50 protein-coding genes and 1 pseudogene (1 of these 51 only partly in view) are annotated in these 57,474 nt (G+C 62.8%); 19 read left to right on the top strand and 32 right to left on the bottom strand.

What is annotated here, in order from left to right; translation table 11 throughout:
- The 3 genes in view from AB4Y43_RS29845 to AB4Y43_RS29835 are tightly spaced (each overlapping or abutting the next) and all read left to right on the top strand, a layout consistent with a single transcriptional unit that may run on beyond the window.
- A protein-coding gene (locus AB4Y43_RS29845; RefSeq protein WP_368729433.1) for an HAD-IA family hydrolase crosses the window boundary here: on the top strand, positions 1-107 show its 3' portion. 580 nt of this gene lie to the left of the window's left edge; the window shows 107 of its 687 coding nt (coding positions 581-687); the start codon falls outside the window, past its left edge; its stop codon occupies positions 105-107.
- Positions 104-1,240 carry a DSD1 family PLP-dependent enzyme gene (locus tag AB4Y43_RS29840; protein ID WP_368729432.1) on the top strand — a complete coding sequence of 379 codons (1,137 nt, stop codon included), beginning with the start codon at positions 104-106 and terminating at the stop codon, positions 1,238-1,240. Before AB4Y43_RS29845 ends, AB4Y43_RS29840 begins: the two co-directional genes overlap by 4 nt.
- Positions 1,230-1,634 carry a RidA family protein gene (locus AB4Y43_RS29835; protein ID WP_069267273.1) on the top strand — a complete coding sequence of 135 codons (405 nt, stop codon included), beginning with the start codon at positions 1,230-1,232 and terminating at the stop codon, positions 1,632-1,634. Before AB4Y43_RS29840 ends, AB4Y43_RS29835 begins: the two co-directional genes overlap by 11 nt.
- A 23-nt stretch (positions 1,635-1,657) precedes the next feature.
- Here AB4Y43_RS29835 and AB4Y43_RS29830 read toward each other — a convergent pair whose 3' ends face one another.
- From AB4Y43_RS29830 to AB4Y43_RS29805, 6 genes are all read right to left on the bottom strand, one after another.
- Positions 1,658-3,214, bottom strand: a complete 1,557-nt coding sequence (locus AB4Y43_RS29830; RefSeq protein WP_342949993.1) for a methyl-accepting chemotaxis protein — start codon at positions 3,212-3,214, stop codon at positions 1,658-1,660.
- A gap of 96 nt (positions 3,215-3,310) precedes the next feature.
- Positions 3,311-3,928: a hypothetical protein gene (locus AB4Y43_RS29825; protein WP_368729431.1), complete on the bottom strand. Its 618-nt coding sequence runs from the start codon at positions 3,926-3,928 to the stop codon at positions 3,311-3,313.
- A 417-nt stretch (positions 3,929-4,345) separates the two neighbouring features.
- Positions 4,346-5,425 carry a galactofuranose ABC transporter, permease protein YjfF gene (gene yjfF / locus AB4Y43_RS29820; protein ID WP_368729430.1) on the bottom strand — a complete coding sequence of 360 codons (1,080 nt, stop codon included), beginning with the start codon at positions 5,423-5,425 and terminating at the stop codon, positions 4,346-4,348.
- Positions 5,422-6,462 carry an ABC transporter permease gene (locus tag AB4Y43_RS29815; RefSeq protein ID WP_368729429.1) on the bottom strand — a complete coding sequence of 347 codons (1,041 nt, stop codon included), beginning with the start codon at positions 6,460-6,462 and terminating at the stop codon, positions 5,422-5,424. Before AB4Y43_RS29815 ends, yjfF begins: the two co-directional genes overlap by 4 nt.
- Positions 6,459-7,973: a sugar ABC transporter ATP-binding protein gene (locus AB4Y43_RS29810; protein WP_368729428.1), complete on the bottom strand. Its 1,515-nt coding sequence runs from the start codon at positions 7,971-7,973 to the stop codon at positions 6,459-6,461. Before AB4Y43_RS29810 ends, AB4Y43_RS29815 begins: the two co-directional genes overlap by 4 nt.
- 111 nt (positions 7,974-8,084) lie before the next feature.
- Positions 8,085-9,053 carry an ABC transporter substrate-binding protein gene (locus AB4Y43_RS29805; RefSeq protein ID WP_368729427.1) on the bottom strand — a complete coding sequence of 323 codons (969 nt, stop codon included), beginning with the start codon at positions 9,051-9,053 and terminating at the stop codon, positions 8,085-8,087.
- Between the two features lie 675 nt (positions 9,054-9,728).
- Here AB4Y43_RS29805 and AB4Y43_RS29800 point away from each other — a divergent pair.
- The 7 genes from AB4Y43_RS29800 to xylB all read left to right on the top strand — a co-directional run bounded on the left by AB4Y43_RS29800 (position 9,729) and on the right by xylB (position 17,448).
- Positions 9,729-11,000 (top strand): sugar ABC transporter substrate-binding protein, encoded by a 1,272-nt coding sequence (locus AB4Y43_RS29800; RefSeq protein WP_368729426.1) that lies wholly within the window; start codon positions 9,729-9,731, stop codon positions 10,998-11,000.
- A 94-nt stretch (positions 11,001-11,094) separates the two neighbouring features.
- The gene (locus AB4Y43_RS29795; protein WP_069267281.1) at positions 11,095-11,973 is read left to right on the top strand and encodes a carbohydrate ABC transporter permease; all 879 of its coding nucleotides are present in this window, start codon (positions 11,095-11,097) and stop codon (positions 11,971-11,973) included.
- Complete coding sequence (locus AB4Y43_RS29790; protein WP_069267282.1) at positions 11,961-12,773, top strand: carbohydrate ABC transporter permease; 813 nt, start codon at positions 11,961-11,963, stop codon at positions 12,771-12,773. Before AB4Y43_RS29795 ends, AB4Y43_RS29790 begins: the two co-directional genes overlap by 13 nt.
- Before the next feature lie 10 nt (positions 12,774-12,783).
- Positions 12,784-13,818 carry an NAD(P)-dependent alcohol dehydrogenase gene (locus AB4Y43_RS29785; protein WP_368729425.1) on the top strand — a complete coding sequence of 345 codons (1,035 nt, stop codon included), beginning with the start codon at positions 12,784-12,786 and terminating at the stop codon, positions 13,816-13,818.
- 3 nt (positions 13,819-13,821) lie between these two features.
- Complete coding sequence (locus AB4Y43_RS29780) at positions 13,822-14,994, top strand: sn-glycerol-3-phosphate ABC transporter ATP-binding protein UgpC (RefSeq protein WP_342949985.1); 1,173 nt, start codon at positions 13,822-13,824, stop codon at positions 14,992-14,994.
- Between the two features lie 54 nt (positions 14,995-15,048).
- Entirely contained in the window at positions 15,049-15,939 is an 891-nt protein-coding gene (locus tag AB4Y43_RS29775; protein WP_342949984.1) for an AraC family transcriptional regulator, read from the top strand.
- Between the two features lie 48 nt (positions 15,940-15,987).
- Positions 15,988-17,448 (top strand): xylulokinase, encoded by a 1,461-nt coding sequence (xylB, locus tag AB4Y43_RS29770; protein WP_342949983.1) that lies wholly within the window; start codon positions 15,988-15,990, stop codon positions 17,446-17,448.
- A 110-nt stretch (positions 17,449-17,558) separates the two neighbouring features.
- Here xylB and AB4Y43_RS29765 read toward each other — a convergent pair whose 3' ends face one another.
- The 5 genes from AB4Y43_RS29765 to AB4Y43_RS29745 form a co-directional block, all read right to left on the bottom strand.
- Complete coding sequence (locus tag AB4Y43_RS29765; RefSeq protein WP_368729445.1) at positions 17,559-18,701, bottom strand: porin; 1,143 nt, start codon at positions 18,699-18,701, stop codon at positions 17,559-17,561.
- A gap of 75 nt (positions 18,702-18,776) precedes the next feature.
- A complete protein-coding gene (locus tag AB4Y43_RS29760; RefSeq protein ID WP_342949981.1) occupies positions 18,777-19,979 on the bottom strand; it encodes an ADP-ribosylglycohydrolase family protein in 1,203 nt (400 codons plus the stop codon).
- Positions 19,976-21,334: a sugar MFS transporter gene (locus AB4Y43_RS29755; RefSeq protein ID WP_342949980.1), complete on the bottom strand. Its 1,359-nt coding sequence runs from the start codon at positions 21,332-21,334 to the stop codon at positions 19,976-19,978. Before AB4Y43_RS29755 ends, AB4Y43_RS29760 begins: the two co-directional genes overlap by 4 nt.
- A 90-nt stretch (positions 21,335-21,424) precedes the next feature.
- Positions 21,425-22,483, bottom strand: a complete 1,059-nt coding sequence (locus AB4Y43_RS29750) for a LacI family DNA-binding transcriptional regulator (protein WP_342949979.1) — start codon at positions 22,481-22,483, stop codon at positions 21,425-21,427.
- Between the two features lie 62 nt (positions 22,484-22,545).
- Positions 22,546-23,595: a LysR family transcriptional regulator gene (locus tag AB4Y43_RS29745; RefSeq protein WP_342949978.1), complete on the bottom strand. Its 1,050-nt coding sequence runs from the start codon at positions 23,593-23,595 to the stop codon at positions 22,546-22,548.
- A gap of 5 nt (positions 23,596-23,600) precedes the next feature.
- On the opposite strand from AB4Y43_RS29745, the gene speB reads away from it, so the two are divergent.
- The 3 genes from speB to AB4Y43_RS29730 all read left to right on the top strand — a co-directional run bounded on the left by speB (position 23,601) and on the right by AB4Y43_RS29730 (position 27,513).
- Positions 23,601-24,614 (top strand): agmatinase, encoded by a 1,014-nt coding sequence (gene speB, locus AB4Y43_RS29740; RefSeq protein WP_368606089.1) that lies wholly within the window; start codon positions 23,601-23,603, stop codon positions 24,612-24,614.
- A gap of 126 nt (positions 24,615-24,740) precedes the next feature.
- Positions 24,741-25,760 (top strand): polyamine ABC transporter substrate-binding protein, encoded by a 1,020-nt coding sequence (locus AB4Y43_RS29735; RefSeq protein ID WP_368619777.1) that lies wholly within the window; start codon positions 24,741-24,743, stop codon positions 25,758-25,760.
- Between the two features lie 205 nt (positions 25,761-25,965).
- Entirely contained in the window at positions 25,966-27,513 is a 1,548-nt protein-coding gene (locus AB4Y43_RS29730) for a DUF3138 family protein (protein ID WP_368729444.1), read from the top strand.
- A 39-nt stretch (positions 27,514-27,552) separates the two neighbouring features.
- Here AB4Y43_RS29730 and AB4Y43_RS29725 read toward each other — a convergent pair whose 3' ends face one another.
- From AB4Y43_RS29725 to AB4Y43_RS29630, 20 genes and pseudogenes are all read right to left on the bottom strand, one after another.
- Positions 27,553-28,320: an MBL fold metallo-hydrolase gene (locus tag AB4Y43_RS29725; RefSeq protein ID WP_368729424.1), complete on the bottom strand. Its 768-nt coding sequence runs from the start codon at positions 28,318-28,320 to the stop codon at positions 27,553-27,555.
- Between the two features lie 190 nt (positions 28,321-28,510).
- Positions 28,511-29,011, bottom strand: coding sequence for an aromatic-ring-hydroxylating dioxygenase subunit beta (locus AB4Y43_RS29720; protein WP_342949974.1), 501 nt, complete (start codon positions 29,009-29,011; stop codon positions 28,511-28,513).
- The gene (locus AB4Y43_RS29715) at positions 29,008-30,345 is read right to left on the bottom strand and encodes an aromatic ring-hydroxylating dioxygenase subunit alpha (RefSeq protein WP_368729443.1); all 1,338 of its coding nucleotides are present in this window, start codon (positions 30,343-30,345) and stop codon (positions 29,008-29,010) included. Before AB4Y43_RS29715 ends, AB4Y43_RS29720 begins: the two co-directional genes overlap by 4 nt.
- Before the next feature lie 17 nt (positions 30,346-30,362).
- On the bottom strand, positions 30,363-31,346 hold the full coding sequence (locus AB4Y43_RS29710; RefSeq protein WP_368729423.1) for a 2Fe-2S iron-sulfur cluster-binding protein: 984 nt from the start codon (positions 31,344-31,346) through the stop codon (positions 30,363-30,365).
- The gene (locus AB4Y43_RS29705) at positions 31,343-32,668 is read right to left on the bottom strand and encodes a Rieske 2Fe-2S domain-containing protein (RefSeq protein WP_368729422.1); all 1,326 of its coding nucleotides are present in this window, start codon (positions 32,666-32,668) and stop codon (positions 31,343-31,345) included. The genes AB4Y43_RS29710 and AB4Y43_RS29705 overlap by 4 nt, the downstream gene beginning before the upstream one ends.
- A complete protein-coding gene (locus AB4Y43_RS29700; RefSeq protein WP_368729421.1) occupies positions 32,665-33,228 on the bottom strand; it encodes a V4R domain-containing protein in 564 nt (187 codons plus the stop codon). The genes AB4Y43_RS29705 and AB4Y43_RS29700 overlap by 4 nt, the downstream gene beginning before the upstream one ends.
- A 14-nt stretch (positions 33,229-33,242) precedes the next feature.
- Entirely contained in the window at positions 33,243-34,550 is a 1,308-nt protein-coding gene (locus tag AB4Y43_RS29695; RefSeq protein ID WP_368729442.1) for an MFS transporter, read from the bottom strand.
- An 85-nt stretch (positions 34,551-34,635) separates the two neighbouring features.
- Positions 34,636-35,562, bottom strand: a complete 927-nt coding sequence (locus AB4Y43_RS29690; RefSeq protein WP_368685068.1) for an amidohydrolase family protein — start codon at positions 35,560-35,562, stop codon at positions 34,636-34,638.
- 37 nt (positions 35,563-35,599) lie between these two features.
- On the bottom strand, positions 35,600-36,526 hold the full coding sequence (locus AB4Y43_RS29685) for a VOC family protein (protein WP_368685069.1): 927 nt from the start codon (positions 36,524-36,526) through the stop codon (positions 35,600-35,602).
- Complete coding sequence (locus tag AB4Y43_RS29680; protein WP_368729420.1) at positions 36,523-38,103, bottom strand: FAD-dependent monooxygenase; 1,581 nt, start codon at positions 38,101-38,103, stop codon at positions 36,523-36,525. The genes AB4Y43_RS29685 and AB4Y43_RS29680 overlap by 4 nt, the downstream gene beginning before the upstream one ends.
- A 22-nt stretch (positions 38,104-38,125) precedes the next feature.
- Positions 38,126-38,881 (bottom strand): SDR family NAD(P)-dependent oxidoreductase, encoded by a 756-nt coding sequence (locus AB4Y43_RS29675; protein ID WP_368619766.1) that lies wholly within the window; start codon positions 38,879-38,881, stop codon positions 38,126-38,128.
- Positions 38,878-39,750 (bottom strand): fumarylacetoacetate hydrolase family protein, encoded by an 873-nt coding sequence (locus AB4Y43_RS29670; protein ID WP_368729419.1) that lies wholly within the window; start codon positions 39,748-39,750, stop codon positions 38,878-38,880. The genes AB4Y43_RS29675 and AB4Y43_RS29670 overlap by 4 nt, the downstream gene beginning before the upstream one ends.
- 67 nt (positions 39,751-39,817) lie before the next feature.
- On the bottom strand, positions 39,818-40,216 hold the full coding sequence (locus AB4Y43_RS29665; protein ID WP_342949970.1) for a RidA family protein: 399 nt from the start codon (positions 40,214-40,216) through the stop codon (positions 39,818-39,820).
- Positions 40,213-41,346 carry an Ldh family oxidoreductase gene (locus AB4Y43_RS29660; RefSeq protein WP_368729418.1) on the bottom strand — a complete coding sequence of 378 codons (1,134 nt, stop codon included), beginning with the start codon at positions 41,344-41,346 and terminating at the stop codon, positions 40,213-40,215. The genes AB4Y43_RS29665 and AB4Y43_RS29660 overlap by 4 nt, the downstream gene beginning before the upstream one ends.
- A complete protein-coding gene (locus AB4Y43_RS29655) occupies positions 41,336-41,743 on the bottom strand; it encodes a cupin domain-containing protein (RefSeq protein WP_368729417.1) in 408 nt (135 codons plus the stop codon). The genes AB4Y43_RS29660 and AB4Y43_RS29655 overlap by 11 nt, the downstream gene beginning before the upstream one ends.
- A gap of 54 nt (positions 41,744-41,797) precedes the next feature.
- A complete protein-coding gene (locus tag AB4Y43_RS29650; RefSeq protein WP_368729416.1) occupies positions 41,798-42,553 on the bottom strand; it encodes an SDR family NAD(P)-dependent oxidoreductase in 756 nt (251 codons plus the stop codon).
- Complete coding sequence (locus AB4Y43_RS29645; protein ID WP_368729415.1) at positions 42,550-42,975, bottom strand: Zn-ribbon domain-containing OB-fold protein; 426 nt, start codon at positions 42,973-42,975, stop codon at positions 42,550-42,552. Before AB4Y43_RS29645 ends, AB4Y43_RS29650 begins: the two co-directional genes overlap by 4 nt.
- Positions 42,972-44,144 (bottom strand): thiolase family protein, encoded by a 1,173-nt coding sequence (locus tag AB4Y43_RS29640; RefSeq protein ID WP_368619771.1) that lies wholly within the window; start codon positions 44,142-44,144, stop codon positions 42,972-42,974. The genes AB4Y43_RS29645 and AB4Y43_RS29640 overlap by 4 nt, the downstream gene beginning before the upstream one ends.
- Before the next feature lie 19 nt (positions 44,145-44,163).
- Complete coding sequence (locus AB4Y43_RS29635; protein ID WP_368729441.1) at positions 44,164-44,502, bottom strand: hypothetical protein; 339 nt, start codon at positions 44,500-44,502, stop codon at positions 44,164-44,166.
- Positions 44,503-44,712: 210 nt separating this feature from the next.
- Positions 44,713-45,864: pseudogene (locus AB4Y43_RS29630) on the bottom strand (AMP-binding protein); the annotation flags it as partial.
- 142 nt (positions 45,865-46,006) lie between these two features.
- Between AB4Y43_RS29630 and AB4Y43_RS29625 the strand changes: the two are divergent.
- The 3 genes from AB4Y43_RS29625 (at position 46,007) to AB4Y43_RS29615 (ending at position 50,493) form a co-directional block, all read left to right on the top strand.
- The gene (locus AB4Y43_RS29625; protein ID WP_069267299.1) at positions 46,007-46,516 is read left to right on the top strand and encodes a MarR family winged helix-turn-helix transcriptional regulator; all 510 of its coding nucleotides are present in this window, start codon (positions 46,007-46,009) and stop codon (positions 46,514-46,516) included.
- Between the two features lie 437 nt (positions 46,517-46,953).
- Complete coding sequence (locus AB4Y43_RS29620; RefSeq protein WP_069267300.1) at positions 46,954-48,252, top strand: TAXI family TRAP transporter solute-binding subunit; 1,299 nt, start codon at positions 46,954-46,956, stop codon at positions 48,250-48,252.
- A 324-nt stretch (positions 48,253-48,576) separates the two neighbouring features.
- Positions 48,577-50,493 carry an AAA family ATPase gene (locus AB4Y43_RS29615; RefSeq protein ID WP_368729414.1) on the top strand — a complete coding sequence of 639 codons (1,917 nt, stop codon included), beginning with the start codon at positions 48,577-48,579 and terminating at the stop codon, positions 50,491-50,493.
- A gap of 31 nt (positions 50,494-50,524) precedes the next feature.
- On the opposite strand, the gene AB4Y43_RS29610 is transcribed toward AB4Y43_RS29615, so the two are convergent.
- On the bottom strand, positions 50,525-55,366 hold the full coding sequence (locus AB4Y43_RS29610; protein ID WP_368729413.1) for an NAD-glutamate dehydrogenase: 4,842 nt from the start codon (positions 55,364-55,366) through the stop codon (positions 50,525-50,527).
- A 78-nt stretch (positions 55,367-55,444) separates the two neighbouring features.
- Between AB4Y43_RS29610 and AB4Y43_RS29605 the strand changes: the two genes are divergently transcribed.
- The 3 genes from AB4Y43_RS29605 (at position 55,445) to AB4Y43_RS29595 (ending at position 57,300) form a co-directional block, all read left to right on the top strand.
- Positions 55,445-55,903 (top strand): hypothetical protein, encoded by a 459-nt coding sequence (locus AB4Y43_RS29605; protein WP_368729412.1) that lies wholly within the window; start codon positions 55,445-55,447, stop codon positions 55,901-55,903.
- A gap of 103 nt (positions 55,904-56,006) precedes the next feature.
- A complete protein-coding gene (locus AB4Y43_RS29600; RefSeq protein WP_368685079.1) occupies positions 56,007-56,711 on the top strand; it encodes an SDR family oxidoreductase in 705 nt (234 codons plus the stop codon).
- A gap of 10 nt (positions 56,712-56,721) precedes the next feature.
- Complete coding sequence (locus tag AB4Y43_RS29595; protein WP_368729411.1) at positions 56,722-57,300, top strand: pyridoxamine 5'-phosphate oxidase family protein; 579 nt, start codon at positions 56,722-56,724, stop codon at positions 57,298-57,300.
- Positions 57,301-57,474 lie beyond the last annotated feature (174 nt).

Below are 57,474 nucleotides of genomic sequence, written 5' to 3'. Positions count from 1 at the left end.
GTGCGCCGCCTCCCGAAATCGAGGCGCCGACACTGGAATCACTTGTGCCCTGGTGCAGCCGGTTCCGACATTTCGGCGCACAACAAGCTGCCCAACTGAAATCATGAAACTTGATCAACTCGATACCCCTGCAGCCCTGGTCGATATCCCGCGGATGAACAGGAATATTGCGCGTATGCAGTCGCGCCTGAACGCGCTCGGCGTGAAGTTTCGCCCGCACGTGAAAACGACCAAATGTAGGGAGGTGGTGCACGCGCAACTGGCAGCCGGCGCGAACGGCATCACGGTTTCGACGCTGAAGGAAGCGGAAGCGTTCTTTGCGGCTGGCGTGACCGATATTCTCTACGCGGTCAGTATCGTGCCGTCGAAGCTGCCAAGAGCGATGGCGCTCCGACAACGGGGCTGCGATCTGAAGCTGGTGGTGGACAACACGCGCGCAGCGGTAGAAGTCGCGAGGTATTGCGCCGGGCAGAAGGAAGCCTTCGAAGTCTGGATCGAGGTGGATACAGATGGGCATCGCTCAGGGATCGCGCCGGAGCAGGATGCGTTCCTGGAGGTCGGGCGCATCCTGCATGACAGCGGCGTCAAGCTCGGCGGCGTGATGACACACGCGGGCTCCAGCTACGAGCTTCACACGCCCGATGCGCTGTCTGCGCTCGCCGAACAGGAACGCGCAGGCTGTGTTCGCGCAGCGCAACGGCTGCGTGACGCGGGCCTCCCTTGTGACGCGGTGAGCGTCGGTTCGACACCCACCGCGTTGTCCGCCGAGAAACTGGATGGCGTATCCGAGGTGCGCGCGGGTGTTTACGTCTTTTTTGATCTCGTGATGCGCAACATCGGCGTATGCTCGACCGATGACATCGCTTTGAGCGTGCTCACGACGGTCATCGGCCATCAGCCGGAAAAAGACTGGGTGATCGTGGACGCAGGCTGGATGGCGATGAGCCGCGACCGCGGGACGTCGCGGCAGACGGAAGATTTCGGATATGGTCTGCCCTGTCGTCTCGATGGCACGCCTTTGACAGACTGGGTTTTAAGCGGTGCAAACCAGGAGCACGGGATTTTGTCGCCGGCTCATGAAACACAGCAAACAACGAACCTGGCGACCCGCTTTCCGATCGGAACGAAGCTGCGTATCCTGCCCAATCATGCCTGCGCAACAGGCACGCAGTTCCCGGAGTATCACGCGCTATCCGCAGATGGCGAAACAACCGTATGGAGCCGCTTTCATGGCTGGTAACGAATCGGGCACGCGATTGCCGCGCACGGAAAACCCGGTGAACCTGCGTCCCCCGGGGGGCCACTATAGTCACGTGGCGATTGCAAACGGACTGGTCTTCGTGTCGGGTCAGTTGCCGATCGACGCGCAGGGCCAAAAGCTGACCGACGCGTCGTTCGAGGCGCAGGCCGAGCAGGTGCTGGCGAATCTCAAGGTTGCGCTAGAAGGCGCAGGCAGCAGCATCGCGCAACTGGTCCAGGTTCGCGTCTATCTCGACGATATCGAGCATTGGCCGAGTTTCAATCAGATCTACGCGGATTGGGCGAGCGAGGCGCGGCCGGCACGCACAATCGTGCCGACGGGACCGCTCCACTTCGGCTTCAAGATCGAGATCGAAGCGACAGCAGTGCTATAAGGTTGCTTGTGCTCGCGGCAGAGTCACGACGTACCCGATGCGATCTTGAATTCCGAAACGACATTGTCGAGCAGCGCGGCCTGCTCCTTGAGCGACTGGGCTGCGGCTGCAGCCTGCTCGACGAGTGCCGCATTTTGCTGAGTTGTTGTGTCCATTTGCACGACCGCGCCACTCACCTGCTCGATGTCGTGACTCTGTTCCTGCGTAGCCCGGTGCAACTCAGCCATCAACCCGCTTACCGCTGAGACTGACGACACGACCTCGGTCATGATCGTGCCTGCCCTTTGCGCGAGCAGCGAACCTTGGTCGATCTTCCCGACCGTCGCATCGATCAACTGCTTGATCTCTTTTGCCGCCTGCGCACTTCGTTGAGCGAGACTTCGGACCTCACTCGCAACGACCGCAAAACCGCGCCCGAGTTCTCCAGCCCGTGCCGCCTCGACGGCGGCATTCAGCGCCAGAATGTTGGTCTGGAAGGCGATGCTCTCTATCAGGCCCACGATTTCGGCGACCTTGCTGGAATGCACCGATATGCCTTGCATCGTCCGGACGACTTCGTGAACCACCTCGCCGCCCGCAGATGCCGTTTGTGAAGCCGCCAAGGCCTGTCGACTCACGGTATCGGCAGTCTCCGCGTTCTTCTTGACGGCCCGCGTCAGCTGCGCCATGTTCGCGGCTGCAAGCTCGAGCGACGCCGCCTGTTGCTCGGTTCGCCGCGAAAGATCCGCGCTGCCGGAGGCAATCTCCTGTGCGCCGACGTTGATGGTTTCCGTTCCGCCGCGAACGCTCCGGACAGTTCGCACCAGCGCGTCCTGCATCGTCCTGACGTCCGCCATGAGCATTCCCATCTCGTTCCGATATTCGGCGAGCACATCGCCCTGAAGATTGCCTGAGGCAATGCGCGCGAGATGTGTCTTGATTTCAGCGATAGGGCTCACCACGATTCCAACGAGGATCCGCCGAGCGCCTATTCCCACGGCAAGTGCGACCACCGCCGTTGCCGCAAGCATGGCGACCATCAAATGAAAGCGCGACTGCGCCTGCGCAAAACGTTGCCGTTGCAAGTCGACGACCGCGTTCTCGCGTTCCTTCATCGCGCTCTGATAAGACGCCACCGCATCCTGTGTCGCCTTGCCCTGGAGTTCCTTGAAGTGGCCGAAATCCATTTGGCCGAGCGCGTCAGCCGCGGGCAGGATCGCCTTGTCGAGGACCGACCGGCGGCGCTCTGCCAGCTGCTTCGCCGCATCGGAGTCCGCGCCCGATTGCAGTGAAAGATATTTCGAGAATTCTCGTTCGGAATCCTTTAGATCCTGGCGCGCGCCCGAGAGCAAGTCCGGCTCCGGGTCACCCAGACCATACAACGAAAGGTAGCTGTCGAGTGAAACGCGTGCGCGCTGAAGCAAGGCGTCACTGGTCTTCAGCGCGACCAGCGAACTGGTATCCACTTCATACATCGCTCGCAGCGCGTCGTTGTTCAGCTTCAGCGCCAGAATGCCCGCAGAGCTCGTCACAGCAAGGATGACGACAAACACCGAAATTACGCAGGTCAGCCCGCTTTTGATACTGAGCCCCTTGAGCATGTTTCCCCCCGATTCATGATGTGTCAAATCGACCTCTCCACACGGGCCGTGACGACCTTTTTATTAATATGAAAAGATTCCAACTGCGATAAACCACTACTCCGCCGAGTAGCGCGCGGTCCTTGTCAGAGACGCCAGACGCTCGACTGTGAAGCTGACCCGACGGCAGAGCGTTTGTCCCGCAGCAAGAACCGAAAGCCCGTGCAAGCCATCGCCGTCGCGGACGTAGCGGTGTTCCGATTGATCATTCATCACCTGGAACGAAAACGAATCGTCTTCCGGATATGCACAAAGGCGATAGCAGTCTGTGTTACCCACAATCGCGAGAGAAAACTGTCGCGCCGGCCATTCGACCAGCGCCCTCCCTCCCCAGCCAGTGAACGCGTGGTCTACCGCCTTCGCCGGTAAAGGGAATGTCACCCCGAATTGCCACGCGAACGGAGCCGGAACGAGCCTGGGAGTCTTTCCGTTCTCTCGTGCAATCCAGATCCCGCCCGCCGGCGCGCTTATGCGGGTATCCGCGTCGCGCACCAGGGCCGGACTGACCTCGATTTCGCACGGTAGCGGCGTGTGTCCCGTATTCTCGAGCTCGACGGCGATTTCCAGTGTCGGCCCGTCAAGCTCATATGTCTGGACTGCCCTATAGCGCTCTGCGACTTCGGCTATCAAGCGGAGACATTTTTCTCCGGTCGAGTCGATTTTCCAGTCGCCCATAAGTGCAACATCGGCCAGCGGAACCCGCCGACTTGCGCCGATTGGCTGTGATCCTGACGACGTTGCCGCAGCCCGGATGTCCTGCGCCACGTTCTGAACCCAGATCGACGGTTGACACGATAGTCGACGGGGAGCAGTTCCATGCCCTCGCCGCTGCGCCTGTCGAAAGACGGGCGTCCACACGCCCCGGTCGTTCCACTCTAGTTGCGCAATCCCGCCGTGGCGCCCCGCCTCTACGTCGAGCCTCAGAGAGGCGTTCGAAAGCGTCGTCTGCCGATACGCCTTGTCGCCTGTGCCCTGCTCTGGCTCTCCAGGTTGCGCCGCCTTCCCGAAGCCTGGCTGTCGTAAATCCGTTTCCCGCAACTCGAGCATGTTCTCCCCTCTCGTTCGGCCAGACTGGATATCAACCTGAGACGTTCAGGTCGTCGTGACGAGATCACCGCGACCGCGCTTATCCCGCCCCCGCTGCCCACCGTGCGATGGGCCGGCCGAGGTCGGCACGAAACCCCCGCCGCCCTTGCGGCGTCGACCCGCGTGCCGCTCGATGATCCGCTGCAGCAGACAGAACACGCAGAGCAATGCGCCGATGACTATGCGCGTCCACCACGAACTCAACGTGCCGTCGAAGGTGATCAGCGTCTGGATGGTGCCGAGGATGCCGACGCCGAATAGCGAGCCAATTACGTAGCCGACCCCGCCGGTCAACAACGTTCCGCCGATCACCGTTGCAGCGATCGCATCGAGTTCCATCCCCTGTGCCTGCAGTCCGTACCCGGAAAGCACATACAACGTAAAGATCACCCCGCCCAGCGCCGAGCAGAAGCCGCTCAACGCATAGACAGCGATCTTCGTTCTTGCGACTGGCAAGCCCATAAGGAGCGCAGAGCGCTCATTGCCGCCAATTGCATAAACGTTGCGCCCGAAGCGCGTAAAGTGCGCGATGAAAATGGCGATCACGAGCGTCGCAATGCCAACCAGCGATCCGGCATTGAGGGAGCCGCCGCCGACCGGAATATTCAGAGACGCGACAGCATGGAACGTCGGCTCGTCGATCGTGATCGATTCCGTCGTAATCAGGAAGCATGCGCCGCGAGCCAGGAACATGCCCGCGAGCGTGATGATGAACGGCTGCAGGCGGAAGAAGTGAATCAGCGCTCCCATCGCCGCACCGTAGAGCGCGCCGAAAACCAGCACGATCGGCACGACGACCCAGATGGGCCAATGCAGCCACTGCGCGCCCACAGCGCACAGTATCGTGGTCAGGGCAACCACAGCGCCGACCGACAGGTCGATGCCCCCCGACAGGATCACGAACGTCATGCCAATCGCCACGACGAGCAGAAACGCGTTGTCAACGAACAGGCCCGTCAATACCTGCATCGAAAAGAAGCCGGTGTACATGACAGAACCAAAACCGAACAGCGCGGCGAACAGCACGATCGTTGCGACGATGGGCAGGGTTCTCGGATCGGCCAGACGGCCAGTCAGCTTTCTCATGATGGACTCGTTCCGGTGGATGCGCGTTCGCGCGCCGGGGAAAGAAGATGTTTCACCTGCCTGACAACCAGCGCACGCGCAACCTCCGACTGAATGACACTCACCGCGACCACGACAATCGCCTTGACAACGAGCGTTGCTTCCGGCGGCACACCGATCGAATAGGTCGTGTAGGTCAACGTCTGGATGATCAATGCGCCGAGCACCGTGCCGCCAAGACTGAAGCGGCCGCCAAGCAACGACGTCCCGCCGAGCGTCACGGCCAGAATCGCGTCGAGTTCGAGCAACAGACCCGCATTGTTTCCATCGGCACTCCGTACGTTCGAGCTGGCGATGATCCCGGCGAGCGCCGCCATCAACCCACAGATGACATACACGCCGAAGACGATCGCGCCGGAACGCAGCCCGACCAGCCGCGTTGCGACAGGATTGACGCCAATGGAGCGGACAAAGAGTCCGAGCGCGGTGCGGTTCACCAGAAGCGCGAGCGCGAGCGTCACGACGACCGCGATCCAGACCGAGCAGGGAACCATCGCCAGATATCCATCTCCCAGCCTGAGGTAGCCAGGTGCACCGATGGGAATAATCTGGCCGCCGGTCAGCAACTGTGCAACGCCCCGCCCTGCGACCATCAATATGAGTGTGGCGATGATCGGTTGCATCCCGACGAGCGCGACAAGCAGGCCGTTCCACATCCCGGCCAACAGTCCGACGGCAATCGCCGCCCCAAGCGCCATGCCAACGCGCGACGGATCCGCCTCGAGGATGATCGCGGCGGCCGCGCCCGCAATGGCTACCGTTGCACCGATCGAGATGTCGATGCCTCGCGTCGCGATGACGAGCGTCATGCCGAGGGAGACCATCACGAGCGGCGCAGCACGATTGAGGATGTCGATCGGCGCACCGAAAAGATGACCGTCGAGGACTGTCACAGAGAGAAAGCTTGCGCGATGCGCCACGTCCAGAAGAATCAGCAAGACGAGTGTGATGGCGGGCCAGACCAATTGATGCCGCACCAGCGCGCGAACCGGTTTCATGACTCGCCTCCTGCGATGAGTTGATACACCTGATCCTCCGAGAGGCGATCGCCCGCGATCTCGGCGACCTTGCGACGGTCGCGCAGGACAGCAATCCTGTGACTGACGCGAACCACCTCGCTCATTTCAGAAGAGATAAAGAGAATTGCGAGGCCTTTCGCGCAAAGCGAACGCACACGGTCCATGATCTCGAACTTCGCGGCGACGTCGATACCGCGCGTTGGCTCATCCATAATCAACAGTTTCGGCTCGGTCGCGAGCCAGCGGGCGAGCAGCACCTTTTGCTGGTTTCCCCCCGAGAGCAGGCCGATGGGCTGCTCTGCGTCGCGTGCCTTGATCCCGAGTTGCGCGATGTATTCATCGGCCATTTTTCTTTGGCGGGCGTAACTCAGCATGCGCCACCATCCACGTCGTGCCTGCAACGCCAGAACAATGTTTTCCCGGATCGACAATGCCGCTACGATTCCTTCTTTTTTTCGATCCTCGGGGCAATAGGCAATGCCATGTCGCACAGCGTCACGCGGCGAAGTGAGCTTCGCGCGATGTCCGTCGATCAGCATCGTCCCAGTGTCCGGGCGTTCCGCGCCGAACACCAGCCGCGCTGTTTCGGTGCGGCCAGAACCGAGCAGTCCAGCAAGGCCGACGATCTGGCCTGGACACACGTCGAGATCGACGGGACTCATCAATCCGCGCCGACCCACACCCTGCATGGAAAGAAAGGGGGTTGCCGCTGCCTCCGGGTGTGGACCGTCCGATGCGCCAGCCTTCATTGCCTCATTCATGCCTTCGCGGCCAGTCATCTTTGCGACCAGCACGTCGACGGGCAAGTCCTTTGCCAGGTACTCGCCTTCTCGTGCGCCATTACGCATGACGGTGATGCGATCCGATACGGCATAGGTCTGCTCAAGAAAGTGCGTCACGAACAGAATCGCCATTCCCGATTCCTTCAAGCGGCGCAGCACAGCGAAAAGCCGCGCGACTTCGCCGTCATCGAGACTTGACGTCGGCTCGTCGAGAATGAGCACGCTCGCGTCGACGGAGACGGCGCGCGCGATTGCCACCATCTGCTGGACCGCGATCGGGTAGGAATCCAGCGAGCGCGTGACATCAATGTAAAGATCCAGAGCGGCCAGCGCGTCCCGCGCCTGCACGTTGATCGCTTTCCAGTCGATTGCTCCGCGCTTCTTGGGGTGCCGGCCGGCGAAGATGTTCTCCGCCACTGAAAGGTTCGGGCAGAGGTTCACTTCCTGATAGAGCGTCTGGATGCCGGCGGCTTCGGCGTCCAGCGGCGCGGTGAAGCGAACCGGCTTCCCAGCGAGGCAGATTTCGCCGCGATCGTGTGCGAATACGCCCGTGAGTACGTTGATGAGCGTTGATTTGCCCGCGCCGTTCTGGCCCATCAACGTGTGAATCTCACCGGGAAACAGCCGAAAATCGACCTGCTGCAACGCCTTGACGCCCGGGAACGTCTTGTCGATGCCGGTCATTTCGAGTATGGGTAAAGGCTTCATGATGTTCGCGAGATCCGCAGACGGCCTCGGCAGTGGTGTCGGGGACGAGCCGGCGCGCTCAGGAGCGACGCTCCCGAGCGCGCCCGTCAGCGGCTAGATATGACGTGCAGATCAGTACTTTCGGCTCGACATGACTTGCGCTGCGACATTCATCGGGAAGATGCCTTCGTCGGTCACGATGCGCCGCGGAATCTGCTTGCCGGCCACGATGTCCTTCACCGCGGCCATCAACTGAGGACCGAGCAACGGGCTGCATTCGACGTCCACGTTGATCTTCCCGTCCACCATGGCCTGGAAGCCACCCTTCGTCGCGTCGAAGGAAACGACCGTGACATCCTTGCCCGGTTTGATGCCTGCTTCTTCCATGGCCTGGATTGCTCCGAGCGCCATATCGTCGTTATGGGCATAGACCACGTTGATCTTTTTGCCGTACGTCTTCGCAAACGCTTCCATCACCTGCTTGCCGCCCGCAAGCGTGAAGTCACCGCTTTGCGACGCGATCACCTTGAACTTCGGATCGCTCTTGATCACTTCCATCAGGCCCGCATGACGATCGTTGGCTGGCGCGGAACCGACCGTCCCTTGCAGTTCTGCGATGTTGATGGGACCTGGCTCGTTCTTGTAACGCTCCTCGAGCCAGTGGCCTGCGCGCCGCCCCTCTTCCATGAAGTCGGAGCCGATCATCGTCACGTACAGCGAGGGATCCTTTACGTCGATCGCGCGATCGGTGAGGACGACCGGAATCTTTGCACGCTTCGCCTCTTCGAGCACCGGCTCCCAGCCGGATTCGACGACAGGCGAAAACGCGATAACGTCGACCTTCTGCGCGATGAACGAGCGGATCGCCCTGATCTGGTTTTCCTGCTTCTGCTGGGCGTCCGAGAACTTCAGGTTGACGCCGGCATCCTTGGCTGCCGCTTTCACCGACACGGTGTTTGCCGTGCGCCATGCACTTTCGGCGCCAACCTGGGAGAACCCAAGCGTAATCGGCTTGCCCTGTGCGAATGCGCTTGTCCCGGCAGCAATCGCGAACGCCGCCCCCACCATCGTACGTAGTGCGATCTTTCTGACCAGCTTCATTATTCTGTCTCCGATGTACGAGTTTCTAATTACTATTTTTCGCCACAGCCTGATGCTGTTCGAATCACCGATCGAATGGATGCTTTAGCCAAAACGCAAGTATTCCGCTCCCCTGTCTCGTTAGATTTGAATTTCCGGGCAAAGCCGGGTAAGGCAAGAACGTCGTCGACTCGGCCCCTTGCCTCGAGACAGCGCTCGATCAACGGGTTCGGCACAGTCTATGGAGAAGCCCGATAACCTTCCAATGAAAAATTCGCCTTCTCCGATACACGTTTTGGCATTGGTGTAAATACCTATCTGTGCCTTCGCGAATTGTCTTGCCAACCTGATCTCCAGTGGATTTTGTCCTCGCGACTATAATAATTACATAGGGATACTTATGATCAGAATCGGAGTGATCTGTCGCGTGACAAAGCGAAAGGCTGTGCGCGCGACGATCCCCGAACCACCCATCGAACCGAAATCGCGCCCTGCCAGAGCGCATAACCACGCTCTCGGTCCGACACAAAATTTTGCGCTGCACACAAAAACTGAGCAAAAAGTACAGAACCGCTGCCCCGTTTTGGCGTGGCTGGCGCGCCAGGCCGGTGCTAACTTACGCTCGCTATCTACCGGCACGCAAGCTCCACCGGCCGATAACAAACCACTCGAACTAAAACCTTCCAGGAGACGGCAGTGAAAAGGTTCCACTATTCCGCACTGTGTGCGTTGCTGGGCGCGACCCTGCCTGTCGTGTCGGTCGCGCAGTCGTGCAATGTTCCTGTCATCAAGGTGCTCGCGCAGAAAAGTCTCGGCCTGACCGTGATGGAAAAATCCTTGCCGGACTACGAGAATAAGACCGGAACGAAGATCGAGATCAGCTATTTTGGAGAGAACGACCGCCGTGCAAAATCGCGGCTCGACGCGTCGACCGGCGCCGGCTCATACCAGGTCTACTACGTGGATGAGGCGAATGTCTCCGAGTTCGCGACGGCGGGCTGGATCGTGCCCCTGCTGAAGTACTACCCCAAGGAAGCCGACTACAACGACTTCCTGCCCGGACGCCGCGCTGTCGCGAGCTATAAGGGCGTCGCGTATTTCGCGCCGCTCATCGGCGGTTCCGACTTCCTGTTTTATCGCCGGGATATTCTCGAAAAAGCGCATATGCCGGTGCCGCGCACGCTCGACGAACTGGTTGCCGACATCAAGAAACTCAACGCGCCGCCGAACCTGTACGGCTGGGTTGCGCGAGGCCAGCGCGGCTCCGGCATGAACGTCTGGCGCTGGGCGCCGTTCATGCTCGCCGAAGGCGGCACATGGACCGACAAGCAGCAGCAACCCGCATTCAATTCACCCTCTGCCGTCAAGGCCACGCAGCTTTACACGGACCTCTTCAAGTATGCGCCGCCGGGCTCAACCACCTATGACTGGAGCAACGCACTCGAAGCATTCCGCTCTGGCAAGGTGGCGTTCATGATCGAGTCGACGCCGTTCGCCGACTGGATGGAAGACCCCACCAAGTCGAGTGTCGCCGACAAGGTCGGCTACGCGAGACCGCCCTCACCGCTGCCGTCCGCCGCTTACGGGCATGGTCTGGCCATTTCTGCAGTCGGCGCAAAGGACGAATGCGCCCGCCAGGCAGCCGGCAAGTTCATTGCGTGGGCAACGAGCAAGGAGCAGGAACAGGCGCGCCTGCGCGACAACGTGTTCAGCGACTACAACCGCACGAGCACAGTCGAAAGCGACTATTTCCAGAAGCATGTCAAACCGCAGATTCTCGCCGGGTTGAAGGATACGACGCCGGTGTCGAAGGTTACGTTCTGGCCGAGCCCCCAATGGCCGGATATCGGTGACAACCTTGGCGTGGCGCTCGAGGAAATCTTTACGGGCACCCAAAAGGACATTCAGGGCGCGCTCAACGATTCGACCCAGTACGCGGAAGATGCCATGGAGCATGCGCGCAAGTGAGGGGCACCGCGGGGACGCGCGCGAGGCGCGCGAATCCCTTCTGTGCAACGGAGCGGCGGCATGCGCTCCCGCGTATTCGAAGCTGGAGAGCTGAATGTTCAATCGCGGTAAGACTAGCCTTCCGTTCGTATTTCTGGTGCCGCCTCTCGTTGCGATGGCGGTCCTGGGATTCGTGCCTACCATCGCGGCGATCAACCTCGCGCTCCGCAATCGCGTGTTGCGCTACCCGGACAGCGAGTTCGTCTGGATGCGCAATTTCGTGCGCCTTGCTGCCGATCGGCGCTTCATCAACTCCATCGAGGTCTCGGCCATCTGGGAGGTCGTGACGGTGCTAGGCGCGGTCGCGCTCGGAATCGTCGTTGCCATTTATCTGTTCGAGCATGTGCACGGCCGGTTGCGCAATGCCATCAGTGTGCTGCTGATCATCCCTGTGCTGTTGCCACGTGTTTCTGCGGCGTTTATCTGGAAGTTCATGTACTCGCCGCTCAATGGCATTCTCAGCTGGTTGATCGGCCTCTTTGGCATCACGAACACGGCCTTTCTCTCGGACCCGGCGCTTGCGCTCTATGCGGTCGCGCTGGTCGATATCTGGCAATGGGGACTGTTCTTTTCCGTGGTGGTGCTGAAGCTGCTCGAGACGCTGCCGCCCGAGCCGCTCGAAGCCGCACGGCTCGACTATGCGAGCACATGGCAGGTTTATGCATACATCGCGCTGCCAATGCTGAAGGCACCGATCATGAGTCTCGTGTTCATCAAGATGGTGGAATCGCTGCGCTCGTTCGACCTGATCTACGTGATGACCAAAGGCGGCCCGGGCGTATCCACCGAAACGCTGGACATGTACGCGTACTCCCAGGGAATCGGCCTCGCAGGAAAGGTGTCATACGCGTCGAGCATGGCGGTCCTGATGATGGTCGCCACGACCTTGATTTTCACGCTTATCTGGAAGCGGGTGAACAAATGGGAAGACTGATCTCCCGCAGTACGATTCTGCTGCTCGGTGTAGCGCTCGCCGTCGCGGCGGTGTTCCCCGTACTCTGGGCAGTGCTCAATTCACTGAAGAACCTGCTCGATATCGTCACACCCACGCCGCGTTTCATCTTCACGCCCACTCTGGACAATTACCGGCAGGTGATTTCGAGCCCGGAGGTGCTGATCGCACTGGAGAACAGTTCGGTCATCGTGGGCACCGCGGTCATCCTGGGCACGGTGCTTGGCGTGCCAGCAGCCTATGTGATCGCGCGTTTTCACGTTCCGGCAAAACGCGACATCCAGTTCTTCCTGCTGTCGCTGCGTTTCCTGCCGCCGGTCGCGGTAGCGATTCCGCTCATCGCGATCTGGGTGGACCTCGGGCTGTATGACACGCGGTTCTCGATGATCGTCACCTATCTGCTAACGACCTTGTCCACCATCACATGGCTCTCGATACCCGTGTTCCAGCGCATGCCGCGCGAGATCGAGGAAGCCGCCACGCTCGACGGTTATGGACCTTACGCCGTGTTCTGGCGCATTGCCTTGCCGACCTGTGGCAACACACTGCTGGGCGGCATCATCTTCAGCTTCGTGCTGGTCTGGAACGAACTGATGATGGGACTTGCGCTGACGTCCTCGCGCAGCGCCACCCTGCCGGTCGTCGCATCCGCGTTTACGTCGCTCGGTCAGGAGGTGCCGTGGGGCGTGATCAACGCGTCGACAGTTCTACTCGCACTGCCGCCAATCATCTTCGTGGGCGTGCTGATTCGCCTCCTGAACTCAATGGTCAAAGGAAAATAAGGAGAATGTTGTGAAGGCACTTGTACTGGAAGAAGCTAGACGCCTGAGCCTGCGGGACATCGATTTGCCGCTTGCGATCGGGCCACGCGATGTCAAGGTTCGCATTCATACCGTTGGCGTGTGCGGAAGTGACGTGCACTACTTCACGCACGGCCGCATTGGGCCGTTCAAGGTCGAACAGCCGATGGTGCTCGGTCATGAGGCGTCGGGCACGATCGTCGAGGTGGGGGCCGAAGTCGGTCACCTGAAAGTTGGCGACCGCGTTTGCATGGAACCCGGCGTGCCGCAGTTCGATTCACGTGCCACCATGCGCGGACTGTACAACCTCGACCCCGCCGTGAGGTTCTGGGCCACTCCCCCGGTGCATGGCTGCCTGACTCCCTACGTGGTGCACCCAGCCGCGTTCACTTTCCGGCTTCCGGACAACGTCTCGTTCGCGCAAGGCGCCATTGTCGAGCCCTTGTCGATCGGCCTGCAAGCAGCCACGAAGGCCGCGATGAAGCCCGGCGACGTGGCCGTCGTAATTGGTGCAGGCACCATCGGCGCGATGACGGCGCTCGCGGCGCTCGCGGGCGGCGCGTCGCGCGTGATCCTCGCCGACGTCGTGAAAGAGAAATTGCGCCATTTCGCGGGCAATCCGGCGGTGACTACTGTGAATGCCGCAGTGGAATCGCTCCAGGACGTGGTGCGCCGGGTGACCGAAGACTGGGGCGCCGATGTCGTGTTCGAAGCCTCGGGCAATGCGAACGTCTTCGAGACGCTGCTGGACCTCGTGTGTCCGGGCGGCTGCGCGGTGCTGGTTGGCATGCCGCCAGGCCCGGTCGCGCTCGACGTGGTAGCGATGCAGGCAAAGGAGATCCGGCTCGAATCCGTGTTCCGCTACGCGAACATTTTTCCGCGGGCGCTGGCCCTCATCAGTTCGGGAATGATCGACGTGAACCCGTTCATCTCCCGCAAATTCGCATTTTCAGACGGCATCAAGGCGTTCGAGGAAGCCGCTGCTGGCCGGCCCGAGGACGTGAAGATCCAGATCGAGATGGATTGAATCATGGCGACTATCGTCTGCGAAGGGCTCATGAAGCAGTACGACGCCGGGCAACCGGTACTGCATCCACTCGACCTGCATATCGACGAAGGCGAGTTCGTCGTTCTGCTGGGGCCGTCGGGATGCGGCAAGTCGACGATGCTGCGCATGATCGCCGGGCTGGAGGAGATATCGGGAGGCAATCTCTCGATCGGCGGCACTGTCGTGAACGACGTACCCGCACGCGAGCGCAATGTCGCGATGGTCTTTCAGAACTACGCGCTCTATCCGCACATGAGCGTGTACGAGAACATCGCATTTGGCCTGCGGCGCCTCAAAACGCCCAAGGCCGAGATCGACCGCCGCGTGCGCGAGGTGGCCGCCATGCTCAATCTCGATGCGCTGCTAGAGCGCAAGCCGCGCGCCATGTCGGGCGGCCAGCAGCAGCGCGCCGCCATCGCCCGGGCGATGATCAAGACGCCCGCGGTCTTCCTGTTCGACGAGCCTTTGTCGAACCTCGACGCCAGGTTGCGCGCCCAGTTGCGCACCGACATCAAACGCTTGCATCAGCGCCTGAAAACGACCACGGTCTACGTGACGCACGACCAGCTCGAGGCGATGACGCTAGCCGACCGCGTCATTCTGATGCGCGGCGGACGCATCGAGCAGGAAGGCACGCCGACCGAGCTTTACCGCTATCCGCGCACGATTTTTGGTGCGGGCTTTATCGGCACGCCTGCGATGAATTTTCTCGATGCCTCGGTGCAACGCACTGGCGAAAGAGTCATCGCGTCGTCTGCCGTCGGTCACTGGGAACTACGCGCAAACCGCTTTCAGCGCTTGCAGGACGGACAGGCGATCAAGCTGGCGGTTCGCCCAAATTTCGTATGGATTCCCGATGATGTGAGAGCGGATGATGCACTCATGCTCAGCGGTGCGGTGGAGCTGGTTGAAGTGTTGGGCGCAGAAGCGCTCATTACCGTTGACTGCTCAGGCGAGCGTATCACCGCGCTTGTACCGGCGAATGCCGTGCCTCACACCGGGGATCACGTCAGACTCGCGTTGCGCGAACACGATCTGCATGTTTTCGACGTCGCGACGGGGGCTAACGTGTCGCTTGGGCTGGCAGAAGAGGCAGCTGCGGCGCCCCTGCCCGACTCGCGCCTGCACGCGGCGCCCGGCGTGGGAGTACATTAGCGTGCGAGCGCGCGTGTTGGCCGCGAAGCCAGGATTCCCGTGGAGACGAGAGCAATGAATCCGGATCTCGAATTGGTCCATACCCGTCAGGACGAGTCCTTTCGGGCCTGGGTGCACGACTATCCGCATATGGTTGCGAAATGGCACTTCCACCCGGAGTACGAAGTGCATGTCATTCGTGCTTCATCGGGCAAGTTCTTCGTGGGCGACCACATCGGGGACTTCCATCCTGGCAACATCGTGCTGACTGGCCCGAATCTGCCTCATAACTGGGTGACAGACAGCGGCGGCGCGAGCGTGCCGTCCCGCGACCTCGTGCTGCAGTTCTCGCGCGATGCAGTCGAAAAGATGGTCGCGGCATTCGCTGAACTCAGCCCCGCGATCGCGCTAATCGATCAGGCGTCGCGAGGTATCCAGTTTCCGGACGCACTCGGCCTCGCGATTGCCCCTGTGATGCAGGAGGTTTCAGGTGCGCACGGTGCGCGCCGCGTGATGCTGCTGATGTCGATCCTCGACCAGTTGATCGCCTGCACCAGCAGGAAACTGCTCGCCGGTCCGGCATACAACGTCAGTGCGCAGCCCTATATGTCGTCGACCATCAACCAGGTGCTGTCCTACATCCAGCAGAATCTCGTCGGCAATCTGCGTGAAGTCGACGTTGCGGAAATGTCGAGCATGAGCGTCAGCACCTTTACGCGCTTCTTCAAGCGGCATACGGGCTGCACGTTTGTGCAGTATCAGAACCGGCTGCGCCTCAACGAAGCCTGCGAACTGCTCATGTGCTCGGATCTCGGCGTGACCGATATCTGTTACCGCGTCGGATTCAATAACGTATCGAACTTCAACCGGCAGTTTCTCGCGCAAAAAGGGATTCCGCCGTCGAAATTTCGCGCGTTGCACCGGCTCAACGACGCCCCCTCACACGCTCACAAGGCAGCGGCCTGAGACCACGCCAAGGCGGCGCAGCCGCCCGCTCACCGTCGGGAATACACTTTGAGTTATCTGGGAATCGACCTCGGCACGTCCGAGGTAAAGGTTGTGCTCACCGATGCCGAATCGAACGTCATCGCCAGCAGCCGGGCCCGACTGCGCGTCGATAACCCTCACCCCCTGTGGTCGGAGCAAAGCCCCCAGGACTGGTGGAACGCTACGCTCGACGCCGTCGCGGCGCTACGCAGTGAGCAGCCTCGCGCGTTCAGGGCGCTGCGTGGGATCGGCCTTTCCGGCCAGATGCACGGCGCGACGCTACTCGATCGCAGTGGCAACGTCCTGCGTCCGGCGATTCTGTGGAATGACACGCGCGCCTACGCGGAGTGCGTCGAACTCGAGGCGCTCGTGCCCGACTCGCGCAACATCACCGGGAATCAGGCCATGCCGGGCTTCACGGCGCCCAAGCTGCTCTGGCTTTCGAAGTACGAGCCAGCCGTTTTTCGTGCAGTGCAGAAAGTACTGCTTCCGAAGGATTACATTGCGTGGCGTCTGACGGGTGAGCTTACATCCGACATGTCCGACGCCTCGGGGACGCTATGGCTCGACGTTGCAAAACGCGACTGGTCCGACCGCATGCTCAACGCGACCGGGTTGTCGAGGGAGCACATGCCCCGGCTGGTTGAGGGCAGCGAGCCTGCGGCCCCGTTACGGGGAGACCTTCAGCGCGAGTGGGGCCTCGATGGCAGCGTGACGGTTTGTGGCGGCGCCGGTGACAACGCCGCGAGCGCAGTTGGCATCGGCGTTGCCCGGCCGGGCGATGCGTTTCTGTCTCTGGGGACGTCGGGCGTGCTCTTCGCCGCGACCGCGAGCTATGCACCGAACCCGGCGCAGGCAGTCCATGCTTTCTGCCATTGCGTGCCGCGGCATTGGCATCAGATGAGTGTCATCCTCAGCGCAGCGGCAAGCCTGCACTGGCTGTCCGGCTTGCTCAAGAGCAGCGTTGCCGAGCTGATCGAAATCGCCCCCTCGGGACAAAGCGCCATCGCGCCGATTTTCCTTCCCTATTTGAACGGGGAGCGGACGCCGCACAACGATGCCGCAGCAAAAGGTGTCTTCTACGGGATGACTTCGGCGCATGGCCCCCAGCATCTCGCATACAGCGTGATGGAAGGCGTCGCGTTCGCGATGGCGGATGGATATGCGGCGCTGCGGGAAGCGGGAACGACGCTCACCGCGGCCGCATTGATCGGCGGCGGTTCTCGCAGCGCATACTGGGGAAAACTCTGTGCTTCCGCGCTTGGCTTCGAACTCAATCGAAACGAAGGGGGCGAACTCGGAGCGGCACTTGGAGCGAGTCGCCTCGCTCGTCTCGCGTGCACACGGGAAGAACTCGCGGCAGTGGTCAAAGCGCCCGCTGTCCTTGAACGATACGAGCCTGAGACAGCACTTCGGAGCGTGCTGAGAGACCGGTTCGAACGGTATAGCCGGCTCTATCAGGCGTTGAAATCCGAGTTTCGTACCTGAACGGCTCTGGACCGAAGGGCGTTGCAGCAGGAGCCCGAATCGGTCTGGGCGCACGGCATCGCCCCACGCCCACACCCAACTGAACTACGGCAAACCACCGGCTAGCGCACTCAGAATTTGTGCCGCAGTCCCACGTGCACGAGCATCTGACTAGCCGTACTCGACTGCCCCGCACTGCCGAGTATCAACGCCCCGCCCATTCCGCCCATGTCATCAGCCACGCCGCTCACGTGCTGCCACACGCCCTGGACATACACGTCGGTGCGCTTTGATAGCAGGTAGTCGCCCATCACCCCAATCTCGTTCCAGTTCGGGCGGACGGTTCCGTTGCTCGCGGCGTAGTCGCCATGTGTAAAGGTGTACATCGCCATCACGGAGAACTGCGGAGTCACCTGGTATGACCCGTTGATTTCGTAGTTGCTGAATCTCAAGCGCGTGCCGTTCAGTGTCGCGCGAACGAGGTTGTTCCTTACGGGCTGGCCGATGTCCGTATAGGTATAAACGAAGGCGACTGCCGCAGGTCCGAAAGCGTACTTGATTCCCGCGCCAGCTATCTTCTGGGAATCTGCGACGAACGGCGCGGTGTCGGGCGTGACGGCACCGTTCGTGCTGGTGCCGAGGCCGTTGACGTTCGAGTACGCGCCGGCGATTACCAGAGGACCGCGCGTGTACTGAACCCCCACGCTGTATTCACGGTCTTGCGCGAAACCCGTTGCGTTGCTGAACGCGTATGTCGCCCCGACACTTAGGCCCAGATAGTTCGCGCTGGTGTACTTGATCGCGTTGTTGATGCGAAACGAGCCGTCCGTATTGTCGTTATCGAACGGATGCGAGAAGGCATAACCGCCCCACGACGAGTTTGCCGTCATTGGCGCCACATAATCATTGATCATGTCGAGTTGGCGACCCAGCGTCAGCGTCCCGAGCGTGCTCGAAGCCAATCCGAAATACGCTTGACGTCCGAACTCCCGTCCGCCCTGCGATAGCGTGCCGTTATTGATGTTGAAGCCGTTTTCGAGCCTGAATATCGTCGTGAGGCCACCTCCCAGGTCTTCAATTCCCTTTAGCCCCCAACGACTTCCCTGCGCGCTTCCACTGACCATTTGCCAGCCAGCATGGCCACCCGCATTGCTCGTGTAACTGGGGCCATCGTCGACGATCCCATAGAGCGTAACGCTTGACTGTGCATGCGCGATGCCAGTCAATGCAAACATTGCGATTGCAATCGCAGAAAATGGGATAGTGTCTCTCATTATATAACTCGTAGTACTAATCAATTTGAAAACGGAGATCGATACGAATACCGACCACCCGGGCATAAGTTCTGACTATTCCGTGCCGAACGCTTCAGGACTCCCTGTCCTCCGTGCGAGGTCCGCGCGCACCTTGAACTTCTTTTCAGCGAACGCACGGTCCGCCTCGTGAACAGCCTTCACCGTTTGACCGAAGCAATCGGCCGCGAACAGCAGATCCAGCCGGTTCACCTCGTCAAGTTGCCGGCAAATGCGCTCCTCGATCACGGTGCTGCCATGCATTGCCCCCAGCACCGCTCCGATCATCACGCCAATCGAATCGGTGTCGCGTCCCGAATTGATGCCGTCCTCGATCGCCTGATGGAAGTCGCCGTAGTTCGTCATGATGAAGCCGAGCGCCAGCGGCAATTCTTCGATCGAAAGACGCCGCGAGGGCCGATAGGCGTCGGACGCAATACCGGCTTTTCTCGCGGTATGCTCGACATCGTCACCAATCGGCGAGAAGCGTCCGATGATCCGGTGAAATTCCGTGACCACCGTCTCGTAGTCTTTGCCGCGCAGTCGCACTGCGGCATCGGCGATCGCGTCAATCGCTGCACGCGTGCCGTCCTTTGCGACGCCGAGCGCTGCCTCGACAACCGCTTCGATCGCGACGCCAGGCACGAACGCCGCGGCTACCGCACTGGCGAGCACACCGGCTGCTTCGAGCCCATAGCTCTCCTGATGCCCGCTGGCAAATGCGATCGCTTCGTCATAGGCGCCCTTGGGATCGCCGGCGTTGATCGCGCCGATCGGCGCGATGTACATGGCCGCACCGCAGTTGACCATGTTCCCGATTCCTCCTTGACGCGGATCGCAGGAAGCAAGCTGATGCCGCAAATAGATCCATTTCTCCGGATAAAACAACCGTTCGATCAGCACCGTCTCGCGCTGCAGTTCGGGTATCCATCGCGGAACCCAGGCGATCTGGCGCACCATTGCATCGGCCATATCCCACGCGTCGAGGTGCCGACCGACCTCGTTGTACACACTCATCAGCGATAGCGCCATGAAGGTGTCGTCGGTGACAATGCCGCCTCCACGTATGCGTCCCTTACGGCCGGCTTCGTCATCTTTCGCGCGGTGCCATTCGGTATTGATCGAAGTGACTCGCCCGAAGCGCTCACGGATTTGCGACGCCGAAAGCTTCTCGACCGTGGCGCCGAGCGCGTCGCCGTACGCGATCCCGTACAGAAGTCCACGGATACGGTCCTGCAGTGACCGGTGGGCAATGCTCATACGTTTTCCTTGTCCTTGTTTTCGCCGCTGCCGTGTCGGGTCCGTTGCGTTTGGGACCTGCTCGTTACGCTCGATTCCCGCCTGCCCACCATATGGCCATGGAAGCCGTAGTACATGATGTACAGGTAGCACGACACGGTTAGCAGCATGTACACAAACTGAAAGTCATACACTCGCTTCAGGTGTGCAAAGAGTTGGGGCATCACGGCTCCCCCCACAATTCCCATAATCAGTAATGCCGATCCGGTTTCGGTAAACCGGCCCAGTCCTTTGATCGCGAGCGGAAAAATCGCCGGCCACATCATCGCGTGCGCGAAACCCAGTGCAGCGATGAACGCAATCGACGTATAGCCGTCAGAGAGATATGCGCAAACGCTGAGCAGCACGCCAATGAGTGCGGAGACGACGAGATAGCGCTGCTGCGAGATAAAGCGCGGCACGAGAACGAGCCCGACCAGGTAGCCAACGAGCATCGCGGACATCGTGTAAGAGGTGAAGTGTTTGGTTGCGTCGAGCGGCAGATTCAGGCTCTGCCCGTATAGGCCGATGGCGTCACCGGCCAGCACTTCAGCGCCTATGTACGTGAAGATGCAAAGCACTCCCAACCAAAGATGAGGAAATGAAAAGATGCTGCGCGCGGAATGACTACTGCGCTCAGCGACATTGACTTCCGATGGCTTGATGTCGGGGAGAGACGAAAATGCGATGAAAATGGCGAGCGCCGCGAGAATGGCCGCGAGCGTGAGATACGGTCCGTGCAGTCTGGCGGCAAATGCGTTGAGCAGAGCGTCGGCATGTGCTGCTGTCGGCGCCGCTTTGACCCGGCTGACGAATTCGCCCACGCTACCCATAACCAATGCGCCGAATACGTAGGGGGCAAGGATACCCGCGGTCTTGTTGCAGATTCCCATGGTAGCCACACGCCGCGCCGCGCTGTCGATCGGCCCCAGAATGCTGACGTACGGGTTGTAGGCGGTCTGCATCAAGGACAGGCCGGTTCCGATCACCAAAAGGCTTGCAAGTACGCCGGGGTAGCTGTGCGCACCAACGAACCAGCTGAAGGACAGCGCACCGATCGACATGACGCCCAGGCCTGCCGCCATCCCTCTTTTCATCCCGATTCGCTTCAGCGCAGCGGCATACGGCAATGCGAACAGGAAGTATGGAACATAGAAGACGACGGTAATCAGGAGCGCCTGAACGTCATCAAGCCTGAAGGCCAATTTGACGAAGACGGTTAACGGCCCGTTTAGCCAACTGAAGGCCCCGGTCACGAAGTACAGCATGCCGATGGTCAGCATCGGCCGGAGATATGTTCTGCCGGGCGGTTGGACGATTGGTTGAACGGTCAACATGGTTCCTGTCTCCTCCAATAAGTTTTGGCTTTGTCATGAGTATGGGAACGTTCCCATTCTGCAGAAAAAATATATCGATGTCGTCGCGACTTAGCGCCTCTCCCCTGATGCCACGGAGTCGCGCATCAATTTGCGACGCAGATCGGCGATCGATCCACGTTCAGTTAACGTGCATGGCAGATAAATCCGCGAGCCTTGGGCTGCCTCGACATCGCGTTTGAGGAGTTGCGCGACGGCCTCGGCGCCGATCTGACGAGCGGGCTTTTCTATCGTTGTGAGTCCTGGCCACGCGAATGCGCCCGCTTGAATGCCGTCGAAGCCAAGAATCGACACATCTTGTGGACAATGCAAACCCGTCTCTCGAACGGCGCCCATCGCCCCGAGCGCCATGAGGTCGTTTGCGGCGAACACACATAGATGTCCGCCCTCATGCCGCTCCAGCAAACGTCGCATAGCGAGTGCGCCGCCTTCCGTCGTGTAGTCGGCGTCTTCCACGGGCAGGGTGACGGGATCGATGTCATGCTTGATGCAATGTTCGTGTACCGCGCGCAAAAACCGCGCACGGGCAAGGCGGGTGCGCTGTCCGACGATGAGGGCGGGCCGAAGATGGCCTTGGGAGCGCAGGTAATCCATGCCCAGAGCCACGCCTTGTGCAATGTCCGAGCCAATCGAAGCACTGTCGGGAAACCGCTCCGCGCTCGATCCAATCATGATGCAAGGCAATCCAAAGCGCTCGAGATCGCCGAGTTCGTCGGCGACTGGATTAATGATCGCGCCATCGACACGCGCCTGCATCATGGTGCTCAAATGCATCCTTTCCTTTTCCGCGCTCCAGTTGGACGAAAAAATCAGGATGGAAACCCCTGCATCCGCGGCCCGATCCTGTGCACCCCGCGCAACCTCGCCCCAAAACGGATTCGCGATGTCCGGCAAGACAAGCCCCAGCATGCCGCTGCGGCCCGAACGCATGCTGACCGCCAGTTCATTACGTGTGTAGCCCAGCGCTTTCGCAGCCAGCAGCACCTGCTCTCTCGCCGAAGCGGAAATGTTAGGCGCGTCCGACAGCACCCGTGCCGCAGTACTTTTGGAGACCCCTGCACGCTTCGCTACGTCGATGACGGTCGGCCTGCGTCCGTTGAGGGACTCCATGGCTGGTCTCCTGTTCGCTTATCGATTTTGATTTGGGAACGATACCACAGATTTTCCGATGGTCAAGATGAACGCGGAAAACGTGCATCGATCTGTTGATCTCGCGCGCCGCGGTGCTTATCGACGCAGGCACCGCATGCCGATGCAATCCATCGGAAGGCGGGCTCGACCGCCGTCGAGCGCGCGGGCAGCTTCGATTTCATGAGCCACAGAGGCGGCATTGCAACCCCTGGCACCTGTGGCAGTCGGCATACGCGCTGTTGCGCCAGCGCTTCGCTCGCGAACAGCTGCGAGACCATGGCAATGCCGGCCTCCCGCTGCGCAGCCGCCACGAGCAAATGCGGATCGGCACTCGTCATGACGCGCCGGGTTTGCAGACCGCTGCGCCGCAGGTCGGGCAACCAGGGTGCCCATTCCTGTGATTGTTCGTGCACGAGCAGCGGTGCACGCGCCAGCACCTCGGGAAACGGCGCGTGATACAGCCGGCTCGCAGTCTCGGGTCCGCAGATCGCCACTTTTTCTTGCTCCATCAGCAGCAGGCATTCGACATCCGGCGACTTGATCGGCTTGGCCGATATCACGAGATCGATGTCGACGCGGTCGATCTCGGTGACCTCCATATCGGTCACCAGCCAGATCTCGACGTTCGGCATCGCGGCCGTCAGTTCGTCCATGCGCGGAATCAGCCAGCCCGAGGCAAATTCCGGCGGGCAATAGAGCAGCACCGAATCGGGGTTGCCATACGGCTCGATCCTCTCGCGGCCGTCGCTCAGCAGCGCGAGCGCGCCGGCCACTGTCTGCGCAAACAGCTTGCCGGCCGCGGTCAACACGACGCCCCGGCCCACACGCAAAAAGAGAGATTGCCCGGTCCATTCCTCGAGTTGGAGGATCTGATGGCTAATCGCGGACTGGGTCAGCGACAGCTCCTGAGCCGCACGTGTGAACGAGCCCAGTCGGGCCGCCGAATCGAAGGCCAGCAATGCCTGGAGAGGTGGAAGTCTTCGCATCGAGGTATGAACGAAATCGATCGTTCCAGAAAAATCCTTCGCTTTTATATCAATTGTGTCCGGCGAATCATAGCGTTTATGGAATTCCGTCTGAAAAGACGACAAGTCGTATGAATCGATTTACTGGCACCTTACATACCGAGATCATGACCTCCGCCTTGCAAAAAGACCCATTCGCCACCGACTCCGCGCAAGCAACCAATCGTTCCCCGCAGCAGCAAGACCCCGCTTCGCCGACCTACGCCGGACCGCTGTCATTCTTGCGTCGCCCCTATAGCCGTGATCTCATCGGCGTCGACGTTGCCATTTCCGGTGTGCCGCTCGACCTTGCAACCACCTACCGCCCCGGCGCGCGCCTCGGCCCCGCTGCCGTGCGTGCGGCCTCGGTACAACTGGCGGAGTTGGGCATTTATCCATGGGGCCTTGCGCCGCTCGACGCACTGAACGTGATCGACTATGGCGACTGCTGGTTCGATGCGCATCGGCCGTGGACGATCCGCGATGCCATTGCGGCCCACGCCCGCACTATCCTCGCCTCAGGGGCCAAGATGCTGACGCTGGGCGGCGACCACTACATCACATACCCTCTGTTGATCGCACACGTCGAACGTTTCGGCCGCCCCCTCGGGCTGATTCATTTCGACGCGCATTGCGATACATGGCCCGACGAGCACGCGGATTCGCTCAATCACGGCACGATGTTCTACAAGGCGATCCGCGAAGGCCTGATCGATCCGGCGCGGTCGGTTCAGGTCGGCATCCGGACCTGGAACAGCGACTTCATGGGTGTACGCGTACTCGATGCCCCCTGGGTGCATCGTCACGGCACAGCAGCTGTGGTCGACCGGATTTTCGAGGTGGTAGGCGATGCCCCCGTGTATCTGACCTTCGATATCGACTGTCTCGATCCTGCCTTCGCCCCGGGCACCGGCACGCCCGTCGCGGGCGGACTCTCCTCGGCGCAGGCACTGGAGATCGTGCGCGAGCTGGACGGGATTCAGCTTGTCGGCGCCGACGTCGTGGAAGTGGCGCCGTCCTACGATCAGAGCGATGTCACCGCGCTCGCGGCCGCGCATCTCGCGGCCGACATTCTGTTCCTCATGCGCAAGCAACCCCACCCCTGAACGCGCCAACTCACTATAACGACCATAGACCCTATCGGAGACATCATGCCAGCACCGAATTTACGGATAGCGCTCGCCTTGCTCACCTGTTGTGCATTCGCGACGACAGCGCTCGCAGACGAGAACATGCTCAACGTCTATAACTGGGACGATTTTATCGCTAAGGATACCGTACCAAACTTCGAGAAGGAGACCGGCATCCACGTCCGCTACGACGTGTTCGATAGCGACGATACGTTGCAGGCGAAGCTGCTTACCGGTTCGTCTGGCTACGACATCGTCGTGCCTTCGTCGAGCTACCTCGGCGCGCAAGCGGCCGCGGGGATCTACCTGAAGCTGGACAAGTCCAGGCTGCCGAACCTTGCCAACCTGGATCCGCAACTGTTGAAGCTGACCGACGCGGCCGACCCGGGTCATCAATACGGCGTGCCCTGGGCATGGGGCACGACCGGTCTCGCGTACAACGTCAGCCAGGCGCGCAAGGCACTCGGGCCCTCCGTCGCGCTCGACAACTGGGACGTCCTGTTCAAGCCGGAATACCTGAGCAAGTTGAAGAGCTGCGGCGTCTCGCTGCTCGACTCGCCGACCGACATGTTTTCCATCGCCCTGCACTATCTCGGCAAGGATCCGAACAGTCACAATCCGGCTGATTATCAGGCCGCCTATGAATTGCTGAAGAGCATTCGCCCTTATGTGACGCAATTCGCCCTTTATTCATGGATCAATGACCTCGCCGGCGGGGACATCTGCTTCGGGGTGAGTTGGTCGGGCGACGTCAAGATGGCTGCGAGCCGCGTGCGCGAGGCACACAAAGATATCGTGCTGGCGTACGTCATACCGAAGAGCGGTGCGCCGGTCTCGTTCCAGATGATGGCGATCCCGAAGGACGCGCCTCATCCGGAAGCGGCGCTCAAGTGGATCAACTACATCGAGCGGCCTGAAGTTCACGCAGCGATAACCAACACGATTTACTACCCCAACGCCGACAGCGCCGCTTCGAAGTTCGTCAAACCCGAGCTGCTCGACGACCCAATGGTTTATCCAAAGCCCGAGGTCCTTGCAACGCTGTTCATGCAACAGCCGCTGCCCGCGGCAATCAAGCGTCTGGAAACGCGTCTTTGGTCGCAGCTGAAGGACGGCCGCTAAGGTCGCGCCTGTCACACGGCGGCAGCACGGCGCCATAACAGCACTTCAGCCCCCCGACGACACCGTCGCGAACTGACTGATGGCTTGCCGCTTCGCCGGCAAGCCTTGGCGGGCGGCTGCACCACTCCCCCCGACGCCAACCGATTTGGGCCCGGATAGGGACTCGCTTTGCCCTTTAAAAGGCCACACAGTAAGGAGACTTCCTATGCGATGGAAACTGATCTGCCTGTTCGTGAGCGGCACCGTCCCGTGTCTCGCGACAGCCGATCCGATCTCCGCGCGGATCGAAGGACTGCAGCAAGAACTCAAGGCGCTGCAGAAGGAAGTGGAGTCGCTGAAGGCCGAACTCGCCGCAAAACCGCCCGCTGCAAACGCGCCACAAATCGTCGATGCGTCGGCATCCGGCTACGGAAACGCGCCTGCAAGGCTGACCAACGACGACGTCGCCGACATGAAGCAGCAGCTCGCGAGCCAGCAGCTGAAAGTCGACTCGCTCTCCGATGCCGCCACCTCGGGACCGCTCGCCGGACTTTCGGTGACCGGATATATCGATCCCGCGTACGTCTATAACCGGGCCGCCAGGACCTCGTCGTTTCTCTTCGCGAATCACGAGTCATCCTATACGTACTTCAACGGCACGATCGGCGACGTCTACCTCAACATCAAGAAGACGTTCGGTGTCGGCCCCATGGCGCCATCGGCCGAATTCTCGCTGATGCCCAATCGGGGCAATGGCATTTCGCTGCTGGCAAACGAGCATGGCAACATTGGCAACAACATTCTCAACACGGCATTCGTCACCGTGCCGGTGTCGGGCACGACGACCTTCCTTGCCGGACTGATGAGCGCGTTCGGCGGATATGAATATCAGCTGTCCACGCAAACGCTGACTCTGACCCATAACCTGCTCTATGACTTCTCGGACCCGGCAGCCTACGTCGGCGTCGGCCTCAATTACACGCCCCAAGCCAGCAACTGGTCCTGGAAGTTCATGCTCGGCAATGAACAGGCCCGGACCTACGGCGCCGTCACGCAGACAGGACAGAATGCGCTTGGCGACCCTGTCACGACAAGCAACCGCGTGCCGAGCTTCGCCGCGCGAGCGGACTATACGTGGTCCACGGCGCTCGACACCGGTGGCTCGTTCACCATCGGCCGGCAGACGTTGCCGAGCGCCCACGATCCGGTGACAGGCCGCACCGTTTATGGAGCGGGCGGCCAGGCATCGAGTTCGGGCGGATACTTCATATTCGGCGAGCTCGACGCCACTTACACGCTTGCCGATGCGCAGTTCAATGCCGAGGCCGACTATGGCACGCAGCAACGCGCCGCGTTCAATGGCGGCAATGCACAGTGGTATGGCTTGTCATTGCTGGCACACCGCAAGTTCTCGATGCCGGTCGTTGGTCGCATGGGCGCCACCGCGCGCTACGACTTCCTCGTCAATAGCCAGAACGGTGGTGGGGGTGGGGGCATATTCCTGAACGGCAACGGCATGGACCCTTACAACGGCTTTGGCATTGGCGCGGACTGCCTGGCAAACTCGAAGGCAAACGGCGGCCTCGGATTCGAATGCAAGGGGGCGGTTCGTCAGGACGTTGCGCTGAATCTGCTCTTCTATCCGACGCAGCAGATTACGGTGAAGGTCGAGTATCGGCACGATTGGGCAAACAACCGGGTCTTCCTCCGCAATGATGGATCGTATGCCAAGGCGAATGACTTGTTCGCCATGCAGTTCATTTACGCCTTCTGAGCGGCATCGAAGCGAGCGCCGGCATGCGGCGCCCCCCGCTCACGCACCGATGCGCTTGAGATACGTACCAACGAGTTCGAGGAGCCGCTCCCTGCTGAAGCTCGCGTCATGGCCGCCGTGGACGACCTTGACTGGCAAACGCGCGAGACGCTGCATGGTCTTCACGTAATCCGGCACCGACGAGTGATGAAGGTCGTCGATCAACGGGCCATCATAGATCGCATCCCCCGAAAATAGCGTTTGTGTACGCGCTTCCCAAAGGCCGATGCTGCCCGGTGAATGCCCCGGCAGATGCAGCACCTCGAAATGCCGGTCGCCGGTATCGATGATGTCGCCGTCGACGAGTTCGCGTGTCACATGAGCTGGCTTGATGTGCCAGCTCGCGAGTTCATATCCCGCGTGCGGCAACGCATCCACCACGGAGCCCTCGTAAGGGAAATCGGCAAATGCACTCTTGAAGTACTCGGGATTGAAGCGGTCGTCCGCGAGCGTATATGACCATTGCGGATTACGCAGCCCCGGCGCCTCGAGCCGATGGACCATGCATTCGTCGAACTCGTGAAGATTGCCCACGTGATCGAGATGCGCGTGCGTCGCGATCACTGCCGTGCGTTTGCCAAACAGGTGCTTGCCGGCCTCCTTGAGGCTCGAAAAGCCCATTCCAGAATCGATAATCAGATCGCGATCACGGCCACGCACGTACCAGATGTTGCACCGGAACAAGGGAATCACATGTGGCTCCCAGAACAGATAGACGTCGTCGTCTAACTGCTTGCACTCGAACCATTTCGCAGCGATTTTTAGCATCACGGTCGATCGAAATTAATCTGGATTACATAATTCTCGCACGAGGCAACGGGTGACACAATATCGATTCCGCCATGATTTAACTGGCTGAAGAAGGAATACGTATCGTATTTGAACTGACCGACTCTTGCGCTTACCGCGACAGAAGCAGACTGGGTATTCAGCGGCGCGCCGCGCGCCGCCGGTAGCTCTACATAAAAAGCTGGACCGAGGGCAATGCGGCGTCGCAGTTCAGCAGGTTGACCCGTTTCTGCCGCACCTTCAGCATGCCGTCGCGCAGCACAAGGGTGTGCTCGGCCGTACAGGCATAAACCTGCTGTTCCTCGCCGCGAGTCTCCACGTAGATGTAGCGGGTGCGCGTGAGGTACGTACCGCTCTCGTGGTCCTGCGCCACCACTTCCGGACACTGCAGCACGTGCAGGCAACGGCTTTCCGGCTGCAGGGAGAAAGCACGCGGGCTGCGCATGCGCTCGATGCGCAGTTGAAGCAGCAGGCGGTCTTCGTACATCAGCGACGCGTGGTTAATGCCATCCTGCTGGCCCGGCACGAGCGGAATCCAGTAGCGGCCGTCGTCCGCGAAGAGCGCGAGCCAATCGTCGAAGCGTTTGTCGTCGATCAGCCGTGCTTCTTCATAGACGAAGGCGATCAGGTCATCCCGCGCGGGCGGCGTCGTGAGTTGGGGCTGGCTCATTTTGTTTTATCTCCTGACTGGATTTCCGGTGACATGTATCGGGCCCATGCGCGGAACTGATTGCGCATGGAGATTTCGCTGGTGCCGTTGGCGGTGGTGTCCTCCTGCCCGACTTCGGAGGCATCGAAGTTGCGGTGCAGGCTCACCCACTCATTGCCGCCCGCACGCAACCCTTCCTGCATCGCGCGGTAGGCGTGCAGGTCGTCGTGGCCGACTACGGACATCGGCGAGTTGATCAGTCGCGTGTACATCAGCGTACGGCGCAACAGGTCCTCCGGCGCACCCTTGGGGCGGAAAGTCCACGATTCCACGATCGTCTTGCCGGGCGCCACCGGCCGCACTACGCGGATCGCCTGAATGGCGCCCTTGATGGTCAGGCTCGGATAGAAGACGGTGTTGTGCCGCACCGTTGCGAGGATCTCCGCGGCACGTGTCACACCATAGACCTCGGCCATGCGCTCCTCGTATTCGGGCATGCGGACATAATTGGCATGCAATGACACCGTGCCGACTCCCGTGTAACTGTGCCCGTTGGCGAACACCCTCACGCCCATCTCGTCGGAGAACGCATAGCCCGATGTGAAGGGCACCAGCTGTTCGATCGCCATCGGCAGGGGCTCGTCTTGCGGCTTGCCGGCCCACAGCTGTCTTGCCGTGCCCGCAGACGACTCGTGCGCCACCATGGGGTGCATGGTGTCGTTCAGGTTCTCGATGAACATCTTCCAGTTGCAGTCGTGGGTGTAGCGCAGTACGCCCCCCGCGACTTCAAGCTCGCCCTCCGGCGCGCGATCGGCCATGTTGTCGATGGACGTCAGCGCCTCGCCAAAGTACGCGTGAAACTCCGGACCGTCGTCAGCCAGGCGGGCAAACACAAAACCGCGATAGCTCGCCACGTGCCGCAACGCCCCCATGCCCTGGCTCGCGGGGCAGGCATCCAGGCTGGTGCCCTCGTAGCCTCGCCGCAGCGGTATCGACAGCAGCGCGCCATCCGTCTTGTACGTCCACGCGTGATACGGGCAACGGAAGAAGCGACCGACATTCCCGCTGGCCTGCGAAACTAGCCGGGCGCCCTTGTGTGCGCACCGGTTGCGCAGGACTTTCACCGTGCCATCGGGCTGCCGCACCATGATGACGGGCTGCCCCGCGATGTCCGCCGTGATGAAGTCGCCGGCTTGCGGCACCTGGCTGTCGTGACCGACGTACACCCACGCCCGTGACCAGAGCCGCTCCATTTCCAGCGCGAAGACCTCCTCATCGAGATAGACGTCCCGATGGACCTGCTCGTCCTGCACCAGTCGGCGCAGGGCTTCCGGATTGTCCCGGTATTGACCCATGATGTTCTCGCTCCCCTTCATGCATCGAGCACCAGCCGCCCGCAGCCGGCGCGCGACACGCAGATTTGCATCACATTGCCTGCCTGCCGTTCCGACTCACTGAGGCAATAGTCGCGGTGATCGAGTGCCCCTTCCAGCACCGTCGTCCGGCACAGCCCGCATTCACCGCGCTTGCAGTCGTAAAGCGGGTCGAGGCCCGCCTCCAGCATGGCGTCAAGAATCGATTCCCCGGCCGCCACCTTGAGCGTGCGACCCGACTGGCGCAGCTCGACTTCAAAGCCGGTGTCGGACGCCGCGGCAGGCGGCGCGGCAAACCGCTCGAAATGAATGTCCTCACGAGCCCACCCGCGCGCGTACGCCTGGGCCAGCACCGCGTCGATCATCCCCGCCGGGCCACAGACGTAGAGGGGCTGGCCGGGACGCAAGCCTTGCAACAGTGCCGCGATATCCAGCACCGGCAGTACGCCCTCGTCGGCGTAAAGCGATAGGTGCGCGCCGGCGATGCCGCGCAGTTCCTGCGCAAATGCTAGCTGGCGGGTGTCGCGGGCGCTGTAGTGCACGCGGTAGCGCCGCCCGGCGCCCGCCAACGCGGCCGCCATCGACACAATGGGCGTGACCCCGATGCCACCGGCAATCAGCACGGCGTCTTCGGCATCCACGTCGAGCACAAAGGCGTTGCGCGGCTGGCTGGTCAGCAACCGGCTGCCAGGCTTCAGCATGGTGTGCATCCAGCGAGAGCCGCCCAGACCATTGTCTTCGCGCCGCACGGCGATGCGGTAGACCTCAGGCGCCAGCGTGGCGCCCACCGTGCCGTTGATCAACGAGTAATGCCGCCAGTCCGCGGTGCCGCCAGGCGCGACCCGCACGCGCAGATGGGCGCCCGCGGTGTACCCCGGCAGCGCCCTGCCCGCCGGATCCCGCAGACGGAACTCGGTGATGGTGCCGGTCAGCGGAATCACTTCGTCGACCACCAGTTCGATCGTTGCGTCGGAGCCAGTCATGCCGATGCTCCTTTCGCATCCGCCGTCATCAGCGTCGCCCACGCGCGGAACTGGTTGCGCATCAGCAGTTCGTTAGTGCCGCTCACCTCCTGCTCCGGCTCCAGCTGTTCGCCGTCGCGGTACTCACGATGCAGGCTGATCCATGGATTGCCCTGGGCGGCTAGCGATCTCTGGACGCCCTCGAAAATATGGATGTCGTCATGTGCCACCACCGACATCGGCGAGAACGTCAGCCGGTTGTAGGTCAGCGTGCGCTCCAGTAGCACCTGCGGCGCTCCTTTGGGTGCCAGCGCCCAGACCTCGACCAGCGTACGGTCCACGCCCAGCGGCTTGATCACACGCAGCGTCTGCGGCGATCCCTTGAGCGCGAGTGACGGAAACAGGACCACGTTCTGCGGCGCGAAGCCGAGAATTTCAGCTGTTCGCTGCGCGCCATGGGCCGCCTCCAGCGTCTGCCGGTAGTCCACCGGAATCTCGTATTCCGAATGGATGCTGGCGTGGATCCCCAGCACGCTGTGCCCGTTCGGATAGATACGCGCGCCAGTTCTCGTGAAGAAGTCATAGCCCGAGCCGAATGGCAGCAGTTGCTGCAGGGCTATCGACTCCGGCGCATCGGCCGGCTGCGTATCCTGCACCGACCTGGCCGTCGCCGAGACCGACTCGTGCGTGGAAACCGGGTGCACCGAATCATTGACGTTCTCGAGGTACATCTTCCAGTTGCACCGCATCACGCTGCGCAGGCAGCCGCCGGCAATTTGCAGTTCGCCCATGGGGGAGCGGTCGGCGAGGCTGTCGAGCACCGTCAGCACGGGACCGAGGTAATCCGAAAACTCCGGGCCGTCCGCCGACAAACAAGTGAAGACGAAACCGCGATGCACCGCCATGCGTGGCGCCACCAGGCCAGCTTCGGACTCGCAGGCGTGCGTGCGGGTATGTTCATAGCCAGTCTTCAGCGGCACGGCCAGCAAGGCGCCATCGGTCTTGTAGGCCCACGCGTGGTATGGACAACGAAAGAATTTGCCGGTGTTGCCTTGCACCTGGCAAACGAGTCGCGCACCTTTGTGGGCACAGCGGTTCATCAGCACCCGCAGGTTGCGGTCCGGCTGGCGCACCAGGATCAGAGGCTGGCCGGCGATCTCCGTGGTGTAGTAGTCGCCCGGTTCGGGCACCTGGCTTTCGTGGCCGACGTAATTCCAGCTGCGCTGGAACAAGCGTTCCTGCTCGAGGCGGAACAATTCCTCGCTGAGGTAGACGTCGCGGTGCACGCGGTCTTCCTGCACCAGCGCGCGGATGGCGCCGGCATCGTCCCGGTAGCGGGTCATGTCAAGTCTCCTTCCTCGTTGCTCGCCAGTGCCGGGCGGGCGACAAAACGGCAAGTGGCATGCGGGTGCACGGCGGCGCACACGGTTTCCTGCACCCGCACCGGTTGCCCCAATACAATCGCGGCGACGGTGCGGAACATGCCTGCGATCGGCGCGCAGACCGGCTGGGACGCCGACCCGTAGCCCGCGGCAAAGGGGCTGTTGAAAACATTGAGAACCAGACCATCGCCGCTGCGCTCGAAGTCCCACCGCCCCCAGCCGAGGGCGGGCGAGGTTTCGCAGATCAGATCGAGCAGCGCATTGCCGTCGCCCGCCCCGCGGCCGGGCAGGCCGTCGAGATAGGCGAGAATGCTGCGCTTGCCGTGCCGGGCCGTAGAGTCGGCGAAGGCGCACAGCGCTTGCGCCCGCGCGGTGTCATCCAGCAACTGCAGCATGCCCATGAGGACATCGGGGCGCATCAGCAGGTAGCGGCGATCATGGTCACGGACCTCTCCGCGCACCAGATCGAAAACGAGCCGCTGTGCGATCGGCGTGGCCAGGGGTGAAGTCGGGGTTGTCATGGCGCTCCCTTCCTTCAGGCGTGCCCGGGGCGCCTGCGCGCCTCACTGGGCAGCGTTTCCGGCGTGAACATGAGCGCGATCACCGTGATGCCCCCCAGCACGATCAGATAGAGCGCGACAGGCGTCGCCGAGTGATACTTCGCCAGCAGGGCCGTGGCGACCATCGGCGCCACGCCGCCGCCGATCACCGACGACAGTTCGCGGCCAACGCCCATGCCGGAGTAGCGCACTTCCGTCCGGAACAGCTCTGCCATATAGCTCGGCTGTACACCGACCATGGCGGCCAGCGCCACGGAATCGGCCAGCACGTAAGCGAGCAGCACCAGAGACGGCTGGCGCGTATCGATCAGCCAGAAGAACGGGAACGCCACCAGCATCACGCCGACCGCGCCCGCCATATAGACGGTGCGTCGGCCGATTCGGTCGGACAGGTGGCCATACGCCAGTGCGGTGCCCATGACCAGCACCATCGAGATCGTCAGCCCTTCCAGCATGACCTGGTTAGGAATGCCAAGATGCGCGCCATAGGCGAGCGAGAATGCGAAGAAGATATAGGACGCGCCGCCTTCCGCCATGCGCAGCCCCACCACCATCAGCACTTCCTTCGGCTGCTGGCGCAGCACTTCGATCACGGGCAGGCGCACACCGTGGCCGCTGCGCCTGGCCGCCACGAACTCCGCGCTTTCGGGAATCCGGCTGCGGATGTAGTAGCCCGCCAGCACCAGCACGATGCTGGCGAGGAACGGGACGCGCCATCCCCAGCTCATGAAGTCTTCGGCAGGCAGCTTCTGCGCCGCCCAGAAGGCGACTGCCGACAGCACGAAGCCGACGGTCGCCCCGCTCGGGCTCCAGGCCGACAGGAAGCCTCGCCGCGTCGGCGGCGCATTCTCACTGATCAGCAGGATGCTGCCGCTCCATTCGCCGCCAGCAGCCAGCCCTTGCAAGAGACGCAGCAACACCAGCAGCACGGGCGCCCAGATCCCGATCTGCTGATACGTCGGCAGGAGGCCCATCAGGGCGGTGGCAAGCCCCATCACGACCAGCGTCAGCACCAGAACCAGCTTGCGGCCGTAGCGGTCGCCCACGTGACCGCAGAGCACGCCGCCGAGCGGGCGCGCGACGAACCCCACCGCGAAGCCGCCGAAGGCCGCCAGCGTGCCCACCAGCGGGTCCGTGCCGATCGGGAAGAACAGCTTGCCGAAGATCAGCGCCGCGGCCGTGCCATATAGAAAGAAGTCGTACCATTCGAGTGCCTGCCCGACGATCGATGTCATGACGGTCTTGCGCAACATCGCCCGCCGCGCATCGGCAGCCACCGGCATACCGGCCGCGGCTGATCCTTGTTCCACATTCATGTTGTCTCCTTGATTCTCGTTCTCTGCCTGTTGTGGTGTGTGCGCCGGGCCGTTACGGCGTGGCGTCTTGTCTCCACGCGCGCACGGTGTCATCGGTGCCCGGCGAGGGGATGCCCATGGGAAACGGCCAGTCCGAGCCGAACAGCACATTAGGGCGGCCGAATACCTCCTGTGCCAGCCGCAGGCCGGCGGGCTGGTGCGCGATGCAGTCGGCGAAGAAGCGCCTCGCCGCCTGCAAGGGCGGCTCGATCTGTGCCGGCACTCCCGGACGCCCGGTGTCGAAGCCACGCTGCAAGCGTCCGCACACCGCCGGGAACGCGCCGCCAGCGTGCGCGAGGCAGAAGCGGATGCGCGGGTACTGCTTCGGGACATCCGCCATCAGCAGTTGCGACGCCGCGACCGCAGTCTCGTAAGGATTGCCAAGCAAGTTTTCCATGTAATGCCGTGTGAGCCTGCCGTCGCAACAGTGCGCCGGATGAAGGAAGACGAAGGCGCCCTGCGCGTCCAGCCGCTCCCACAGCGGCCGGTGCGCCGGATCGCCGTAATCGACGGCGTCAACGCCTCCTGCCGCCAGCGCGTATCCTGCATGAGCCGACTCGCCATAACACGCGGCCAATGCCTGCGCCACCGCCGGGTGCTCCATCGGCAAATGCAGCAAGGCACCCAGCTTTGCACTGTGGCGAGCGGCGATCTCGAGCAGGCCATCGTTGACGTAACAAGCCCAGGTGTGGGCTGCGACGGCGTCCAGGTGCTGCCGGTAGAGCGGCGGCGGCACCGATACCAGCGCACGCCGCACGCCGTTGGCCTCCATCCAGGCGAGCAACCGCTCGGGGTGATACAGGTCCATGGCCATCAGCGGCTGGCCGTCGATCACCATCACACCGTCGGCAGTCCGCCTGACGACACCGTCCAATGGCGGCAATGCAGCCCTGCCGCCGGGCACAAGGTGAGTATGGACATCCAATGCGATCGAGGACATGGGTTTTCCTTCGTCTTCCGACAATCCATACGCGGGGTCACCGTGGCTCCAGGTTGGCATTCATCTCCCCTCCCCAGAATTCCGGCGACCACGTCGGCCCCCAGATGTACGGCAAGACCGTCCAGTCCCGGCTCACCCATTGGTCGCTGATCTTGTCCATGTCGGCGTAGTACTCCACCCAGCTGCCCCACGGATCCCGCACATACTGGAACAGGTTCGACGCCAGCGCATGTCGTCCCGGGCCGAAGCTGTCCCGGTAACCCGCCTCGCGCATGCGCCAGGCGCCGAAACCGATGTCGTCGATCCCGCCCATCTGGAAGCTGGCATGCTGGAAGCCGCGGTGCGTACTGGCGATCAGGCCGAAACAGTGGTGGTCGATCACGCCCTCGCCCGCAGCGAGGAAGCTCACCTTTCCGACTGCCCTGTCGGCCACACGCAGGCCGAGCGTATCGCACAGGAAGCGCTCCGCCCTTGCCAGGTCGGGGGTGAAGATCAGCACGTGGCCTATCTTGAGCGGGGCGCGCCCGCCATCGAGTGCCTGCCACGCCGCGACGTCCACCGGCCGGCGCAGCACGGCATCGGCGGCGGGCTCCGCGAGCGACCCCGGAACATGTGGGCTGAGATGAATCCATGTACCCCACGGGTCCTGGAACCAGAGCCCGTCCCGGTGGCCGCCGGGCGGGGCCTGCTCGAGGACGTCGAGTCCGGCCTGAGTCAGCTTCTCGATGAAGTCCGCGCGCTGCAGCGGATCAAAGTAGAAAGACACATGATGCAGCCGTTTGCCCGCGCCGGCCGACAAGATCAGTTCATCGTTGGTTCGGCCAGGCGAGCGCATGCGCAGCACGCCCGGTTGCACCGTCGCGGTTTCGAGGCCGAAGGTCTCGTAGAAGGCCCGGGCGGCGCCCAGGTCCGGTACTTCCAGGCCAAAGCCGTTCAGGCCGAGCACGCTGGGTCCACGGATCATTGCGAACTCCCTTGCGGCGCGGGCACGCCGACGATGGATGCATAGAGGTCTTCGGCACGTTGCGGCGCGATCGGCACGATGGCGGCGACATGGTCGTCCGGGCGAATCAGCACCAGCGTGCCGTCCGCCACGCCGAGGCGCTCGCGCAACTGGTTGCCGACATCGAGCAGGGCGCGGTCGCGCAGGCCGGAGTCGAGGGGGGCGTCCCAGCGCGACACCACGAAGTGACGCAAGGCGGGGGACGTGTTGTGTGGGATCTGCGGCTGGCGGCGCACGTCGTCGAAATACAGCGCGAGGAAATTGCCGTCGACGAGATCGTGGACCCGAACTGGCCGGCCGGCGGGGCCATGCAGCAGGAAATCCGGGATGCGCTCGCCTACCTGCAGCGGCGGCGGCTCGGCCTCCGTTCGGATCATCGACCAGTCGCCGCTGCCGTTGATATCCAGCCGCACGCCCAGCAGCGTGCGCGTATAGGCGTTGCCCCAGTCCTGCAGCGCCGCGGTGCGTTTTGCCTCGTCCTGCATGGCCATGTGGTGACGCGCGGCCTCCGCCATCTCGCCCGCGCCTTCCTCCGCAACCGGGCGCTGTTCGCGCTCATAGCCGTCCAGCAGGCTGCTGTCGGCCCAGCCGCGCAGCACCCACGCGAGGCGCCATGGCAGGCTGATGGCATCCAGCACGCCGGTATTGAGGCCAAGCGCCCACATCGGTGTAATCAGATGCGCAGCGTCGCCCATCAGGAACACGCGGTCGCGCCGCCACTGGCGCGCAATGCGGTGGTGCACGCGGTAGCTCACCCGCCCCAGCAACTCGACCTTGTCGACCTTGCCGATGAAGCGCAGCACCTTGCTGCGCAGCGCCTCGTCGGTGGGTTCGTCCGCGTCCCTGGCGAGCGGATAGAGGAAGCGCCAGCAGTGCGGCTGCCGCACCAGGATCATCCACTCCTGCGCATCCGAGAAGTACGCGAGATAGGGATAGTCGCGCGGATTGGCCACATCGAGGTCGACCTTGAGATCCACCAGCATGTAGCGCACATCGAGCGACGTGCCGACCACCGGAACACCGCATTGCGCGCGCACCGTGCTGCGGCCGCCATCGCACGCCAGCAGGTAGCTGCCCTCGAAGCGCTGCGGGCCATCGGGCGTGTCGAAGATGGCTTGCACACCGCTGGCGCCGGAGTCGAACGACACCAGGCGGTGCTTCATCAGCAAGCGGCCTTGCGGCACACGCTCCACCGCGTCGCGCAGGATCGGCTCGAGATGGTGCTGCGGCAGGTTGACGACGAACGGGTAGCGCGTCTCGTCGCGCAGCACGGCCGTGCGCACAGACGACTGCGAGAGATTGCTCTCCCGTTCGATCTCGCCGATCTCTTCGACTCGAAGCGCACGCTCCAGCACGGCATCGGCGACGCCATAGCGGCGAAAGGCCTCCAACGTGCGCGTCAGCAGCGTGCCCGCCTTGGTGTCGAGCGACAGGCTGCCGTCTTCCTCGAGCAGCAGAAAGGGAATGCCGTAGTACGCAAGACCGAGCGCCGTGGTCAGCCCGATCGGCCCAGCGCCAACGATCAGTACAGGCTGCATGGTTGTGGTTCTCCGGTGAATGTCATTGCTCGTGCCCCGCGGGTTCGCTGGCCTGCCAGGCATAGTCCCGGCTGAGCACCGACGCGGTCATGGTGGCGGCATCGGACAGCAGGAACATCAGCGGCCCCGTGACGTCCTCCGGCTGGCCTACCCCGAGCGTGGCGGCCCAGTGCGCGTCGTCGCTCCCGGCATTGGCATGCCGGTACTGGGGCGTGTCGATGACGCCGGGGGCGATCAGGTTGACCCGCACCCGATGCCGGGCCACCTCCTTCGCAGCACTTTTGATGAAGGCCACCAGTGCGGCTTTGCTGGCGGCATACGCGGCAGACTCGGCCCAGCCGCTATGGGCCAGTCCCGACGAGAACGCCAGCACGCTGCCGCGCCGCCGTCGGATCATGCCGGGCATCGCAGCCTGGTAGCACCACACCACGCCATCGAGATTGATGCCGAGCGTGCGCTGCCAGTCAGCCGGCGCCGTGTCATGCACAGCCCGGCGCGGCTGCACCGCCGCTGCGCAGACCAGACCGTCAATGTGGCCATGTTCGTTCTCGATGGACCGCATGGCGGCCATCACGGCATCGCGGTCGCTGACGTCGAGCCGGACAAACTGCAGGCGCGGCTCGGCGGCCAGCAACGCCGCGGCGGCGTGCTCGTCCACGTCGCAGACAATCACCGCTGCCCCCGCCCCCGCGCAGGCACGCGCAAGCGCCGCGCCGATCCCGTTCGCGCCGCCCGTGATGACGATCACGTCGCCGCTTGCATCGAAGCTGGCTTTCATGGGCGCCTCCGCATGTCCGTAACACTCGATTGTCCATACAGGTCGGTCTCGACCACCCGGTTGACCAGTTCGCCCAAGCCCGTACCGCGCGCGGTCACGACGTCGCCGGCTTGCAGGAAAACCTGCGGCTCGCGTGCGTTGCCCACGCCGGCCGGCGTGCCGGTCAGAACGAGGTCGCCCGCGTGCAGCGTCATACCGAACGACAACTCGGCGATGAGTTCGGGAATATCGAAAGCCATCTGCGACACTGAGGCGTCCTGCAGTAGCTCGCCGTTGACGAGGCATTGCAGCCGGACTTCGCGCGGATCGATCTCGTCGGCCGTCACCAGGAAGGGCCCCAACGGCATGGTGCTGTCGATGCTCTTGCCCTTCAGCCACTGGCCGCCGTGACGGCGTTGCAGGTCGCGCTGAGAAATGTCGTTTGCGAGGCAATAGCCCCAGACGTGCCGCATGGCGTCTCTCGCGGCGATGCTGCGGCCGCCGGTGCCGATGACCAGCGCGAGTTCGGCCTCGTAGTCCCATTTGGCCGAGATGCGCGGATCGAAAGCGATGTCGTCGCGCGGTCCAATGACGGTGTGCGGACTCTTGGTGAAGAAGGTCGGGGCTTCGGGACGCGGCACGTCCTGCCCTTCACGCTTGCCCTCGCCTTCCAGAAAATGGTCCCAGTAGTTCCAGCCGACACAAAGCACATCGCGCGGCAAACGCTGCAGCGGCGGCAGCAGGCGCAGGCCATCGATTGCGATGCACTCCAGCGTGCCGTCGCACAACGCGCTGGCGATACTGCACAGCGCATCCCGGCCACCGGCGATCACATCGCGCAGGTCGCCCACAGACAGCGGCAATGGGGCCACCTGGTCGCCTTCGACCACCCCGATGCGCGCCCGGCCCTCGTAGATGAAACTTGCAAATCGCATGATTCGGACTCCGATACGTGTCTCAGGCGTTCGGCAGAACCGCGATCGCGCTGATCTCGATCAGGTATTCCGGCGAGACCAGCTTGCTGACCTCGACCATGGTCGAAGCCGGCAGTGGCGCCTTGAAAAACTCGCGGCGCACGTCGTGGATGCGGTCGAAATGCTCGATGTTGCGTACGTACACATCGACGCGACAGATGTCGTCGAGCGAGCCGCCGGCGGCTTTCACGGCGGCGCTCAGGTTCTCGCAGACTTGCCGGGTCTGGGTTACGACGTCGCCGATGCCGGCGATCGAGCCGTCGGGCCGGCGCGCCGTCATGCCGGAGATGAAGACCAGCTTGCCGCTGGCCTCGATGGTGGTGGCCTGCGAGAAGTGGCCGTTGGGTTTGCGCAGTTCGCCGGTGAGAATTTGCGTTTTCATGCTGTCAGGTCCATATCGTCTACAAGGTTGGCAATCGAAGAAGGCAGCGCGGCGGTGAGCGCGCGCGCCAGGGCGGCGAGTTCGATCAGCACCGGCCGCTCGACGCGGCAGGCGCCGCCGGATTCGGCACGCCTCGCCCAGCCGATCTCGCCGGGGGCGTAAAGACGTTCCGTGCCGGGCGCGCGCCGCGACGAGCGCACCGCGGCCGCCGCGTCGCTGACGGTGCGCGCGAACGCGCCGGCGTCGCGGAAATGCGCCACATCGATCGCGAGGAAAAAGTGCGCGCAGTTGTAGGCAATAGCGCTGTCGCCATAGAGCGGTTGCACCGCCGCGCCGGTGGCGCCGCCGGACAGGCCGCCGCACAGTACGTCGACCATGAAGGCGAGGCCGAAGCCCTTGGGGCCGGCCGCCGGAAGCAGCATGCCGGCGATGGCGGCGGCCGCGTCCGTGGTGGGCAGGCCTTGCGCGTCGGTGGCCCAGCCAGCCGGAATCGCGCGGCCGGCGGCGGCGGCCAGCCGGATCTTGCCCATCGCGCTGGCGCTCATCGCCATGTCGAGTTCCACCGGCATGCCATCGTCACCGGTCACCGCGATAGCCAGCGGGTTGTTGCCGACGACGCTCTGGGCGCCACCCGGCGCGGGCATCAGCGGACGAGTGTTGGACATCGCAATGCCAACGCAGCCATCGCTTGCCAGGGCCCGCGCATAGCGTCCGGCCGCGCCGAAGTGAAAGGCGTTGCGCACCGCCACGGCGCCGATGCCGTGCTCAACGGCGCGCTCCCTCGCGATCGCGACCGCCTGTCGCGCGGAAAGCTGGCCCAGCATGTTTGCGGCGTCGAGCACCACGCAGGCGCCGTGGTCATGGGCCACAGCGGCCCGCGACGCCGCCGTCACGGATCCGCTGCGCAGGCGCTGCGCATACATGTGGACCAGCATGACGCCGTGCGAGGGGAGGCCTTCCATGTCGGCATCGACCAGAGCCTCTGCGACATACGCGGCATCGGCAGCAGCTACGCCGAGCCGCTCGAAGATCGCGCCGACCGCCGCGCACAGGTCCCGCGGATCGGTCTCGCAATGGCTCGAGGGCGTGGGAATGCCGGGAATGGCGGCACCTTTGTGGTCAGTGGGCATCGCGCTCATCCGTGTACCAGCTCGGCTGCTGCGGATAGTGCGGACCGTCGTAGATTTCCACCACGATGGTGTCTTCGTGCGCGAGCGTCGGGCCGTGGATGTGCCCCTTGGGATTCCAGTAGAAGCTACCCCGCATCAGCACCACATTCGTGGCCGTGTATTCGTAGCGACCCTGCAGGCAGAACATGAACTGGTTCGATGCATGCGAGTGCGGCACGGGAATCGACACGCCCTTCTCGAACCGGATCAGTGCGATGGAAGCGCCGGTGGCGTCGTCGCGCCACAGCATCTTTTCGTAGAGGCCCGGCAGGGATTTGGGGCGCCACGGCATGTCTTCGCTATTTAGGAGTACTTCTTCTAGCGGGGGAATGGACGAGGTGGAACTCGACGGGTTCACGATGTTGTCTCCGGTTTGTTTCTGGTGGTTTGGATGAAGTGAGGTTAAGAGGCCTCAGAGCGCCAGAGAAGCGGCCAGGCTCCCCCCGCCACAGACGAAGAGGTTCTGCCCCGTGATCCAGCCATTTGCGGGATCGGCAAAGAAGAGCACCGCGCGTGCTACGTCGTCCGGGCGGCCGAGGCGCTGGAGCGGCAGTGAAGCGGCCAGGGCGCGCGCGCGTTCGCCATGCTCCGGAATATCGCGAATCAGCATGCCGGTGACGATGGGCCCGGGCGACACCGTATTGACCGTGATGCTGGACGGGCCGGATTCCAGCGCCCAGGTGCGGGTCATCGCGGCCAGCGCGGCCTTGCTCGCGCCATAGGCGGTGCGTCCGGCCAGGCCCACGATCGCGCGCGACGCCACATTGACGATGCGGCCGAAGCGCTGTGCCTTCATGTGCGGCAGGCAGGCCTGCGCCAGCTTCATTGCGCAGCGCACGTGCAGCGTCATCATCAGGTCGAACTCGGCATCGTCTACGTCTTCGAGCAGGGTGTTGCGCACCGCACCGGCGTTGTTGACGAGGATGTCGGCCTGCTCTGCCTGAGCGAGCGCCGCCAGTGTGCGAATGCCTTCGGGCGTCGACAGGTCCACGACGCTGGAGATGAGGCGCGGATGCGCACTGGCGGACGGCTCGAGCCCTGCGGCAATCACGCGCGCGCCTTGCGCGAGCAGCGCCTCGCTGACGGCCAGTCCGATGCCCGCGCTACCCCCGGTCACCACGGCCGTACGTCCCGCGAAACGCTGGGTTTCATGGTGGAGATGGCTCATACCGCCCCCCCGTGTTCCGGCGATGCCACGCAGCGGACCCGCAGCACACCAGCGGGCGCCCATGCTGCGCGGATCAGGCTGACCGTCACACGGGTGCCCGGGGCCAGCATGTCGTCGGCCAGCGCGAAAAGCGTGACATCGGAATCCGTGCGAACGGCCGCCACATGTAAAGGCAGCAAACTGACGAAGGCTGGCTCCAGTGTGTGGTGCAGGCGCGTCACCGATAGCACGACGGCCGCGCCGTTGTCGGCCACGTAGTCGATGTGCCCGTGCAGGCAACGCGGGCAATAGCGTTGCGGCGGATAGAACTGGTGGCCGCACTGCGCGCAGCACGGCAGTGCGAGGCCGCCCGGCGGCGTGGACTCCGCCATGCTGTGCCAGGCAAGCGAGCGGCACTGCGCAAAGGAAGCGTCGTGGCTCATGGCGTGACCCCTTCGATGATCGCGGCGCCGGTGGCGAGGCAGCGGTCGTACACGGCCATGCCGTAGCCGCTGGCGAGCCCGATGCGGGCAGCGCGTACCTGATTGGCGCCGGCCTGCGCAGTGACCTGCCGCAAGACTTCCACCAGCCCCAGATAGCCGCCGGCCGCACCGGCCTGTCCGCAGCCGAGCTGGCCGCCGCTTGTGTTGTGCGGAAAGTCGCCGCGGAAACTCAGATCGTGTGACTGAATGAGAGCGGCAGCGGCGCCGGGCGGGCAAAAGCCGAGCCCTTCCAGTTGCAGAAACACTACCGCGGGGTAGTCGTCGTAAGTCGCCAGCACATCGATGTCCCCGCAGCCGACGCCGGCCTCGCGATAGAGGCGGCTGCACTCCTGGGCCCAGCCGCCTCGCAAGATGGCTTCATCGTCGGCGTAGGCGTTGTGGCGCTCGACCATCGACCGGATACGGGCGTACGGCAGGCCGAGATGGAGGGCCCGCCGCCGCTGCATCACCAGAAAGCCCTCCGCACCCGCACACGGCATCACGACATCCAGCTTGTGGAGCGGCTCGGCGATTGGCCGGGCGTCGAGGTACGCCTCGAGCGAAATGGGGTCGCGCAACAGCGCGTGCGCGACGGCACTGGCATTGGCGCGCTGCGAGACGCAAAGGCGGCCGAAGTCGGCTCGCGTGGCGCCGGTGGCATCCATATAGCGCCGGGTCAGGTGCGCGAACGGCATGTTCGGACCCGCCGCTCCGTAGGGATACACCGCGTCGATGGCCGCCCAGGAAAAGCGACTGGCCAGCCCGGCAAAACCACCGCGCGGGTTGGCATCGGCGCCTATGCAGGCCACGACTTCCGCATCGCCAGCCTCCACCGCCCGTGCCGCGCGGCGCAGCGCGATCACACCGCTGGCGCCGCCGAAAGGTACGGATTCCAGCCAACGCAACGACAGCCCGAGCGACCGCGACAGGCTGGCCACAGGGTCGGGTGCCAGCGTGAAGCTGGAGACGGCGAGGCCGTCAATACTGTCTTTCGACAAGCCGGCGCCAGCCAACAGTTCACGCAGGCATTGCGCGACATACCAGTCCGCTGGCTCGGTGCTGTAGCGCGCGTAGCCTGTCGTGACGGGTACCGCCAGCACGGCTTGCGCGTCTTCGGGTTGGATTGCCATGGGAGACTCCGGCGGCCGCTCAGGCGTTGTCCGCCGGATGCGAGGCGGAGCGTTTCTTCAGGGCGCGCAGGTCGAATGCGGCGCCCTCGCCAGCCAGGCGGCGCATGATTTCGCGCAGCACCCCACGCTGCAGCTTCTGGGAAGCAGTCAGCGGAAGCGCGGACACGAACGCGATGTAGCCCGGGAGCTTGTAGTAAGCGAGCCGCTGCGCCGCAGCCTCGAATATTTGCAGCGCCACCTCGTGCGAAGGCGCGTGGCCGGCGGCAAGCTCGACGCACGCCATGACTTCCTCGCCCCGCGTCTCGTCTTCGACGGGTCCCACGCCGACGTTGCGCACAACGGGCAACTGATTGAGCACGGCCTCCACTTCGAGCGAGGCGATGTTCTCGCCGCTGCGCCGGATGATGCTCTTCTTGCGGTCGACGAAATGCAGGGCGCCGTCGCTACCCGCGCGCACGATGTCCCCGGTATGGAAGTAATCGCCAGCCCATGCGGCTTCGGTCAACTCTGGCTGGTTGGCGTAGCCCGAGAAGAAACCCGCCCGGGGATCCGGACCGGCGGCGCGCACCCACAGTTCGCCCGAGCTACCGGGCGGCACGTCAACACCTGCGTCGTCGACGATCCGGTATTCCATGTGCCCCGACGGTCGGCCGAAGCAACGGCTGCCGGCATGGCGCGGCTCGACGTTGGCCGCCACCGCCGCTCCCGCGCCGACTTCGGTCATCGACCACGACTCCACCAGCGGAAAGCCGAAGCGCGCCTCGAACGCCGCCTGGTGTTTCGGATGCACGCCAGCGCCGAAGCCGAACTTCACTGCGTGCGCGCGGTCGCCGGGCCGGGGCGGGAACTGCAGCAGGATGGCCGGCATCACGCCGAGGTAATGCACGATGGTGGCGCCGCTCTGAGCGACGGTCTGCGCCCAGGTGCCGGGGTGGAAACGGTCAAGCTAAATGATGCAACCGCCGCTCAGGATCATCGCCATCGACGAGCAGGCCAGCGCGTTCATATGCACCAGCGGCAACGGGGTGATCAGGCGTTCGGCACCGGGCTCGATCGCGCACAGGCCGCCGAGCGACAGGTACCAGCGGCCGAACGCCAGCATGTAGGCATTCGAGAGCATGCAGCCCTTCGGCAAACCCGTGCTGCCCGAGGTATAGACCAACGCACACTCGTCCGTGCTGGCTGCGAACGTGCCGGGCAGCACCGGCACCCGGGGCGCGTCGTCGCCGAGGCAGCAAACCGGCGGCAATGCCCTGTCGGTGCCGGCCAGTGCGAGGTGCAGTGCGGGTTCCAGTGCCGCCCTTCGTCCTTCCAGCGTGACCACCATCACGGCCGCGCTGTCGCGCAGCACATGCGCCATCTCCGCAGCGCTGTGCTCTGCGTTGAGCGGCACGATCGACACGCCGATGCCGTTGAGCGCCAGCCAGCACAGGAAGAACTCGGCGCGGTTGTCGAGCATCACGGCGACGCGATGGCCGCGCGTCAGGCCAGCTTCGCGGAAATCGGCCTCCAGCGCCTGCACGCGAAGGGCTGCTTCGTCGTATTCCCAGTCCACCGCTTGCCCCCCGTACCCCGCCGTTGCTTGCGCGGGAATGTGGAGAAAAGGATGCGCCGGATAGCGGTCCGATGTTGCGTCAAAGGCCGCTCGAACCGAGCCGCCAGAGATTGCGGCGCTATCGCCCGGTTGCCCAGGAAACCCGCACGAGGAATCAAAAGCCATGTCGTGTCTCGCCCATTTCATTGTCTTTCTGATGTCGGCCGGTTGTTGTCCCCGGTCAGACCATGAGCGAATACTAGTCATCGAGTATCTTGATGTCAAGCAATCAATTGCGAAGTTATTTGGAGCCAAGTAAAATTCGCGTATGACTACCCTTGACTATGTGGACCAATTTCTCGCCGAATGGCGTACGGCGCGCCCCGACCTGGATCTGCAACACGCCGACATGCTGATCAGGGTGATCCGTCTGGGCGGCGTGCTGGAGCGAGAGCTGATCAAGCTTTCCCAGGCGCACGGCATCACTTCGGGCCAGTTCCAGGTGCTGGCGGCGCTGCGTCGGCGCTACCCCAAAACGGCATCCCCGTCGGACCTGAGCCGCATCGCCATCCTTACGACCGGCACGATGACCGTGCTGCTGGACCGGCTGGAAGACAAGGGCCTGGTGCGCCGTCTGCCCGATCCGAATGACCGCCGGCGGCTCGAAGTGGAACTGACGGAAGAAGGCCTGGCGTGCATCGATCGTGCACTGGACGAGCGGGTCGGCCGGCTGAACGCGCTGACGGCGATGCTCGATCCGGAAGAGTCCGTCGCTGCAGGCCATGCACTGCGTCATTTGTTGAACGCGATCGACGCTTCGAGCGACAGCGGCGACTGATCGGCGAAGGGGATGCCAGCTCAGGCGCCGCGCGGGAAATTTCAGCGCGAATCGATCCGGTCAGCCTTTGGCGTCGCGCCTTCTCGATGGGTCGATGTGACGGAGCCAAGTAAACGCCATGAAGGTATGTCAAGTAAAAAGGCGAATCCATCGCTTCCAATATTAATTTGCACTACGACCTATATCTTTGATCCGCGATTACCGATCACCAGACAGCAAGGGGACACCGGCAAGCCTGCCCGCAAACGCTGCGTCCTCGATGCGAAGGTAGATTCCCTCGCCGTGGCATACTCACCCCGAGCGGCAACGGCAATAAGCTCAGCATAACGATCAGAGCGAGCCACGACGCACCGCGATCCTTGCTGCGTTGCATCCTGGAGGCGTACATAACGATGCCCCGACACAATCCGGCACTGCATCGCAGCCAGACAGCACCCATGACCAGGGCGAGGCGGCGCTTCCTGATCGTCGGCGTAATCATTTTGTTGGCTGCGTTTGGCTGGGTGGTGGCGATCGTGGCCGCACCCGCGTTCCAACGCACCATCGTCATGACCAGCGGCGCTGACAACGGCATCTATCGTGGCTTTGCGGATCGCTATGCGCCCATCCTGAAGCGTGCGGGCATCAAGCTCGATATCCGCAGTTCCTCCGGCGCGGTGGAGAATTATGAGCGGTTGAGAGACCCGAACAGCGCCTATGAAGTCGGTTTCATCCAGTCGGGTACCACCAACCCGAAGGAGACCGACGGTCTGCAGACGATCGCTGCCGTGTCGTACGAACCGATCTGGGTGTTCTATCGCGGCGACACGACGGTCGACCGGCTGTCGCAGCTTCGTGGCAAGAAGATTTCGACGGGCGTGCCCGGCAGTGGCCTGCTCAATGTCGCGCAGGTATTGCTCGGCTACAGCGGCATCACGAGCCAGAACTCCACCCTGCTGCAAATGGATGCGCCGGCAGCGTATCAAGGGCTCGAAAGCGGTCAGATCGACGCGGCTTTCTTCATCGGCCGGCCCGACGCCGAGATGCAGAAGATCCTGCTGAACAGCGATCTCAAACTGATGAGTTTCGCCCAGGCAGACGCGCTGGTTCAGAAGTTCCCATCGCTTTCGAAGATCGTCTTGCCCCGCGCGTCGACGAGTGTCGCCGATGATCTGCCGCGCACCGACGTCACGCTGCTCGCGGCAACGGCGCTGCTGGTCTCGAAAGACACGCTGCATCCGGCGCTCGTCTATCTGCTGCTCGACGCGGCTCACTCCGTTCACGGTGGCGAAGATTACTTCACGCCGCTCGGCACCTTCCCTAACCTGAAGACGGAAGAATTCCCGCTCTCCGACGAAAGCGTCCGCTACTTCAAATCCGGCCAGCCGTTCCTGTACCGCTATCTGCCGTTCTGGCTCGCGAGCGTGATCGAACGACGGCTGTTGATCCTCGTGCCGTTCGCGGCGCTCCTGATTGGCTTGCTTCAGGCATTGCCGCGGTTGCTCGAAGCACGGATGAAAAAACGGCTCGTCGTCTGGTACCGCGAAATCAAGGCACTCGAAGACGAAGTGTGGAGCAACAGCGAGCCGAGCCCCTCGCAGATCGCGCAATGGAGCGAAGAAATCGAAAACATCGACGCAAACGCGAGCCGGATACGCATTCCGTACCGCTATTTTCAGGATGTCTACGCGCTCAAGCAGGCGATCGGTGTTGTGCGGGACCGGATAGCCCACGTTGCGCAGCGAGCGAACGAATAGCGACGCTCGCCCCATTTATCTTTATTCTGCCCGCGGTCCGACCCGCATGGCGAAGCACGCCACACAGGCGTACATCGCCGTTCGCGCCCCCAAAGAAACCATGCAGCCAGGCTAAATCACCGGATTAAAAGGTATTTATCCGTCAATCCCCTTTTTCGCGGGCTGCCTAACGCAGGCATAATCCTATTGGAGCAGCGCGATTAAAAGGGTCGTTTTCGTATTCCTGACTATCCATGGACTACGCAAGGCGAGACGTTCGAGCGCCTCCAGTCCCACGATAGATTATCTGGCGTCGTCACGGCGGCGCCAGGCAGGAAAGGATTCATGAAACCGGCAAGGAATTCGCGGTGGTCACGCTTTGGCCGATACGCGGCGTTGGGTGTATGCGCGGCGGCGCTCGCGGCGGCGTCTGGCTTTTTCTACTGGCGCCATCAAGCGAATCTTGCGCAGTCCCAGCCGGCTGCGCTTACGGGTGTCGCCAGCGAGATGCGGCATGACGCATCGCCATGGACGAAGCGCGAGAAGGATGCCTCGGAATTGCTGCGCGATATTCGCGACCGCGATGTCGCCGCAATTGGCGTGAGCCGCGAAGCAATTCTCGTCTCGACGATCAAGGGCGAAAAGTATTATGTGGCCGATCACAATGGCGCATTCGCGAACGCCCTGCTGTTCGGCGATCTGAAACCGGGCGCGACGCCGCCCTGGCAACTCGTCTGGCTGCCGCACGCCGATGTGCGCATCGGCGCCGAGCGCTGGACAGAAGCCCTCGACCGTGTGCGCGACGCGTTCAGTCTGCTACTCCCCGTGCTGATGCTAGGCGGCCTGCTGTGGTTCATGCGCCGCGAAATGGGCGGCGGCGCACAATTGCTCGGCGAATCGCCCACTTTGCGCTTCGACGACGTGATCGGCGCAGGCGAAGCGAAAGCCGCGCTCGCCGACGTGCGCGCGTGGCTCACCGAGCCCGCGCAGTTCACGGGCATGGGCGTGCGCGCGCCATGCGGCGTGCTCATGACAGGCGGCCCGGGCGTCGGCAAGACGCGTCTCGCGCAGGCGCTTGCAGGCGAATGCGGCGCGAATTTCATCGCCATCACGGGCAGCTATTTCAGCGCGAAGTATTACGGTGTGGGCATTCAGAAGGTCAAGCGCCTGTTCGAGCTCGCGCGCAAGAACGCGCCGACGGTCATCTTCATCGACGAGGCGGACGGCCTGGGCAAGCGCACCGATACGGGCGGCGGCCCGGTCGAAGCGGAAAGCAACCGCATCATCAACCAGCTGCTCGCGGAGATGGACGGGTTCGCGTCGAACGAAGGCGTGATCATCGTCGCCGCGACCAATCACCCGGACAATCTCGACGAAGCGCTGCGCCGCCCTGGCCGCTTCGACCGCACGGTGCAGGTGCGTTTGCCCGACCTGGAGGATCGCGCAGAAATTCTGCGCTTCTACGCCGCCAATCTGAAGTCGAAAGCCAACGACCTCGATTTCAACCAGCTCGCACGGCTGACCACGGGCCTTTCCCCGGCCACGCTCTCGATGATCGTGAATCAAGCGGGTCTCGTCGCGCGCAAGGCCGGCAAGCGGCAAGTGGCCGCGGTGCATTTTCTCGAGGCCATCAAGATTGCACGCATTGGCGACGTCAACGGCGCGGAGCGCGCGCTTTCGGACGACGAACGCACACGCATTGCGATCCATGAAGCAGGACATGGACTCGTCGCCGCCCTCCTCGGCACCGGCGTGCTCGAAGAAGTGACGATTTTGCCGCGTGGCGGCGCGTTGGGCGTGGCGCTGATCACGAAAATGCAGGACAAGTACCTGTATCGCGAAACGGAAATGCGTAACGAAATCCAGGTGCTGCTGGGCGGGCGCAACGCGGAACTGCTCATGTTCGGCGAAGCGTCGAGCGGCGCGGCGCAGGATTTGCAGGAGGCCTCGCGCATCAGCCTCGACATGGTGTCGAAGCACGGCTTCAATGCGGATGGCAATCTGTTCAGCCTCGCGGCGCTGCCGCAGCAGGTCGCGGGCTTGCAGTTGAAGAGCGCGATCGAGCACGCGAACGCTCTGCTGCACGAACTCAACGACGCGTGCTTCGCGTTGCTGCGTGCGAACGAGCCGGTGCTGCGCGCGATCGCCGACCAGTTGCTCGAGGCGGAGACGGTGCCCGGCGAGACGGTCTATCGTCTGATTCGCGAGCAGGCGGCGGCCGTGGCGAGCACGCAGGCGGTGACCGAAGCGGCCGCCGCGTAAGCCGCTTGCACCGCCGTCATCGTTCGAGTCTTCAAGTCCTTTCGAGCGCCGCCATCGCCCTCACGATCACGAGCAGCACAGAAAGACTCACGCCGCTCGACGCACGCAGTTCCGTAAGCAACTGCCCATAACGCTCGAGCGCCGCCTCGTGCTGAGCGCACCATGCGTCGACGAGCGTTTGTGCGTCCGCGGTTTCGGAGCCTTGTGCAAGCACGCTCGTGGTGAGCGCGCGCTTGAGGTGCGCCACCTCGGCGAGCGCCGCCGCGCGCGCCATGGTGTCCCAATGCGTCGGCGTAGGCAGCGTCGCTGCACGCTCGCCAATCCAGCTGTAATTGAGCCGCGTACCCAAAGCGAAGTACGCCGCCGCAACGCGCTCAAGAGGACGGTCGCACGCCGCCGCTACATCCGCGATGTCCAGCAGTGCTACCGAAATATCTCCACTCGCCACGCGCAGCGCGAGCGCATTTTCGACGCCCGCCTTCACGAGTTCTCCCTGGCGTGCCGAAAGCGCTTCGAGATCCGGGTCGGGCAGCAGCGTCGGCAATTGCGGCGCGAGGCGCTGAGCGGCGTCGCGGCAGCGTGCCAGCAGCGTGCTCACACCATCGTTGTCCACCGAGCCTGCCTGCAGATGCCGCAGGAACCATAGCGCCGCGCGTTCGAGCAGCCGTGCGATGTCGACGAACATGCGCGCCTGCACGTCGTCGGGCACGCGGTTGTCGAGCGCGTCGATGGCGCGCCAGATATCGTTCAGACCAAATACGTCGCGCGCCATGATGCACGCGTGCACGATTTCGCCGGGCTGCGCGTCGGTTTCCTCCATCAAACGGTGCACGAATGCGCAGCCCACGCGGTTCACGAGCGCGTTCGTCAAATGCGTCGCCAGAATTTCACGCCGCAGCGGATGCCGATGCATGGGTTCGCTAAAGCGCTGCTGCAGTGGCTGCGGGAAGTAGTCGATCAGCAGGTCCGCGACGAGCGGGTCTTCCGGCACCGATGAATCGAGCAACGCGTCGTAGAGCCACATCTTGCTGTAAGCGAGCAGCACGGCGCGCTCCGGCGACGTGAGCCCGAGTTTCGCGGCCTGGCGTTCGGCGATTTCATCGTCGGTCGGCAGGAATTCGATATGGCGATTCAGACGTCCTGCGCGTTCGAGCCAGCGCATGAGGCGCGATTCGGCATCGAGCAGCTCCACGGCGTAGCGGCCCGCGATCGAAAGCGCCTGAGTCTGGTAGTAGTTGTCGCTCAGCACCAGCAGTCCGACTTCGTCGGTCATCTCCGCGAGCAACGCGTTGCGCTGTTTCGTCGTCATCTCGCCGTCGGCCACCACGAGTCCGAGCAGGATCTTGATGTTGACTTCGTGGTCCGAACAATCTACGCCTGCCGAGTTATCGATCGCATCCGTGTTGATGTGGCCGCCATGCTGCGCGAATTCGATGCGCCCGAGCTGCGTGACGCCGAGATTGCCGCCCTCGCCCACGACCTTGCAGCGCAGTTCCGAGCCGTTCACGCGCACCGCGTCGTTGGCTTTGTCGCCGACTTGTGCGTTGGTCTCGCGCGCGGATTTCACATAAGTGCCAATGCCGCCGTTATAGAGCAGGTCGACCTTCGCCAGCAGGATCGCGCGAATCAACTCGGTTGGCGAAAGCGCCGCCGCCTCGATGCCGAGTGCCGTGCGCACCGCCGCCGAAAGCGGGATCGTCTTCATGGTGCGCGCGAACACGCCGCCGCCCGCCGATATCGTAGCCGGGTCGTAGTCGGCCCAGCTCGAGCGTTCGAGCGCGAAGAGCCGCGCGCGCTCGGCAAGGCTCACGGCCGGATCGGGATTCGGGTCGAGGAAAATATGGCGGTGATCGAAAGCTGCGACGAGCTTGATATGCGGCGAGAGCAGCATCCCGTTGCCGAACACGTCGCCCGACATGTCGCCAACGCCGACCACGGTGAAATCGGTGGCCTGCGTATCCACGCCCATTTCGCGGAAATGCCGCTTGACCGACTCCCACGCGCCGCGCGCCGTGATCGCCATCTTTTTGTGGTCGTAGCCCACGGACCCGCCCGAGGCAAATGCATCGTCGAGCCAGAATCCGTATTCGGCGGATATCGCGTTCGCGTAGTCGGAGAACGTGGCGGTGCCCTTGTCGGCGGCCACGACGAGGTAGGGGTCGTCGGGATCGTGGCGCACGACATCGGGCGGCGGCACGATCGCGTTGTTCACGAGATTGTCGGTGAGATCGAGCAGGCCGCGCAGGAAGGTCTGATAGCACGCCACGCCCTCGCGCGTCCATGCTTCGCGGTCGCTCGCCGGCGGCGGGTTCTTCACGACAAAGCCGCCCTTCGATCCCACCGGCACGATCACGACGTTCTTCACCATCTGGGCTTTCATGAGGCCCAGCACTTCGGTGCGGAAGTCTTCGCGGCGATCCGACCAGCGCAGGCCGCCACGAGCGACACGCCCGCCGCGCAAGTGCACCCCCTCCACGCGCGGCGAATAAACCCAGATCTCGAACATGGGCTTGGGTTCGGGCAGGCCAGGCACTTTCGAAGGGTCGAATTTGAACGAGAGCGAGGGCCGCTCTGCGCCATTGGCTTCGCGGCGGAAATAGTTGGTGCGCACCGTCGCATTGATCACGCCGAGGAACTGCCGCAGGATGCGGTCTTCGTCGAGATTGGGCACCTGGTCGAGCGCGCTATCAATGGCCTTGAGCATGAGTGCCGTGCGCTCTTCCCGTGCCTGTGAATCGCGCGGATCGAACCGGAGTACGAACAGTTCGACGAACTGCCGGGCGATCGCCGGATTGCCGGTTAGCGCACGCTCGATATAGGCGTCGCTGAATGTCGAACCCACCTGGCGAAGGTACTTCGCATAGGCACGCAGGATCGTCACTTCGCGCGCGCTCAGATAGGCGCGCAGCACGAGCCGGTTGAAATCGTCATTTTCGATGCGTGCGTTCCAGACGCTTTCGAATGCGTCTTCGAACAGGCCCTTCACGCGCTCGATGTCAAATTCGGCGTCGTCCGCGAGTTCGAGGCCGAAATCGTGGACCCAAGCAGGCGCGCAAGAAGGCGCCTCGATCACATAGGGCCGCTCTTCATCCACACGCACGCCGAGGTGTTCCAGCATCGGCAGGCTGCGCGAGAGCGCGATCGCTTCGCCCGTGCAATAAACCTTGAAGCGGAACGTACGTGGGCCCGCCTCGATAGGCCGGTACAGATTCATCGCGATGCGCTGCGCTCCCTGCACGCGCTCGATCAGCTCGATATCGCGTACCGCCGTGCGCGCCGGATAATCGTCGCGATAGCCCGGCGGGAACGAATCGGCGTAGCGATGCAAGAGACTCGTGCCCTGCTCTTCGCCGAATGCGTCGAGCAACGCATCGGCCAGATCGTCCTGCCAGCGGCGCGTGACCTGCACGAGCCGCGCCTCGAGTTCGTGCGTGTCGACTTCGGGCATCGAGCCGGGTTCGGCGTGCACGACGAAATGAATCCGTGCGATCGCCGACTCCGAAAGCAGCGGCGTGAACTCCACGGAAACGCCGTTGAAGGCGTCCACGAGCAGGTTTGCAATCCGCCGCCGCAGATCGGTGTTGTACTTGTCGCGCGAGACGTATACGAGGCAGGAAACGAAGCGGTTGAAGCGGTCGCGCCGCACGAATAGCCGCGTGCGCTGGTGTTCCTGCAAGCGCAGCACACCGAGCGCGATGTCGAAAAGCTCGTCTTCGCTCGCCTGCAGCAGTTCATCCCGCGGATAGGTTTCCAGCACCGTCACCAGCGATTTGCCGAGATGGCCTTTCGGCAGAAAACCCGCGCGCTGCACGATATTCGCGCATTTGCGCCGCACGATCGGGATTTCGGCGGTGGAGACCATATAGGCGGTCGAGGTGTAGAGGCCGACGAAGCGGCGCTCGCCGCACACCTTGCCATCCGCGCCGACTAGCTTCACTCCAACGTAGTCCAGATAGCCCGGCCGGTGTACGGTGGCACGCGAGTTCGCTTTCGTCAGGAAAATGGGCCATGCGCCGCTGATGATGTCGACGGCCGCGGGCGGCAACGGTGTGATGTCCGGCGTGCCCGGCGCGCGCAGCGATTCGCGCAGAATGCCGAGGCCCGAGCCTTCCACGCCACGCAGGGCGTAGCCGCCGTCATGCGCGACCAGCGCGTAATCGCGCTGGCCGAGGAAAGTGAAATGGTCGGCCACCATCCATTCGAGAAACGCGCGCGCTTCGATGTCCTCTGCGCTCGTTTCGCGCGCTTTCATCGTCTTGATGGTGGTGCGCGCGGCCTCGAGCAGGTTCGGCCAATCTTCTACCGACGCCCGCACGTCGCCAAGCACCTTGGCGATGTCGCTGCGCAATTCGTCGAGCTTTGCTGCATCGCCGCAGCGGTCTACCTCGAAATGGATGAACGAAGCGAGTTGTGATTGCCCGTCGCCGGCGCTAGCCCCGCCTTCGTCTACACGCTCGATCGTCCCGTCCTTGCCGCGCCAGATCCGGAATACGGGGTGCAGCGCGGAATGCAGCGCGAGCCCCAGACGGTTGACGGCCATGGAAACCGAATCGACGAGAAATGGCATGTCGTCGTTCACGATTTCGATGACCGTATGGTCCGAATGCCAACCGTGCTGTTCGAGGATCGGGTTGTAGACCTGCATGCGCTCGCTGCCCGGTACAAAGCGCTGCGCGGTTCGCCAGTGCGCCATGGCGGCGCCGTAGAGGTCGGCGATGCTGCGGCTGCGCAGATCCTCCGCGTCGGCGAAATCGTAGTAGTGCCGCAGGAAAGGCTCGACGATCTGGAACGTCGGCTCGGGCAAGCGCGCCCGCGCAAATTCCATGACGTCGGAGAGCAGATGGGCGACGAATTCTTCGTTCCTCGCTAGCATGACGAACTCCTTGGCGGATAGTCATCGACTGCATCGGCGGTTCAGTCATTATGCACCGGCAAGGTGATCGAACGATGAATGCGTGCGCACGCGCTGGCTCACGGCGAGGCGCTGCACTGCAATGCGGATGGTGGCGCAGAACTTGCTGACTGCGAATGCCCGGTTCAACGCGCTTATATCGCGCTCGACGAGATGTTCGCTCGTGTGTGCAATGCCCTGCCCCGCAATGGCGGCATCGATGGCGAGCGACGATTGACTGAAGTGCGGCCCTTTCAGCTCGCCCACATCATTTGTGCAACCGAGGGCGTTGAAAAATTCCGGCCACAGATCATGAGAGTCGTGGAGCAGCACATAGTTTTGCAGGTCCGAGATCGTGCGCACCGGGTGATCGGGCTTGAGCAGTTGCGGGCTGCTACGCCGAATACCTGCAGCGGAAATAGCGGGTCGCTGACGAGGCCTTTCGCGAACGGCGGCTTGCCGAGCCGCACCGCGATATCCACGCCATCGGACCTGAAGAATTTTATTGTCAGACTATAAGAAACATCATTCGACAATCCAATCATAACGCCATACAGTTTCTGGACGATTTCCCATACGGCGCAGTTCTGACGCGCTGAATCCAATTCAAGGAGAGAGCACGATGGCAGTAGAAAAAGTCGCACTCGTCACGGCGGCCGGCAAGGGTATGGGCGCGGCGATCGCGCGCGAACTGGCAGCCAGCGGCTACCGTCTGGCCTTGATGTCACCCTCGGGCAGTGCGGCCGAACTGGCGAGAGAGCTTGGCGGATTCGGCTTTACCGGCTCGGTGACCGAGCCGGACTGTATCGACCGGTTCGTCCGCGAAACGCTCGAAAAATATGGCCGCATCGACGCTGTGGTGAACAACACGGGGCATCCGCCGAAGGGGGATCTGCTTTCTGTTGCAGACGAACAGTGGCACCTCGGGCTCGATCTCATCCTGCTCAACGTCGCTCGCGTGTTGCGTCGCGTGACCCCTGCGTTTCTCGAGCAACGCGGCGGCGCGGTGGTGAATATCTCGAGCTTTGCCGCCGATGCGCCCGAGCAGGCCATGCCTGTTTCTTCCGCGCTGCGCGCCGCGTTGAGTTCGTTCACGCGCCTTTATGCCGACCGCTACGCGAAGGACAATATTCGAATCAACTCCGTGCTGCCGGGGTTTATCGACAGCTGGCCCGAAACGCCCGAGATTGTTGCCCGCATTCCGGTTGGCCGATTCGGGAAGACACAGGAGATCGCACAAACGGTCGCGTTCCTGTTGTCGGATGCCGCGGGGTACATCACGGGGCAAAACATCCGTGTCGACGGCGGCATCGTGCGTGCTCTGTAGCGCGGCAGATATGGATCAGATCGTCGACGAGCTCTGGGCACGCCTGAACGCGGGCGCAAACGCGGGCAATGAGCGCTCGCCCTTCACGATGCTGCAGGTCGCGACGATTGCGCTGGACGGTGCGCCTGCCGTGCGGACGGTCGTGTTGCGCCGTGTCTCTCGCGAGCGGCGCTCAGTCATGTTTCATACCGACGTGCGGTCTACAAAGGTGTCTGAATTGCGGCGCGACCCGCGCGTATCGCTCGTCGGCTGCGATCTCGACGGCGGGATCCAGATAAGGCTGCACGGCGTTGCGAGAATCGTCGAGACGCCCTCGGATACGAGAGCTGTCTGGGACTCGAGCAGACCTCGGACGTTGATCGTCTATCGCACGCCGCTTGCGCCCGCGACACCGGTTGCGTCTCCCGCCGAAGCGCATGCAACGACGCTCGCCGAAGATCCCGACTCATCGGCGGGATTCGAAAACTTCTGTCTGATTGATGTGACCGTATCGAGCATTGACTACCTCGATCTGAATCCCGCAGGGCATAGGCGGGCCAGTCTGGTGTTTGAAGAAGGGGAATGGCGCGGGACCTGGGTGGCGCCTTGAATTGACGAGCTGCTTTTTTTAATGCGCCCAAACGCCAGAACCCCGGTTCTCTTTCGGAGACACCGGGGTTCTGGACGTTACAGCATAAGGAGCCTGACGATTACCTACTTTCACACGGGCAATCCGCACTATCATCGGCGTGGAGCTGTTTCACGGTCCTGTTCGGGATGGGAA

The sequence above is a fragment of the Paraburkholderia sp. BR10872 genome (assembly GCF_040965835.1).
GTDB classification, from domain to species: Bacteria; Pseudomonadota; Gammaproteobacteria; order Burkholderiales; family Burkholderiaceae; genus Paraburkholderia; species Paraburkholderia nodosa_A.
Note: the sequence above shows the minus strand (reverse complement) of the source record. Positions and strands in the feature narration are given on the sequence as shown.

Excerpts from the sequence above, each read along its gene's own strand:
- AB4Y43_RS29840 (WP_368729432.1), top strand. The coding sequence starts at position 104 with ATGAAACTTGATCAACTCGATACCCCTGCAGCCCTGGTCGATATCCCG.
- AB4Y43_RS29835 (WP_069267273.1), top strand. The coding sequence starts at position 1,230 with ATGGCTGGTAACGAATCGGGCACGCGATTGCCGCGCACGGAAAACCCG.
- AB4Y43_RS29830 (WP_342949993.1), bottom strand. The coding sequence starts at position 3,214 with ATGCTCAAGGGGCTCAGTATCAAAAGCGGGCTGACCTGCGTAATTTCG.
- AB4Y43_RS29825 (WP_368729431.1), bottom strand. The coding sequence starts at position 3,928 with ATGGGCGACTGGAAAATCGACTCGACCGGAGAAAAATGTCTCCGCTTG.
- yjfF (WP_368729430.1), bottom strand. The coding sequence starts at position 5,425 with ATGAGAAAGCTGACTGGCCGTCTGGCCGATCCGAGAACCCTGCCCATC.
- AB4Y43_RS29815 (WP_368729429.1), bottom strand. The coding sequence starts at position 6,462 with ATGAAACCGGTTCGCGCGCTGGTGCGGCATCAATTGGTCTGGCCCGCC.
- AB4Y43_RS29810 (WP_368729428.1), bottom strand. The coding sequence starts at position 7,973 with ATGAAGCCTTTACCCATACTCGAAATGACCGGCATCGACAAGACGTTC.
- AB4Y43_RS29805 (WP_368729427.1), bottom strand. The coding sequence starts at position 9,053 with ATGAAGCTGGTCAGAAAGATCGCACTACGTACGATGGTGGGGGCGGCG.
- AB4Y43_RS29795 (WP_069267281.1), top strand. The coding sequence starts at position 11,095 with ATGTTCAATCGCGGTAAGACTAGCCTTCCGTTCGTATTTCTGGTGCCG.
- AB4Y43_RS29790 (WP_069267282.1), top strand. The coding sequence starts at position 11,961 with ATGGGAAGACTGATCTCCCGCAGTACGATTCTGCTGCTCGGTGTAGCG.
- AB4Y43_RS29780 (WP_342949985.1), top strand. The coding sequence starts at position 13,822 with ATGGCGACTATCGTCTGCGAAGGGCTCATGAAGCAGTACGACGCCGGG.
- AB4Y43_RS29775 (WP_342949984.1), top strand. The coding sequence starts at position 15,049 with ATGAATCCGGATCTCGAATTGGTCCATACCCGTCAGGACGAGTCCTTT.
- AB4Y43_RS29765 (WP_368729445.1), bottom strand. The coding sequence starts at position 18,701 with ATGAGAGACACTATCCCATTTTCTGCGATTGCAATCGCAATGTTTGCA.
- AB4Y43_RS29760 (WP_342949981.1), bottom strand. The coding sequence starts at position 19,979 with ATGAGCATTGCCCACCGGTCACTGCAGGACCGTATCCGTGGACTTCTG.
- AB4Y43_RS29755 (WP_342949980.1), bottom strand. The coding sequence starts at position 21,334 with ATGTTGACCGTTCAACCAATCGTCCAACCGCCCGGCAGAACATATCTC.
- AB4Y43_RS29750 (WP_342949979.1), bottom strand. The coding sequence starts at position 22,483 with ATGGAGTCCCTCAACGGACGCAGGCCGACCGTCATCGACGTAGCGAAG.
- speB (WP_368606089.1), top strand. The coding sequence starts at position 23,601 with ATGAATCGATTTACTGGCACCTTACATACCGAGATCATGACCTCCGCC.
- AB4Y43_RS29735 (WP_368619777.1), top strand. The coding sequence starts at position 24,741 with ATGCTCAACGTCTATAACTGGGACGATTTTATCGCTAAGGATACCGTA.
- AB4Y43_RS29730 (WP_368729444.1), top strand. The coding sequence starts at position 25,966 with ATGCGATGGAAACTGATCTGCCTGTTCGTGAGCGGCACCGTCCCGTGT.
- AB4Y43_RS29725 (WP_368729424.1), bottom strand. The coding sequence starts at position 28,320 with ATGCTAAAAATCGCTGCGAAATGGTTCGAGTGCAAGCAGTTAGACGAC.
- AB4Y43_RS29720 (WP_342949974.1), bottom strand. The coding sequence starts at position 29,011 with ATGAGCCAGCCCCAACTCACGACGCCGCCCGCGCGGGATGACCTGATC.
- AB4Y43_RS29715 (WP_368729443.1), bottom strand. The coding sequence starts at position 30,345 with ATGGGTCAATACCGGGACAATCCGGAAGCCCTGCGCCGACTGGTGCAG.
- AB4Y43_RS29710 (WP_368729423.1), bottom strand. The coding sequence starts at position 31,346 with ATGACTGGCTCCGACGCAACGATCGAACTGGTGGTCGACGAAGTGATT.
- AB4Y43_RS29705 (WP_368729422.1), bottom strand. The coding sequence starts at position 32,668 with ATGACCCGCTACCGGGACGATGCCGGCGCCATCCGCGCGCTGGTGCAG.
- AB4Y43_RS29700 (WP_368729421.1), bottom strand. The coding sequence starts at position 33,228 with ATGACAACCCCGACTTCACCCCTGGCCACGCCGATCGCACAGCGGCTC.
- AB4Y43_RS29695 (WP_368729442.1), bottom strand. The coding sequence starts at position 34,550 with ATGCCGGTGGCTGCCGATGCGCGGCGGGCGATGTTGCGCAAGACCGTC.
- AB4Y43_RS29690 (WP_368685068.1), bottom strand. The coding sequence starts at position 35,562 with ATGTCCTCGATCGCATTGGATGTCCATACTCACCTTGTGCCCGGCGGC.
- AB4Y43_RS29685 (WP_368685069.1), bottom strand. The coding sequence starts at position 36,526 with ATGATCCGTGGACCCAGCGTGCTCGGCCTGAACGGCTTTGGCCTGGAA.
- AB4Y43_RS29680 (WP_368729420.1), bottom strand. The coding sequence starts at position 38,103 with ATGCAGCCTGTACTGATCGTTGGCGCTGGGCCGATCGGGCTGACCACG.
- AB4Y43_RS29675 (WP_368619766.1), bottom strand. The coding sequence starts at position 38,881 with ATGAAAGCCAGCTTCGATGCAAGCGGCGACGTGATCGTCATCACGGGC.
- AB4Y43_RS29665 (WP_342949970.1), bottom strand. The coding sequence starts at position 40,216 with ATGAAAACGCAAATTCTCACCGGCGAACTGCGCAAACCCAACGGCCAC.
- AB4Y43_RS29660 (WP_368729418.1), bottom strand. The coding sequence starts at position 41,346 with ATGCCCACTGACCACAAAGGTGCCGCCATTCCCGGCATTCCCACGCCC.
- AB4Y43_RS29650 (WP_368729416.1), bottom strand. The coding sequence starts at position 42,553 with ATGAGCCATCTCCACCATGAAACCCAGCGTTTCGCGGGACGTACGGCC.
- AB4Y43_RS29645 (WP_368729415.1), bottom strand. The coding sequence starts at position 42,975 with ATGAGCCACGACGCTTCCTTTGCGCAGTGCCGCTCGCTTGCCTGGCAC.
- AB4Y43_RS29640 (WP_368619771.1), bottom strand. The coding sequence starts at position 44,144 with ATGGCAATCCAACCCGAAGACGCGCAAGCCGTGCTGGCGGTACCCGTC.
- AB4Y43_RS29625 (WP_069267299.1), top strand. The coding sequence starts at position 46,007 with ATGACTACCCTTGACTATGTGGACCAATTTCTCGCCGAATGGCGTACG.
- AB4Y43_RS29620 (WP_069267300.1), top strand. The coding sequence starts at position 46,954 with ATGACCAGGGCGAGGCGGCGCTTCCTGATCGTCGGCGTAATCATTTTG.
- AB4Y43_RS29615 (WP_368729414.1), top strand. The coding sequence starts at position 48,577 with ATGAAACCGGCAAGGAATTCGCGGTGGTCACGCTTTGGCCGATACGCG.
- AB4Y43_RS29610 (WP_368729413.1), bottom strand. The coding sequence starts at position 55,366 with ATGCTAGCGAGGAACGAAGAATTCGTCGCCCATCTGCTCTCCGACGTC.
- AB4Y43_RS29605 (WP_368729412.1), top strand. The coding sequence starts at position 55,445 with ATGCGTGCGCACGCGCTGGCTCACGGCGAGGCGCTGCACTGCAATGCG.
- AB4Y43_RS29600 (WP_368685079.1), top strand. The coding sequence starts at position 56,007 with ATGGCAGTAGAAAAAGTCGCACTCGTCACGGCGGCCGGCAAGGGTATG.
- AB4Y43_RS29595 (WP_368729411.1), top strand. The coding sequence starts at position 56,722 with ATGGATCAGATCGTCGACGAGCTCTGGGCACGCCTGAACGCGGGCGCA.